The organism is Streptomyces sp. NBC_00376, from assembly GCF_036077095.1.
In the GTDB taxonomy this organism is placed as follows: Bacteria; Actinomycetota; Actinomycetes; order Streptomycetales; family Streptomycetaceae; genus Streptomyces.
This window is the reverse complement of record NZ_CP107960.1, coordinates 57,672-114,624: the sequence shown is the minus strand read 5'-3', so window position 1 is coordinate 114,624 and position 56,953 is coordinate 57,672. Positions and strand designations below refer to the sequence as shown.

General features: G+C 68.1%; 51 protein-coding genes and 9 pseudogenes (2 of these 60 only partly in view). 36 read left to right on the top strand and 24 right to left on the bottom strand.

Features of this window, described 5'->3' with window-relative positions; genetic code table 11:
• From OG842_RS00600 to OG842_RS00560, 9 genes and pseudogenes are all read left to right on the top strand, one after another.
• Positions 1–933 carry the 3' end of an Ig domain-containing protein gene (locus tag OG842_RS00600; RefSeq protein WP_266726562.1) on the top strand. Its footprint begins 1,515 nt before the window's first position, so the window shows 933 of its 2,448 coding nt (coding positions 1,516–2,448); its start codon lies off the left edge, out of view; its stop codon occupies positions 931–933.
• Between the two features lie 167 nt (positions 934–1,100).
• Positions 1,101–1,415, top strand: a pseudogene (locus OG842_RS00595) (glycoside hydrolase family 2 TIM barrel-domain containing protein); the annotation flags it as partial.
• A gap of 394 nt (positions 1,416–1,809) precedes the next feature.
• On the top strand, positions 1,810–2,661 hold the full coding sequence (locus OG842_RS00590) for a fumarylacetoacetate hydrolase family protein (RefSeq protein ID WP_266726560.1): 852 nt from the start codon (positions 1,810–1,812) through the stop codon (positions 2,659–2,661).
• Between the two features lie 11 nt (positions 2,662–2,672).
• Positions 2,673–4,010: an L-fuconate dehydratase gene (locus OG842_RS00585; protein ID WP_266726558.1), complete on the top strand. Its 1,338-nt coding sequence runs from the start codon at positions 2,673–2,675 to the stop codon at positions 4,008–4,010.
• Positions 4,007–4,460 (top strand): annotated as a pseudogene (locus OG842_RS00580) (SDR family NAD(P)-dependent oxidoreductase); the annotation flags it as partial. The gene OG842_RS00585 and the pseudogene OG842_RS00580, both read left to right, overlap by 4 nt.
• Before the next feature lie 47 nt (positions 4,461–4,507).
• A pseudogene (locus tag OG842_RS00575) lies at positions 4,508–5,002 on the top strand (IS3 family transposase); the annotation flags it as partial.
• A gap of 200 nt (positions 5,003–5,202) precedes the next feature.
• The gene (locus tag OG842_RS00570) at positions 5,203–5,424 is read left to right on the top strand and encodes a hypothetical protein (protein ID WP_266726556.1); all 222 of its coding nucleotides are present in this window, start codon (positions 5,203–5,205) and stop codon (positions 5,422–5,424) included.
• Positions 5,379–6,166: pseudogene (locus tag OG842_RS00565) on the top strand (IS30 family transposase). Before OG842_RS00570 ends, OG842_RS00565 begins: the two are co-directional and overlap by 46 nt.
• A 31-nt stretch (positions 6,167–6,197) precedes the next feature.
• Positions 6,198–6,491: pseudogene (locus OG842_RS00560) on the top strand (integrase core domain-containing protein); the annotation flags it as partial.
• Positions 6,492–6,722: 231 nt separating this feature from the next.
• Here the strand turns inward: OG842_RS00560 and OG842_RS00555 are convergent.
• The 3 genes from OG842_RS00555 to OG842_RS00545 form a co-directional block, all read right to left on the bottom strand.
• Positions 6,723–7,751, bottom strand: coding sequence for an alcohol dehydrogenase catalytic domain-containing protein (locus OG842_RS00555; RefSeq protein WP_266726555.1), 1,029 nt, complete (start codon positions 7,749–7,751; stop codon positions 6,723–6,725).
• Between the two features lie 130 nt (positions 7,752–7,881).
• On the bottom strand, positions 7,882–8,151 hold the full coding sequence (locus OG842_RS00550) for a hypothetical protein (protein WP_266726554.1): 270 nt from the start codon (positions 8,149–8,151) through the stop codon (positions 7,882–7,884).
• A gap of 39 nt (positions 8,152–8,190) precedes the next feature.
• On the bottom strand, positions 8,191–10,146 hold the full coding sequence (locus OG842_RS00545; protein ID WP_266726553.1) for a hypothetical protein: 1,956 nt from the start codon (positions 10,144–10,146) through the stop codon (positions 8,191–8,193).
• 207 nt (positions 10,147–10,353) lie between these two features.
• On the opposite strand from OG842_RS00545, the gene OG842_RS00540 reads away from it, so the two are divergent.
• Genes OG842_RS00540 through OG842_RS00520 form a run of 5 tightly spaced genes read left to right on the top strand, consistent with a single transcriptional unit; the run spans position 10,354 to position 16,271 of the window.
• A complete protein-coding gene (locus OG842_RS00540; protein WP_266726552.1) occupies positions 10,354–11,703 on the top strand; it encodes an ABC transporter substrate-binding protein in 1,350 nt (449 codons plus the stop codon).
• Positions 11,700–12,626 carry a carbohydrate ABC transporter permease gene (locus tag OG842_RS00535; protein WP_266726551.1) on the top strand — a complete coding sequence of 309 codons (927 nt, stop codon included), beginning with the start codon at positions 11,700–11,702 and terminating at the stop codon, positions 12,624–12,626. The genes OG842_RS00540 and OG842_RS00535 overlap by 4 nt, the downstream gene beginning before the upstream one ends.
• Positions 12,623–13,489: a carbohydrate ABC transporter permease gene (locus tag OG842_RS00530; RefSeq protein ID WP_266726550.1), complete on the top strand. Its 867-nt coding sequence runs from the start codon at positions 12,623–12,625 to the stop codon at positions 13,487–13,489. The genes OG842_RS00535 and OG842_RS00530 overlap by 4 nt, the downstream gene beginning before the upstream one ends.
• Before the next feature lie 2 nt (positions 13,490–13,491).
• The gene (locus OG842_RS00525) at positions 13,492–15,249 is read left to right on the top strand and encodes a glycoside hydrolase family 36 protein (RefSeq protein ID WP_266726549.1); all 1,758 of its coding nucleotides are present in this window, start codon (positions 13,492–13,494) and stop codon (positions 15,247–15,249) included.
• 23 nt (positions 15,250–15,272) lie between these two features.
• Positions 15,273–16,271 carry a LacI family DNA-binding transcriptional regulator gene (locus OG842_RS00520; RefSeq protein ID WP_266726548.1) on the top strand — a complete coding sequence of 333 codons (999 nt, stop codon included), beginning with the start codon at positions 15,273–15,275 and terminating at the stop codon, positions 16,269–16,271.
• A 349-nt stretch (positions 16,272–16,620) separates the two neighbouring features.
• On the opposite strand, the gene OG842_RS00515 is transcribed toward OG842_RS00520, so the two are convergent.
• The 9 genes from OG842_RS00515 to OG842_RS00475 all read right to left on the bottom strand — a co-directional run bounded on the left by OG842_RS00515 (position 16,621) and on the right by OG842_RS00475 (position 25,531).
• Entirely contained in the window at positions 16,621–16,821 is a 201-nt protein-coding gene (locus OG842_RS00515; RefSeq protein WP_328512067.1) for a hypothetical protein, read from the bottom strand.
• 197 nt (positions 16,822–17,018) lie between these two features.
• Positions 17,019–17,966 (bottom strand): sugar kinase, encoded by a 948-nt coding sequence (locus OG842_RS00510; protein ID WP_323185678.1) that lies wholly within the window; start codon positions 17,964–17,966, stop codon positions 17,019–17,021.
• Between the two features lie 50 nt (positions 17,967–18,016).
• Positions 18,017–18,886: an SMP-30/gluconolactonase/LRE family protein gene (locus OG842_RS00505; protein ID WP_266726545.1), complete on the bottom strand. Its 870-nt coding sequence runs from the start codon at positions 18,884–18,886 to the stop codon at positions 18,017–18,019.
• Positions 18,883–19,530, bottom strand: a complete 648-nt coding sequence (locus OG842_RS00500; protein ID WP_266726543.1) for a bifunctional 4-hydroxy-2-oxoglutarate aldolase/2-dehydro-3-deoxy-phosphogluconate aldolase — start codon at positions 19,528–19,530, stop codon at positions 18,883–18,885. The genes OG842_RS00505 and OG842_RS00500 overlap by 4 nt, the downstream gene beginning before the upstream one ends.
• Entirely contained in the window at positions 19,518–20,396 is an 879-nt protein-coding gene (locus OG842_RS00495) for a hypothetical protein (protein ID WP_266726542.1), read from the bottom strand. The genes OG842_RS00500 and OG842_RS00495 overlap by 13 nt, the downstream gene beginning before the upstream one ends.
• Positions 20,397–20,401: 5 nt before the next feature.
• Complete coding sequence (dgoD, locus tag OG842_RS00490) at positions 20,402–21,547, bottom strand: galactonate dehydratase (protein WP_266726540.1); 1,146 nt, start codon at positions 21,545–21,547, stop codon at positions 20,402–20,404.
• Positions 21,544–22,287: a FadR/GntR family transcriptional regulator gene (locus OG842_RS00485; protein ID WP_266726538.1), complete on the bottom strand. Its 744-nt coding sequence runs from the start codon at positions 22,285–22,287 to the stop codon at positions 21,544–21,546. Before OG842_RS00485 ends, dgoD begins: the two co-directional genes overlap by 4 nt.
• Positions 22,288–22,357: 70 nt before the next feature.
• Positions 22,358–23,116: an SDR family NAD(P)-dependent oxidoreductase gene (locus tag OG842_RS00480; protein WP_266726536.1), complete on the bottom strand. Its 759-nt coding sequence runs from the start codon at positions 23,114–23,116 to the stop codon at positions 22,358–22,360.
• 258 nt (positions 23,117–23,374) lie between these two features.
• A complete protein-coding gene (locus OG842_RS00475; protein WP_266726534.1) occupies positions 23,375–25,531 on the bottom strand; it encodes a right-handed parallel beta-helix repeat-containing protein in 2,157 nt (718 codons plus the stop codon).
• Positions 25,532–25,868: 337 nt separating this feature from the next.
• On the opposite strand from OG842_RS00475, the gene OG842_RS00470 reads away from it, so the two are divergent.
• From OG842_RS00470 to OG842_RS00415, 12 genes are all read left to right on the top strand, one after another.
• Positions 25,869–27,128 carry an ABC transporter substrate-binding protein gene (locus OG842_RS00470; RefSeq protein WP_266726532.1) on the top strand — a complete coding sequence of 420 codons (1,260 nt, stop codon included), beginning with the start codon at positions 25,869–25,871 and terminating at the stop codon, positions 27,126–27,128.
• Entirely contained in the window at positions 27,115–28,095 is a 981-nt protein-coding gene (locus OG842_RS00465) for a carbohydrate ABC transporter permease (protein WP_266726531.1), read from the top strand. The genes OG842_RS00470 and OG842_RS00465 overlap by 14 nt, the downstream gene beginning before the upstream one ends.
• Positions 28,092–28,928 carry a carbohydrate ABC transporter permease gene (locus OG842_RS00460; RefSeq protein WP_266726529.1) on the top strand — a complete coding sequence of 279 codons (837 nt, stop codon included), beginning with the start codon at positions 28,092–28,094 and terminating at the stop codon, positions 28,926–28,928. Before OG842_RS00465 ends, OG842_RS00460 begins: the two co-directional genes overlap by 4 nt.
• Before the next feature lie 2 nt (positions 28,929–28,930).
• On the top strand, positions 28,931–30,874 hold the full coding sequence (locus OG842_RS00455; protein ID WP_266726527.1) for a hypothetical protein: 1,944 nt from the start codon (positions 28,931–28,933) through the stop codon (positions 30,872–30,874).
• A 1-nt stretch (position 30,875) separates the two neighbouring features.
• A complete protein-coding gene (locus OG842_RS00450) occupies positions 30,876–31,664 on the top strand; it encodes a ribonuclease activity regulator RraA (RefSeq protein WP_266726526.1) in 789 nt (262 codons plus the stop codon).
• Entirely contained in the window at positions 31,661–32,599 is a 939-nt protein-coding gene (locus tag OG842_RS00445; protein ID WP_266726524.1) for an aldo/keto reductase, read from the top strand. The genes OG842_RS00450 and OG842_RS00445 overlap by 4 nt, the downstream gene beginning before the upstream one ends.
• A complete protein-coding gene (locus tag OG842_RS00440) occupies positions 32,596–33,474 on the top strand; it encodes an amidohydrolase family protein (protein ID WP_266726522.1) in 879 nt (292 codons plus the stop codon). Before OG842_RS00445 ends, OG842_RS00440 begins: the two co-directional genes overlap by 4 nt.
• Positions 33,474–34,154 (top strand): GntR family transcriptional regulator, encoded by a 681-nt coding sequence (locus tag OG842_RS00435; RefSeq protein ID WP_266693432.1) that lies wholly within the window; start codon positions 33,474–33,476, stop codon positions 34,152–34,154. The genes OG842_RS00440 and OG842_RS00435 overlap by 1 nt, the downstream gene beginning before the upstream one ends.
• Before the next feature lie 268 nt (positions 34,155–34,422).
• The gene (locus OG842_RS00430; RefSeq protein ID WP_266726520.1) at positions 34,423–35,268 is read left to right on the top strand and encodes an NAD-dependent epimerase/dehydratase family protein; all 846 of its coding nucleotides are present in this window, start codon (positions 34,423–34,425) and stop codon (positions 35,266–35,268) included.
• Between the two features lie 105 nt (positions 35,269–35,373).
• Positions 35,374–36,336, top strand: a complete 963-nt coding sequence (locus tag OG842_RS00425) for a 5-dehydro-4-deoxyglucarate dehydratase (RefSeq protein ID WP_266726518.1) — start codon at positions 35,374–35,376, stop codon at positions 36,334–36,336.
• A complete protein-coding gene (locus OG842_RS00420; protein WP_266726516.1) occupies positions 36,333–37,652 on the top strand; it encodes a glucarate dehydratase family protein in 1,320 nt (439 codons plus the stop codon). The genes OG842_RS00425 and OG842_RS00420 overlap by 4 nt, the downstream gene beginning before the upstream one ends.
• Positions 37,653–37,680: 28 nt before the next feature.
• On the top strand, positions 37,681–38,040 hold the full coding sequence (locus OG842_RS00415; RefSeq protein WP_266726514.1) for a group II intron maturase-specific domain-containing protein: 360 nt from the start codon (positions 37,681–37,683) through the stop codon (positions 38,038–38,040).
• A gap of 334 nt (positions 38,041–38,374) precedes the next feature.
• Here OG842_RS00415 and OG842_RS00410 read toward each other — a convergent pair.
• Positions 38,375–39,585, bottom strand: a protein-coding gene (locus OG842_RS00410; RefSeq protein WP_266726512.1) for an IS3 family transposase whose coding sequence is annotated in 2 segments (ribosomal slippage) — positions 38,375–39,294 and positions 39,294–39,585 — 1,212 coding nt in all. Because the reading frame shifts where the segments join, the coding sequence is not laid out codon by codon here.
• Positions 39,586–39,644: 59 nt separating this feature from the next.
• On the opposite strand from OG842_RS00410, the pseudogene OG842_RS00405 reads away from it, so the two are divergent.
• Positions 39,645–39,788 (top strand): annotated as a pseudogene (locus OG842_RS00405) (IS701 family transposase); the annotation flags it as partial.
• 118 nt (positions 39,789–39,906) lie between these two features.
• Positions 39,907–40,362 (top strand): annotated as a pseudogene (locus OG842_RS00400) (transposase); the annotation flags it as partial.
• Positions 40,363–40,437: 75 nt separating this feature from the next.
• Here the strand turns inward: OG842_RS00400 and OG842_RS00395 are convergent.
• A complete protein-coding gene (locus OG842_RS00395; RefSeq protein WP_266726510.1) occupies positions 40,438–42,396 on the bottom strand; it encodes a hypothetical protein in 1,959 nt (652 codons plus the stop codon).
• A 632-nt stretch (positions 42,397–43,028) separates the two neighbouring features.
• A complete protein-coding gene (locus OG842_RS00390; RefSeq protein WP_266726508.1) occupies positions 43,029–43,472 on the bottom strand; it encodes a GPI anchored serine-threonine rich family protein in 444 nt (147 codons plus the stop codon).
• Between the two features lie 591 nt (positions 43,473–44,063).
• On the opposite strand from OG842_RS00390, the gene OG842_RS00385 reads away from it, so the two are divergent.
• The gene (locus tag OG842_RS00385; RefSeq protein ID WP_266726507.1) at positions 44,064–44,369 is read left to right on the top strand and encodes a hypothetical protein; all 306 of its coding nucleotides are present in this window, start codon (positions 44,064–44,066) and stop codon (positions 44,367–44,369) included.
• Between the two features lie 284 nt (positions 44,370–44,653).
• Here OG842_RS00385 and OG842_RS00380 read toward each other — a convergent pair.
• Positions 44,654–44,995 (bottom strand): annotated as a pseudogene (locus OG842_RS00380) (ATP/GTP-binding protein); the annotation flags it as partial.
• Positions 44,996–45,088: 93 nt separating this feature from the next.
• Positions 45,089–46,279, bottom strand: a complete 1,191-nt coding sequence (locus OG842_RS00375; protein WP_266726506.1) for a hypothetical protein — start codon at positions 46,277–46,279, stop codon at positions 45,089–45,091.
• A gap of 297 nt (positions 46,280–46,576) precedes the next feature.
• On the opposite strand from OG842_RS00375, the gene OG842_RS00370 reads away from it, so the two are divergent.
• Complete coding sequence (locus OG842_RS00370) at positions 46,577–46,885, top strand: transposase (RefSeq protein ID WP_266726505.1); 309 nt, start codon at positions 46,577–46,579, stop codon at positions 46,883–46,885.
• Positions 46,882–47,544, top strand: coding sequence for an IS3 family transposase (locus tag OG842_RS00365; RefSeq protein ID WP_266726504.1), 663 nt, complete (start codon positions 46,882–46,884; stop codon positions 47,542–47,544). The genes OG842_RS00370 and OG842_RS00365 overlap by 4 nt, the downstream gene beginning before the upstream one ends.
• On the opposite strand, the gene OG842_RS00360 is transcribed toward OG842_RS00365, so the two are convergent.
• Positions 47,492–48,889 (bottom strand): IS30 family transposase, encoded by a 1,398-nt coding sequence (locus OG842_RS00360; RefSeq protein ID WP_266726503.1) that lies wholly within the window; start codon positions 48,887–48,889, stop codon positions 47,492–47,494. The two genes, OG842_RS00365 and OG842_RS00360, sit on opposite strands and share 53 nt — an antisense overlap.
• Positions 48,890–48,909: 20 nt before the next feature.
• On the opposite strand from OG842_RS00360, the gene OG842_RS00355 reads away from it, so the two are divergent.
• The 4 genes from OG842_RS00355 (at position 48,910) to OG842_RS00340 (ending at position 51,384) form a co-directional block, all read left to right on the top strand.
• Positions 48,910–49,278 (top strand): integrase core domain-containing protein, encoded by a 369-nt coding sequence (locus OG842_RS00355; RefSeq protein WP_443063946.1) that lies wholly within the window; start codon positions 48,910–48,912, stop codon positions 49,276–49,278.
• Between the two features lie 27 nt (positions 49,279–49,305).
• Positions 49,306–49,689: a hypothetical protein gene (locus OG842_RS00350; RefSeq protein ID WP_266726502.1), complete on the top strand. Its 384-nt coding sequence runs from the start codon at positions 49,306–49,308 to the stop codon at positions 49,687–49,689.
• Positions 49,690–49,709: 20 nt separating this feature from the next.
• Positions 49,710–50,714 (top strand): IS3 family transposase, encoded by a 1,005-nt coding sequence (locus OG842_RS00345; RefSeq protein WP_266726500.1) that lies wholly within the window; start codon positions 49,710–49,712, stop codon positions 50,712–50,714.
• Positions 50,715–50,823: 109 nt separating this feature from the next.
• Entirely contained in the window at positions 50,824–51,384 is a 561-nt protein-coding gene (locus tag OG842_RS00340) for a hypothetical protein (protein WP_266726498.1), read from the top strand.
• On the opposite strand, the pseudogene OG842_RS00335 reads toward OG842_RS00340, so the two are convergent.
• The 4 genes and pseudogenes from OG842_RS00335 to OG842_RS00320 all read right to left on the bottom strand — a co-directional run.
• Positions 51,369–51,778, bottom strand: a pseudogene (locus OG842_RS00335) (transposase); the annotation flags it as partial. The gene OG842_RS00340 and the pseudogene OG842_RS00335 overlap by 16 nt on opposite strands.
• 164 nt (positions 51,779–51,942) lie before the next feature.
• Positions 51,943–53,202 carry an MFS transporter gene (locus tag OG842_RS00330; protein WP_266726497.1) on the bottom strand — a complete coding sequence of 420 codons (1,260 nt, stop codon included), beginning with the start codon at positions 53,200–53,202 and terminating at the stop codon, positions 51,943–51,945.
• 50 nt (positions 53,203–53,252) lie between these two features.
• Positions 53,253–54,011, bottom strand: coding sequence for a GntR family transcriptional regulator (locus tag OG842_RS00325; protein WP_266726495.1), 759 nt, complete (start codon positions 54,009–54,011; stop codon positions 53,253–53,255).
• A gap of 300 nt (positions 54,012–54,311) precedes the next feature.
• Positions 54,312–54,704, bottom strand: coding sequence for a DUF6191 domain-containing protein (locus tag OG842_RS00320; RefSeq protein WP_266726493.1), 393 nt, complete (start codon positions 54,702–54,704; stop codon positions 54,312–54,314).
• Between OG842_RS00320 and OG842_RS45070 the strand changes: the two genes are divergently transcribed.
• Positions 54,693–55,496, top strand: coding sequence for an ATP-dependent DNA ligase (locus OG842_RS45070; RefSeq protein WP_353962590.1), 804 nt, complete (start codon positions 54,693–54,695; stop codon positions 55,494–55,496). The two genes, OG842_RS00320 and OG842_RS45070, sit on opposite strands and share 12 nt — an antisense overlap.
• Here OG842_RS45070 and OG842_RS00315 read toward each other — a convergent pair.
• Both OG842_RS00315 and OG842_RS00310 read right to left on the bottom strand, forming a co-directional pair.
• A complete protein-coding gene (locus OG842_RS00315) occupies positions 55,381–56,367 on the bottom strand; it encodes a CU044_5270 family protein (protein WP_266726491.1) in 987 nt (328 codons plus the stop codon). The genes OG842_RS45070 and OG842_RS00315 overlap by 116 nt on opposite strands.
• Positions 56,360–56,953: the 3' portion of an RNA polymerase sigma factor gene (locus OG842_RS00310; protein WP_266726489.1), read on the bottom strand. Its footprint extends 57 nt past the window's final position; only the last 594 of its 651 coding nucleotides appear in the window; its start codon lies beyond the right edge, outside the window — the gene reads right to left on this strand; it ends in the stop codon at positions 56,360–56,362. The genes OG842_RS00315 and OG842_RS00310 overlap by 8 nt, the downstream gene beginning before the upstream one ends.

Here is a 56,953-nt window from a genome sequence, read left to right as displayed (position 1 = left end):
AGCTACGGCGGCGCGATCGGTAACCATGCCGTCCTCGACGAGATCAGCGACAGGCTGACCACCGCGTGGAACAACACCGGCATCACCGGTATGTCGTGGGACGGCCTGGAGTCGGCATCGGAGTCCGGCTGGGGCGCTTACGGCATGGCTCACCTCGTGAACGGGACGTTCCGGCGAACCAATGCCAAGGACCGATTCATCTCCGAGACCAGCCGGATGACCTCGAACACCTGGGACGCGCTGACCCGGGCCAGCTGGGGCGAAGTCGGCAGCACCTCGATGGAGCAGGTGTTCAAGAACAACAAGTACCTCCAGGCGAACTACCTTCCCGGAATGCTCGGCTGGATCAGCCTCAAGGGCTCGGACAGTCTGCTCACCATGGAGTGGAAGCTGGCTCGAGGCGCAGGTCTGAACGCCGGGGCAGGTTTCCAGAGCTCGGTCTCCAGCCTCGTGTCGGGCGGGGAGAACACGACGCGACTGCTCGATGCCATCCAGCAATGGGAGACGGCACGCAACCTGGGTGCGTTCACCGCGGAGCAGCGGGCGCGGTTCCGCGACCTGTCGACGAACTGGCACCTGACCGTGGTCGAGCCGGGCAAGCGATGGTCCCTGCAGGAGCTGGACGCTGACGGCAAGCCGGTCGGCAACCCCCAGGCCGTCGTCGCTCCGATCCCGAAGCTCGACGCCGGACCACTGCCCGCGGCGGCCAAGGGCGCCCTGTACGAGACGACCGTGAAGACCAACACGCCGGCGACCACGCGATACGCGGTGACCTCGGGAGCCCTGCCCCATGGGCTCGTGCTCAACGCCGACACCGGAGGGATCGTCGGAACCCCGGTCACCCCGGGAACGGCGCGGTTCACGATCACGGCGTACCAGAGCTCCGGCCAGCCGCGGGCCCAGCGCGACTACGAGATCGACGTCGCCAAGTAGCCCGGTCGGGCCGGACGCGCGCGGCGGATCACCGTCACGCTGAAAGAGACCTGCACGTGGGCGTACGCCGAGGTGCGAGCGTCCACGTGTGGGACACCACCTTCGAGGCGGTGTTCGCCTTGACGCGGACCGCCCTGCAGTTCTGAGGCGTCCACCATGGGCGCTGCACCGTGGACGGTCTGCAGACCCCCTGCGTCCGCCCGCAGGAGAACGGCGCCCGGTCCGAAGTTTGTTGGTTGGAGCTAGGCGGGCTCCGAGCCGAGGGCGACCCGGAGTTCTGGTTCACCGCCCGGCTCTGGAGCACGGAGGAGCTCGACGCCGCCCCCTCGTACCGACCCCGTTCCCGGTGGGACGGTGTGGGTCAACCTCGACCACGGCGAGCACGGCATCGGCTCGGCGTCCTGCGGTCCGGCCCGCTGTCCCCGTACCGACTCCAGGCCGGGCCGAGCGAGTTCACCTTCGTCTTATCGCCCGTCGACTGAGGGCCCACTGTTCGCGGGCGCCCGCACGTTCCCCGACCCGTCGCGCCCCCCACTGCGGGGGCGCGACGGCCTTTGTGGAGGCGAGTCGGGGACGCACGACGAGCCGTCCGTTCATGAATCATCGGATGGATCGACGAGTGACGGTCTGGCTGCATGTGTCAGACGGATGGGTGGAGCGGGGCGTAAGTGAACACTGTCCGCCCACGAAGCCCCTTTCCAGAGTTGCTGGGTGAGGGGTCGGGGGAGTGGGTGCGGCGGCTCGGACCTCTCTTTCGCAGGAAACATCGGATGTCTGCTTGCGATGGAGCGGCTCTCGCTCGTATGGTCGAGCCGTGCCGATTCATCGGATGTATCGACCCGGGGGTGTGCCCCGCGTGATGACAGGAGACGGGACATGAAGCTGATCCGCATCGGAGACCCCGGACGGGAGATTCCGGCGCTGCTCCTCCAGGACGGGACCGCATTGGATCTGCGGTCTCTCACCGGCGACATCGGCGGGGAGTTCCTCGCCGGCGACGTGACCGGCCGGATCGAGGAGGCTCGCGAGGCCGGTGTACTGCCCGCGCTCGACATCACCGGACTGAGGGTCGGCGCCCCGGTGGCCCGGCCGGGCAAGGTGGTCTGCGTCGGCCTCAACTACCGCGACCACGCCGCGGAGACCGGCGCGCCCGTCCCCGAACGACCGGTGGTCTTCATGAAGGATCCAGCCACCGTGGTGGGTCCGTACGACGAGGTGCTGATCCCGCGCGGTTCGGTCAAGACCGACTGGGAGGTGGAGCTCGCGGTCGTCATCGGCCGCGAGGCCCGCTACCTGGTGAGCCCCGCGGAAGCACCCGAGCACATCGCCGGCTACGCGATCAGCAACGACGTCTCCGAGCGGGAGTTCCAGCTGGAGTACTCCCCGCAATGGGACCTCGGCAAGTCCTGCGAGACCTTCAACCCGCTCGGCCCCTGGCTCGTCACCCCCGACGAGGTCCGCGACCCGCAGGCACTCGGCCTGCGCCTCGCTGTCAACAGCGAGGTGCGCCAGCACGGCCACACCAAGAACATGATCTTCGACGTCGCGTACCTGGTCTGGTACCTGAGCCAGTACATGGTCCTCAGGCCCGGCGATGTCATCAACACCGGCACCCCGGCGGGCGTGGCCCTCGGCCTGCCCGTCACCCCCTACCTGCGCGTGGGCGACACCGTCGAGCTGACCATCGACGGCCTCGGCACCCAGCGCCAAACCTTCGTCAACGCGTGAAAGGCGCCAAGTTGTCCGCAATCGTGGCGCGGATTACCGCCGTCGACACCTACGACATCCGCTTCCCCACCTCGCGGGAACTGGACGGGTCCGACGCCATGAACCCCGACTACTCCGCCGCCTACGTCGTCCTGCGCACCTCCGCGGCGGACGGCCACGAGGGCCACGGGTTCACCTTCACCATCGGCCGAGGCAACGATGTCCAGGTCGCCGCGATCGACGCCCTGGCCCCGTACGTCGTCGGCCGGTCGGTCGCCGAACTCACCGCCGACCCCGGCACCCTCTCTCACGCGCTCATCGGCGACAGCCAGTTGCGCTGGCTCGGTCCGGAGAAGGGCGTGATGCACATGGCGATCGGAGCCGTCGTCAACGCGGTGTGGGACCTGGCCGCCAAGCGGGAGGGCAAGCCTCTGTGGCAGCTCCTCGCCGACGCGGACCCCCAGTGGCTCGTCTCCCAGGTCGACTTCCGTTACATCAGTGACGCACTGACCCCGGACGAGGCACTGGACCTGCTGACCAAGGGCAAGCAGGGCGCGCATGAGCGTGCCACCGACCTGCTGCAACGCGGCTATCCCGCGTACACCACCTCTCCCGGCTGGCTCGGCTACTCCGACGAGAAGCTGACCCGGCTCGCCCAGGAGGCCGTCGCCGACGGCTTCACCCAGATCAAGCTCAAAGTCGGGGCCGACCTCCAGGACGACATCCGCCGCTGCCGCACCGCCCGCGCCGCCGTCGGCCCGGACATCCGGATGGCGATCGACGCCAACCAGCGCTGGGACGTGGCCGAGGCGATCACCTGGACGAACGCGCTCGCCGAGTACGACCCGTACTGGATCGAGGAGCCCACCAGCCCCGACGACATCCTCGGCCACGCCGCCGTCCGACGCGGCGTCCACCCCGTCAAGGTTGCCACCGGCGAGCACGTGCAGAACCGCATTGTCTTCAAGCAGCTGCTCCAGACCGGGGCGATCGACGTCCTCCAGCTGGATTCCGCCCGCGTGGCCGGCGTCAACGAGAACCTGGCGATCCTGCTGCTCGCTGCGAAGTTCGGCATCCCGGTCTGCCCGCACGCCGGCGGCGTCGGCCTGTGCGAACTCGTCCAGCATCTGTCGATGTTCGACTACGTGGCGCTATCCGGCACCACCGACGACCGCGTCATCGAATACGTCGACCACCTCCACGAGCATTTCCTCGCCCCGGTCGTGATAGACCGAGGCCGCTACCGGGCCCCCGTCGAGCCCGGCTTCTCCGCCACCATGAGGCAGCCGAGCCTCGACACCTACCGCTACCCCGACGGCGTCTTCTGGGCCGCTGACCTGGAAGCGTCGAACCCCAAGGCCAGTGCATGACCACCGAACTCCACGGCCTCACCGCCCTCGTCACCGGAGGCGCGTCCGGCATAGGCCTGGCCGCCGCTACGTTGCTCGCCGAGCGGGGCGCGGACGTTGCCGTCCTCGACCTCGACCCGAGCGGCGCTCCCGCCCCGCTGCGCGGCTTCACCGCCGACGTCTCCGACGACGACTCGGTCCACGCCGCGGTGCAGGCAGCCGCCGCAGCACTCGGAGGGATTGACATCCTCGTCAACAACGCCGGCATCGGGGCCACCGGTACCGTCGAGGACAATCCGGACGCGCAGTGGCACCGCGTCCTGGACGTCAACGTGCTCGGGATCGTCCGCACCACCCGCGCCGCCCTTCCCCACCTGCGCATCGGATCACGCTTCGGTCGTCAACACCTGCTCCATCGCCGCCACCGCGGGGCTGCCGCACCGTGCGCTGTACTCGGCCAGTAACGGCTCGCAGAGAATCAAGGTGTTGCTTCCCGTGGTTCGGCTCGTTGGTGTGGTATGCGCATATCCGGCGAGGTCCGTGGCCAACTCGCGGTGATGTTCGATGTGTTGTTCCCACATCTAGACGAGCGGCAGTGCCGTCTGCTGATGGGTGCTGAGGCTCGAATTCTGGGACGCGGCGGGATCCGGGCCGTCGCGCAGGCGGCCGAGGTCAGCGAAACAACCGTCCGCAAGGGTGTTGACGAGTTGGAAGCGGGGGCAGAACCGCTGGGTCGGGTCCGCCGTCCCGGTGGCGGGCGCAAGTGGGCAGTCGAGGTAGATCCGGGACTGCGGCCCGCGCTGTTGGCGCTGGTCGAGCGGGACGTGCGCGGGGATCCGATGTCGCCGCTGCGATGGACGACGAAATCGACGCGCAAACTTGCCGACGAGATCCGCGCCATCCGCGCCATCCACGCCGAACACCATGGCGTCTACGGAGCCCCACGCGTCCATGCTGAGCTGCGTGCGAGGGGGCGGAGGATCAACCGCAAGCGTGTGGCCTGGCTGATGCGGATCAACCACATCGTCGGCCGTCACCTGCGGAAGAAGAAGCGGACGACGATCGCGGACAGGACCGCGCCGCCTGCTCCGGACCTGGTGATGCGCGACTTCACCGCACACGCTGAACACCAGGTGGTGCGGCGACATCACCTATAGCCGTCGGTGCGACGTGGCTCTACCTCGCTACGGTCATCGACATCTGCTCGAGGAAGGTGGTGGGCTGGTCGATTGCCGACCACATGCGCACCTCCCTGGTCACCGACGCGATCGAGATGGCCGTTGCCGCCCGCGGCGGCCAGGTCCACGGCGTCGTCTTCCACACCGACAGAGGCACTCAGGGCGGATTCAACCGGTCGTCGCAACACCTCGTCAACGGAGGTGTTGGAGGGTGCGTCGTCAGCAGGCAGCGGATCGAGCGGTGCGTCCGAAGTTGAGGTCCCCGGGACATCCGAAGTACCAGCGGCACGTCGAAGTGGCGTTCTGGGCCGAGATCGCCAAGGGTCTTCTCGCCGAGGAAGCCGCCGGTATCGTCGGCGTGGCGCCGGCGGTGGCCACGCGCTGGTACCGACAGTGTGGCGGCATGCGACCGTTCGATCCGAAGCCGCCTTCAGACAGGTACCTGTCGTTTCGTGAACGAGAGGAGATCGCGCTCCTCAAGGCCCAAGGCAAGGGCGTGCGCGAGATCGCTCGAGAGGTCGGTCGTAATCCGGGGAAGATTTCGCGTGAGCTGCGACGCAACGCGGCCACCAGGGGCGGGAAGCCCGACTATCGGGCATCGGTCGCGCAGTGGAAGTCTGACCTGGTCCTGCGCTGGCCGGCTATGGGGCGATCACGATGAAGAACGCACTCGCCAACACGATGTCGACACTGCCCGAGCAGTTGGCACGGTCGCTGACATGGGATCGGGGGAAGGAGATGTCGGCTCATGCGCAGTTCAGAGTCGAGACTGGCATTCCAGTGTTCTTCGCCGATCCTCGTAGTCCGTGGCAGCGCGGCACGAACGAAAACACCAACGGGTTCCTGCGCCAGTACTTCCCGAATGGCACCGATCTCTCAAGGTGGTCCGCCGAGGAGATCGATGCCGTCGCCCACGCTCTCAACACCAGACCCCGCAAGACACTCGGCTGGAAGACACCAGCCGAGGCATTCAACGAGCAGCTACTGTTGTTCCAGTGAACCGGTGTTGCAACGACCAGTTGAATCCGGTCAGTACAGCGCGGCCGCGTTCACCGAAGTCTGCAGCCGGCACGGCATCCGCCGCAGCATGGGCCGGGTCGGCTCGAGCTATGACAATGCTCTCGCCGAGTCGTTCTTCCAGGGCCTCAAGCGCGAGTAGCTCCACGGGAGGAGCTGGACCTCCAAGGCACAGACCCGGCTCGAGCTGTTTCGCCGGCTGTCGTACTACAACCGGCGCCGTCGGCATTCCGCGCTCGGCCACCTCACACCAGCCGAGTTCGAACAGCAACTGATCACGTCACCTACGCTGTCACTCGTTGCATGAAACCCGGTGTCCACTCCCGGGGATCAACCTCAGTCCCTGCAGGCCATCTCCGATCGGGAGAGAACCAGCCTGGCCGCCGTGCGTCTCGCCCTGCTGAAAGACGGCACCCAGCTCCGCCCTTCCGGGTCCTACCCGGGGCGTCCGAGGAGAAGGTGAGCGAGGTCCAGCGCTTCGGCCGACGGGCCGGAGGGAGACGTGGCCGCCCCCTTCCGGCCCGTGGTGTTCCTGGGGTCAGGGCTTGACGAGGACCTTGAGGGCCTTGCGGTCAGCCATGACCCGGTAGCCGGCCGGGATGCCGTCGAGGTCGGGGGTGGCGTCGAAGACCTTCCCGGGCTCGATGGTGCCGTTGAGGATGTCGGGCATCAGTTCCTCGATGTAGGCACGGACCGGTGCGGGCCCGCCGGCCAGGCGGATGTTGGGGCCGAAGAGGCTGCCGAAGCCGACCGGTGCCTCTTCGTACTGCGGTACGCCGACGCGGCTGATGACGCCGCCGGGGAGGACGACTCCGAGGGCCCGTTCGTAGGCGGACATGTGGCCGACTGCTTCGAGGACCACGTGTGTGCCGTGCCCGCCGGTCAGCTCGCGGACCGCTTCGATGCCATTCTCTCCGCGGCGGAGACGACGTCGGTGGCCCCGAATTCCCGGCCGAGGTTCGGTGCGTGCCTGGTGACGTCCCATGAGCATGATCTGGTTGGCGCCGAGCCACTTGGCCGAGAGCACGGCCAGCGGGCCGACGGCGCCGTCGCCGATCACGGTGACGCGGGTGCGCTCGTTGACCCCGCCCATGAGTGCGGCGTGGTAGGCGGTGCCGAAGACGTCCGAGAGGGTCAGCAGGGACGGGAGGAGGGCCGAGTCCGGCGCGACGGGGAGCTTGACGAGGGTGCCGTCGGCGAGCGGGACGCGGATCGCTTCGGCCTGGCCGCCCTCTTCCGGCTCGCCGTCCCAGAAGTTGGCCTGTGGGTGGGCGCAGAAGGTGTGCAGGCCCTCGCGGCAGAACTCGCAGGTGTTGTCTGAGATCGCGAAGGGGGCGACGACCAGGTCGCCCTTCTTGACGGTGGTCACCTCAGAGTCGGTGGCTTCGACGATGGCGATGAACTCGTACCCCATCCGGGCCGGGCCGTCCTCGGCCTTCATCGAGGCGTAGGGGTGCAGGTCGCTGCCGCAGATGCAGGATCCAGTGATGCGGACCAGTACGTCGGTGGGCTGTTTGAGGACGGGGTCCGGGACGTTCTCGATCCGGACGTCGCCGGCGCCGTACATGAGGGTGGCACGCAGGGCAGCGAGCCCAGCCCCAGCGCCTCGCACATCTCCCGGGTCTTGACCGGCCTGTCGGACGCACCCGCGAACACCTGCACAATCCGCTGATAGTCGGCGGGCAGCACCTCTTGGCTCATCCCCTCGACGCGGTGCGGCACGAGCAGCATCCCGCCGGATCGGGCTCCACCACCGGATCGTCCCGCCTGCCGCCGTCCATCGCCTCGGCGTACTGGCCGAACATCACCTCCGCGGCCTCCAGCCGGGCCACCTCGACATCGAACTCGGCGAGCTCCCTGCCCAGCCGCTCGGCGCGATCGGCCAGCACCAGACACCCGCGCGCTCGTCGGTGCTCCGGATCGTCCGGGTGTACGAGGTCGCAGCCCATGGACTGCGACCTCGTCACCTCAAGCGCCGCTGCAGTACTAATTCATGACACTTTTCGTTACGAGACTTGCACAGTGACCTTCTGTCCGGGTGCGACGGACACCTTTGCGTAGGTGCAGGTCTTTCCGTTGACGGTCTTCGTCTTGGCTCTTTGGGGGACGCCGTTGACCTTGATCGTCGAGTGGCTGCCGGGGAAGCGGGCCTCCCACTTGTAGCGGGCCGAACCCGTGGCGTTGGTCAGGGTCGACTTGGTGGCACCGTCATGACGCAGGGTGAAGGTGTTGCCGCCGATCTTGATGTCCTTGATCTGCAGCCAGCCCATTCCGGCGGGCATGCGGGACTGGGTGCTCAGGGCGCGCCCCGGGGCGTTGGGCTGCACGCCCATGAGGCCCTCGACGGTCTGGCTCAGCAGGGTGTAGGAGACTTCTGGGTAGTCGCCGTTGGGGCCTTGCTTGGACACCGGGTGCTGGTCGTTCCGCTTGTCGTAGACGTACTGCATCCACTTCCAGGCCGTGTCGTTGTGCTCGTAGGCGAAGAAGGTGTCCGGCAGGTAGCTGATCGCCTCGATGTTGGACGGCTTGCCGCTGCCGCTGGCCTGCTCGTCGACATAGTCGAGGTAGGCGTCGGCGCGCGCCCCCGGATTGACGATCTGCTTCATGGGCATGAACCAGCTGTTCTCCTTGCCCCAGCCGGTGAGTGCCTTGCCGTCGGTGGTGTAGCCGCGGACCATGTCGTGCCCTGAGCCGGAGCCGCTCCAGGTGTCGTTGAAGTAGGCCTTGAGGCTGTCGGCCTTCTGCTGGAACTTCTTGGACAGGGTTTTGTCGCCCTTGGCGGCGGCCAGGTCGGACATCGCCCGGTACGCCTGGTACTGGGATCCGATGGAGTCCCCGGACTCGGCCAGGTGCTCCTCTCCGACCTCGTTGTAGCTGGCGGCGCCCGCGAAGATGCCCTTGCCGGTGCCTTCGGCGACACCGTTCGGCTTGTTGGCGTCGTGGAGTTCGACGAAGTCCTTGGTCGCGTGCTTGTAGAAGTCCCAGAGCGTGCCGTCATGGACGTAGGCGCTGTCGCCGCTCCAGCGGTAGGCGTGCTCGGCTTTCTCCACCAGCTCGAACGTGGCCGGGACCTCTCGGACGAAGGAGGTCGGGCTCCGGTAGTCGATCGAGAGGTATGTCTTGTTGTCGAAGTTGACGGCCCATACGGGGTAGTACTTGTGCTCGGACGTCGCGGAGCCGGCAAAGGCACGCAGCATGGCTTTGTTCGCGTCGTTCAGTCCGAGGACGGAGGCACCGGCGAGCTGGTGGGCCATGTCGCGTGAGTAGTAGGCGCTGCGATGCGCGTACCCGGCCCAGTAGGACGGGCCGTACGTCCCGGTGCCGGTTCCGGACCGGTTGCCCTCGTCGACGTTCAGCGGACCGGTCGTGCCGGGCATCTGGACCCAGCTGTTGGCCTTGCGCTTCGACCAGTTGAACATCTCGACGATTCTCGGGTCGGAGGACGAGATCTCCGGGTCGACCGGGGCCGCGGGGGAGACCATGATGTCGTCGGCGTTGACCCAGCTGCTGCCGGATTCGAAGGCGAGCTCCAGCTGGTCGCCGCTTTTCAGGGGCACCCGGCTGATCGTGTACCGGGCGTAGCCGGACCGGCTGGGCAGATCCACCGCACCGGCCTGCGCGCCGTTGACCTGGGCGACGAACCTTCCGCCCGGGCCGCCGGTGGCGATCCAGGCGGAGAAGTCGTACGTACCGTCACCGGACGCCGTGATGGTCTGCGCCACCTTGTTGCCGCTTCCGGCATCCAGGTACGCGAGCTTTGCGCCACCGTGCGGTGCGTTGGTGGCGACTCCGGTGCCGGAAGTGAACGTCCAGCCCGTGGTGCCGTCCTCGAAGCCGGGATTGCTGAGGGCCAGCGCTGAGGTGGCTGCGATGGCCGGACTGCCCAGGGTCAGTGGTGTGAGCGGGGCGAGTGTGGCGAGTGTGGCTACGACTGCCAGGCGGGCAGGACGGCGATGCCTCATGGCGTACTCCAGTGCGTGGCTCGAGTGAGTGGCCGAAAGCTAGCAGCGGCGTTCGACGGGTTGCAATAGTCCTGCAAGCCTGCGATGCGGAATCGATCAGAAAGTTTTCAATCAAACATTGCAAGTGAGTCTGACTGGTTGCTAACTTCCCTGCAGTCGACCCGGAGTTCGGTCGATGTCCGAGCCGCATGCAGAGGTGGTCATCTCATGGACATGAGTCGTCGCAGAGTTCTTGGAGTGGGCGGCGCGCTTGCCGCAGGAGCAGGCCTCGGCGGCCTGACCGCCTGCTCCGGCACCGGCAGCACGGGCGCTCAGGGCGGCGATGTCGGTGACGCCACCAAGGGCTCCATCACGGTGTGGAGCTGGCAGGGTCCGGCGGCGGAGCTGCGGGCGCTGGTTCCGGCGTTCAACAAGAAGTACCCGGACATCAAGGTGACCGTGCAGGACATCGGGAACCCGGCGATCTGGGACAAGATCACCACGGGCATGGCAGCCGGAGGGGCGGGCCTCGCGGATGTACTGCACATAGGCGTCGACTACCTGCCCGGATACGTGGACCGCTTCCCGGGCCAGCTTGCCGATCTCGGCAAGCTGGGAGCCCACAAGTACCGGGATGCCTTCGCGAAGGGCCTGTGGGAGACGGTCTCGCCCAAGGGCGAACAGGTGAACGCGCTTCCGTGGGAGGCGAACTCGGCCGGGTTCTACTACCGTGCCGATGTCTTTGAGGAAGCCGGTGTCGATGTCGGAGCGCTCGACACCTGGGACGACGCGATCGAGGCCGGCAAGGAGATCAAGAAGAAGACGGGCAAGTACCTTCTGGGGATCGACAAGCCCGCCTCGCAGCAGGACTCGGCGAACTTCTTCCAGCTGCTGCTCCAGCTCCAGGGCGGCTTCTATTTCAATACTGACGGCGACATCACCCTCGATTCCGCCGAGGCCGTGCGTGCCATGTCGATCATCAAGAAGATGAACGACGCCGGACTCGTCAGCGACATCTCCGGCGGCTGGAACGCGTTGATCAGCTCGATCAAGAAGGGAACGGCGGCGGTCCTGCCGTGGCCGACCTGGTTCGGCGGCATCATCGAGGAGACGGTCCCCGACCAGGCGGGCAAGTGGGGTGTGCGTCTGCCCCCGTCCGTACGCCGCGGCGGGGCCACCGCCGCCACCGTGAACTCCACGCACCTGGCCGTTGCCGGTACCAGCAAGCACCAGGCCGCGGCCTGGAACTTCGTGGAGTTCGCGCTGACGCGGCCCGAGTCGCAGGTCAAGATCTACCAGGGCAAGGGGATCGCCCCGGCCCTGTTGAAGGCGTACGACGATCCGGTCTTCCACGAGCCGTCGAAGTTCTTCGGCGGCCAGAAGAAGGGTGAGATTTTCTTCGGTGCCCTCAAGGCGCCCTCGCCGGCGTTCAATTACACCTCCGACTATGCCCGAGCGCTCAAGGTGGTCACCGACGCCCAGACGAAGGTGCTGCTCAAGGGCGCAGACCCGGCCAAGGTGCTGCATGCGGCGGCGGAACAGCTCGCTTCCCAGACCGGACGCAAGGTCGCCCGATGAGCGTTGTCACTTCCCCGACCCGTACGGTGCGAACGGCGGGTGTGCGCGACTCCCGACCACCGCGCTTGAGCGCGCGCCGTCTCGCGCCCTACGCCTTCGTCCTGCCCGCCGTGCTGCTGTTCGCCGCCTTCAAGCTCTACCCGATCGGCTGGTCGTTCGTTCTCAGCCTCCACAGGACGGTCGACGGCGTCGACACCTTCGTCGGAGCGGACAACTACAAGCGGCTACTGGACGACCCGCTGTTCTGGACGGCACTGAAGAACACGGCAGTCATCCTGGCGGTCCAGGTGCCGATCATGCTGGCGCTCGCCACCGGCCTGGCCGTCGCGTTCAACTCGGCATTCCTGCGGGCACGCTCGGTGTTCCGACTGGGATTCTTCATGCCGATGGTCACCGGCCTCGTGGCGTACGGTGTCATCTTCTCCGTCCTGCTCAACGAGAAGTACGGGCTGCTCAACTGGCTGCTCTCGCTCGTCGGAATCGGCGAAGTACCGTGGCTGACTGATCCGCTGTGGGCAAAGATCTCCCTCGGTCTGGCACTGACCTGGCACTACACCGGCTACAACGCGGTGATTCTGCTGGCCCGCCTGCAGACCATTCCCAAGGAGCTGTACGACGCCGCCTCGGTCGACGGAGCCGGAGCCTGGCAGTCCTTCCGTCACGTGACCCTTCCGGGACTGCGTCCGGCGATCCTCCTCGCCACGGTGCTCTCCACCATCGGCACCCTGCAGATCTTCGACGAGCCGTACATCCTCACCCGCGGCGGCCCCGACAACGCCACGCTGACCATCGGCGTGTACCTGTACCAGAACGCCTTCACGTACTTCGACTTCGGCTACGCGTCGGCCATCGCCTACGTCCTTGCGGTGCTGATCGGAGTCCTCGGCCTGATCCAGTTCCGGGTCCTGGGAGACAAATCATGACGACCCCCGCACGTGGCGCCGCCCGCGCACCACGCACCGGCCTGCACCGCCCAGGCCGCGGCATCCTGCTGACCTCGGGGCTGGCCATCGTGCTCGCCGGCGTGCTCCTTCCCTTCTACTGGCTCGTCATCGCCAGCACCCACAGCACTGACGAGATCTTCGACTCCACGCCGCCGCTGCTTCCCGGCGGGGACCTCGGCAAGAACCTCTCCAGCCTGCAGGAGACCGCATCCTTCGGGCAGGTCGTGCTCAACTCTCTGCTCATCGCGGTCATCTACACAGTCTGCGCAGGAGCCGTCTGCACCCTGGCCGGCTACGCCTTCACCAAGTACCGCTTCAAGGGCCGTGACGCACTCTTCGGCATGCTGATGCTGGGGCTGGTCATCCCGACTCAGGTCACACTGGTTCCGCTGTTCAAGATGATGGCCGAGCTGCACTGGCTCAACACGTATCAGGCAGTGATCATGCCCAATCTGGCGCTGCCGTTCGGTATCTTCCTCATGCGCCAGTCGATGGCTGCGCTGCCCGACGAACTGCTCGACTCCGGCCGCATGGACGGCTGCGGCGAACTGCGTCTGTTCCTGCGGGTCGTCCTGCCGCCGATGAGGCCCGCCCTGGCAGCACTGGGCATCTTCCTGTTCCTCTACCAGTGGAACGACTTCATCTGGCCCCTGATCGTGCTGCGCGACAATGCCTCCCTCACCATTCCCGTCGCACTCGCCTCACTGCAGGGTGTCGACGACACCGACTACGGGGCCATCCTCACCGGAACGGCCGTCGCCGCCATTCCCATGATCATCGTCTTCCTGGCCCTTCAACGCCACTTCGTCTCCGGCCTGCTCGCCGGCGCTGTCAAGGAGTGATCGTGAGCACCCAGCCCACCGAGGCCGTCACCACCGCGGAACTGGCGCCCGCCACCTTCGAGCCACTGCTCGACACCGTGGAGATCGCCGTCCTGGCCCCGGGCACCGACCCCGCCTGGACACTGTCCGAAGTGCCCGGCGGCCTGAGAATGCTGCAAGTCGAAGCCCCCGGCTCACCGGTGGAGATCCGGCTCTCCGCCCCGCTTGGCGACACAGCCGGCTACTGGCACCCGAAGGCAGGCTGGAGCCGGACCCTGGTCGCCGACTGGGAAGGCAGGTCCAGGGTCAGCCTCATCGACGGCCTCGCCGCCGGCTGCCTCTACGACCACTCAGGCGCCACACTGCTCGCATTCGCCGCAGCCGACCCCGTCCCCGAGGTCGCCCTGCGCTTCGGAGTGTCCGAGGAGAACGACACCCACGTCGTCCACCTCGAACTGCCGCCTTCCACCACACCGCACCACATCCTCTTCGTACCGCGCAGCCCCTCAGTCGCCTCGGCCATGCGCCTGCTGCGAGGCTGGTACGAAAAGCAGACCCCGGCCGCCATGCCAGTTCCCGAAGCGGCCCGGCTGCCTCTGTACAGCACCTGGTACGCCTTCAACCAGCAGGTCGATGCGACAGCCGTCGAGCAGCAGGCCGCCCTCGCCGCGGACATGGGCTTCGGCACACTCATCCTGGACGACGGCTGGCAGCGTTTCGGCAGCGGCCGCGGATACGCAGGCGTGGGCGACTGGCTCCCCGACACCGACAAATTCCCCGACTTCGCCACACACGTCGCCCGCGTACGCCGACTCGGACTGCGCTACATGGCCTGGGTCGCGCCTCTGCTCCTGGGCCCCCGAACCGACTGCTACGAGCAATGGGCTTCCTACGCCCCGGCCCCCGCCAAGGTTCCCGGTGCTCACGTCCTCGACCCCCGCAACCCCGAAGTCCGCTCCCACATCGTCCGCCTGTGCGTCCGCCTGGTGCGCGCCTACGGTCTCGACGGACTCAAGGTCGACTTCCTCGACGAAGCCATGGCCTACGCAGGCGACGGCAGGGGCGATGTCGGACAGTCACTCACACTCCTGCTCACCGAACTGCGCACCGCGTTGCTCGCCGAGCGATCCGATCTGCTACTGGAACTGCGTCAACCCTACGTCGGTCCGGGCATGGCCGCGTTCGGCAACATGCTCAGATCCTTCGACTGCCCAGCCGACTCCACGGCCAACCGCGTCCGCACGATCGACACCACACTGCTCGCCGTTGGCGGTGTCGTCCACTCCGACCCCTTGCTGTGGGACACCGCAGCTCCCGCAGCGACCGCCGCACGGCAGCTCATCGGGGCACTTCACTCCGTTCCGCAGGTCTCCGTGCGCCTCGACGCACTCCCCGAGGACCACGCCGAAGCGGTCCGCTTCTGGCTGGCCCAGTGGCGCCGCCTGCGCCCCCAACTGCTCGACGGAACGGTCGAGCCCGGCCGCCCTGACGACCTCTACACCCTGGTGCAGGCCGGAGCGGACGGGGTGAACGTGGTGTCCGTGTTCAGCGACCGGACTGTACCGGTGCAGCCTGCGGTCCATCGCGAGACGGTCCTGATCAACGCGACTGCCGAGAACCGGCTGGTGCTGGAGGTCCAGGATGAGGGAGCGCAGGTGGAGGCCGAGATCCGTGATCCCTCCGGCCGTATCATCGAGCGAACCCGGATCACACTCACCCCCGGCCTGCACAACCTGCCAGTGCCGAACATGGGGCTGGCTCTGATCCGGAAAACCGCATGACCCTGCCAGCGAAAAGGGGACGAATGAAGGTCGGCATCGTTGAGATCGCTGCCCGGGCGGGTGTGAGCGAAGCCACCGTCAGTCGGGTCATCAACCGGCGTCAAGGAGTGGCGACGAAGACCAGGGACGCCGTCGAAAAAGCCATGGCAGAACTCGGCTACGAAAGGCCCGTGGAGGGCCAACTGGTCACGGTGATCACCGAGCACGTCTCCAACCCCTTCTTCGCCGACGTCGCCGAACGCATCGAGGCGGCACTGGCACCACACGGACTCAAGGCTGTGTTGTGCCCGGCGTTTCCCGGAGGGGTCCAGGAACGGGAGTTCATCGCTTCGATCATCGACAAGGGCATCGCGGCCGTCGTGTTCCTGTCCTCGTCCAACACCGTGGAGGGTGCCGACACCGAAACGTACGAGATGCTCCGCTCCCGACGCATCCCGTACATCGGTGTCAACGGGGGGTTCGCCGACAATGTTCCCGCGCCCGTCTTCTCCACCGACGACGCACTGGCAGCCGAACTGGCCGTGGACCATCTACACCGTCTCGGCCACCGCGCCATCGGCATGGCATCCGGGCCAGCCGGCAACCTCCCGGCCGACCGGCGTGTGCAGGGCTTCCTCGACGCCATGGCCAAACGGGGCAGCCAGGACGCCGAACGCTGGGTGATAAGGCAGTCCTACACCGTCGAAGGCGGTCAGGCAGCCGCGCATACCCTGCTACAGCTCGGTGCCACTGCCATCGTCGCCGCCAGCGACTACATGGCCCTCGGCGCGATCCGCGGCATCCGACGGCAGGGATTCTCGGTCCCTGAGGATGTCTCCGTCGTGGGCTACGACGGCTCCATGATCACGGAGTTTGTCGATCCGCCCCTGACCACCGTGAGGCAGCCGGCCGACCGGCTCGCCCTCGAAGTCGGCCGCAGCGTCCTGTCGCTCGTCAGCAACCGCGAAGTACCGACGGGAGAACTTTTCTTCGACCCCGAACTGGTGATCCGCTCCACAACGGGGCCCGCGCTGCACAAGTAACTTGGGACCGCTACGGACCGCGCTGACACCAGCCCGGCATCCGACCGCAAAGTGGCCGATTCCTGCCACAACGCGAGGGCCCCCGGCGGGAGTTGGCGTGTTTGTGAAGAACAACCAGCCTGTCGAGGGCTCTCAGGATGCTGTCTACCAGGTTCGCCTTCCGGTTCGAAGTCGACCATCGACCTTGCCGCCGACCTGATACGCAAGCAGCTGGGAACCCGCTGCCGCAAGGTTGCCCCGGGATCCAAGCGATCACCGTGCTCGCCGTTCACTTATTAGAGCAGATGTTCGAATTGTGAGGCCGAGTCCCCACATCACCAGGTGAGCTTCGTGTGGTCGGGTAGCGGTGTCAGTAGATCCCGGCTGTGGTCCAGGCCGCGCGGATCTGCTCGTAGGCGGTCTGGACGGCGGTGTCCTGCGGTGTGCCGAGGGCCAGGGCGGTGGCAAGCGTGCGGACGGCCGGGATGTCGAGCAGCAGAACGGCAAGCACGCGGCCGAGCCGGCCGACGATATCGGCGGGGGACTGGGGCGGGTGGCAGTCCTCGCCCACTTCCCGGAGCAGCTCACCGAGCCCGGCGGCATCCGGTTCCCCGTCCTGCGCCTGCTTCAGGGCGGAGAGAGGCGTGCGGCCCTGGAATCGGACTTTCCAGGATCGTGTGCTTGATGCCGCGTCGGCGCAGGTGGCGGCGGCAAGGCCCGTTGCTGTACGCCTTGTCGGAGGTTCAGCTCACTGGGCGGATCGCCGGGTCACCCACCTTCTGCCCACTCCTCAGGCGCCGCGTCGAGTAGCTCGGCGAGGCGGGCGCGGTCCGGCAGCGGGCCGTGGTCGCCGGTCACCCGCAATGCGGCACCCGCCGTCAGATGCCCCAGCCGCAGCGCCCGTACAGGTTCCTCGCCGCGCAGCAGCCCGGCGAGGAACCCAGCCGCGAACGCGTCACCGGCGCCCACCGGTTCGATGACTTCGACCCTGGGAGCGGGCACGGTGTGGACCCTGGGGCCGTCGAAGGCGGTGGCGGCCCGTGCACCGTCCTTGACGACGAGGACGGGCGGTTGTGGCAGCAAGTCCCGTACGGCGAAGGCGTCGGCCAGTCCGTCTCCCCACAGGGCCTGTGCCTCGTCGAGGCCCACGAACGTGATGTCCGCCCGTCGGGCGAGCCCGAGCAGCACGGTGGCCGCCGCACCGTCCGCCCACAGAGCGGCCCGGTGGTTGACGTCGAAGCTCACGGGGCACGGGCGTTCAGCAATGTCGGGCTCGAGCAGCGCGGTGACCAGGTCCCGGCAGCCTGCCGAGAGCGCCGGGGTGATGCCGCTCAGGTGGATGAGGCCTGCGGAGCGCACGGCGTCGTCGTCCATGAGGTCCGGGGTCAGGGCCGAGGCGGCGGAGCCGCGGCGGTAGTAGTGGACCCGGGTGCCCTCGGTGCCGGGGTCCTTGACGAGGAGTCCGGTCGGGCGGTGCGGGTCGGTGCGTACGCCGCTGATGTCGACACCGGATGCGGCCACCTCGGCGCGGATCCGGTGTCCGAACGGGTCGTCACCGAGCGCGGAGACCCAACGGGCGGGCACCCCGTGGTCGGCGAGGTACATCGCCACGTTGGACTCGGCGCCCGCGATCCGGATCCCGAGCAGACCGGCGCCGTCCAGCGGGGCGGCGGGTTCGGGGATCAGCGCGGCCATGGTCTCACCGATACAGGTCACCGGTCCCGTCACCGGCCGCCGGCCGGTTTGGCGGGACGTGCGAATCGCCGTCACTCGGCTCTCCCGGGGTGGTAAGCACACGTGGGCAGACCCCGGACGCCGACCCGGGTGGTGAAGACCGCACCGTCCAGCGGTCCGGGTGCAGCGAGACCGTGCCGCGCGCTGGTGACGTACAGGCCGTCCCCGTCGAGGCACAGCCCGGCAGGCTGCGTCGCAGGAATTCGGATCTGCCGGTCCAAGGTGCCGTCGGCGCGGTAGCGGTGGACGGTGCCGGTGCCCCAGACCGCAGTCCACAGGGCGCCCTCGGCGTCCACCGTCATGCCGTCGGGGCTGCCGTGGTCGAAGACGGCGAAAGTGTCCGGCGTACCCGGCAGCCCGGTGTCCGGGTCGACCGGGTACCGGCGGATGATGCCCTTGGCGCTGTCGGCGAGGTACATCACGGTGCCGTCCGCACAGAATGCCGGGCCGTTGGGAACGGTGAGGCCGTCCAGCACTCGGATCACCGTGCCGTCGTGGTCGACACGGTAGAGGGAGCCCGCGCCGTCCTCGGCGTCGTAGGCCATGCTGCCCGCCCAGAACCTGCCGTACGGGTCGGCGGTCGCGTCGTTCATCCGCATGGCCGTGGCGGCCCCGTCCTCGGGGCGCGCGAGCCACTCGGTCCGCCCGTGCGCGGTGATCAGGCAGACACCGGTGCCGGCGGCCGCGATCCAGGTGCCGGGGCGTGCGTGGACGGGGGAGACCGCGCCCAGGGGCACGGACAGCCGGGCGAGTTGCGTCAGCGGAGCTGAGCGGTCTGCGGGTCCGGCCAGCAGCCGCCCGGTGAGGATGTCGACGAGGACGATGCCGTCGTCGACCGCGCGTATTCCTTCACCGAGCCCGAGCCGGTCCTGCCAGCAGACGGCCGGTGTGCCGGCGGTCATCGGCCGGCGTCCGTGGGGGCGGCGGCGCGTACGGCGTCGCGGAACGCGCGCGCCCGCTCGCGGAGTGCTTCGAGGCTGCCGCCGTCGGCCGCGTCGCTGATCAGCGGCGAGCCGACACCCACCGCGGTAGCCCCGTGCGCGAGATAGGCCCCGGCCGCGTCGGCGTCCACCCCCCCGACCGGCACGAACGGCGCGTCCGGGAACGGGCCCTGCAGTGCCCTCAGATATCCGGGGCCACCGGCCTGCGCCGCGGGAAAGATCTTGAACGCGTCCGCACCGAGCCGCCGTGCGGCGACGATGTCGGTGGGGGTCATCACCCCCGCGAGGACGGGCAGCCCGAGGCGCTCGGCCTCCGTGACGGCCTCGCAGACGGCAGGGGTGACGACGAAGCCGGCTCCCGCGTCCCGCACCGCGTGTGCGTCCTCGGCGGTGAGGACGGTGCCCGCACCGAGCGGTGCACCGGGGCCCAGCGCGGCGCGGGCCCGGCGGATGACGTCGAGTGCGTCCTTTCCGCTGAGAGAGACCTCGATGAGCGGGAGGTGCTCCTCCGCCAGGGTCAGTACGGTTCTGAGCGCGGCGTCCGCGTCGTCGCCGCGCACGATGGCGACGATCCGGTGGGTGCGCAGCGCGGTCAGCAGATCCACGTGTGAGTTCCCTTCCTGTCTGTGTCTTCCGGTGCCGTGTCGGTTTCCGGCTCCGTCTGTGGCGCTGGTTGTGTCCACGGCTCCGGTGCCTGCGCAGCCAGGGTGAGACGCCAGCGGACCTCGCCGCTGTGCGGAACGCACGCGGCGTCCCCGTCCCGCGCGGCCGCCAGGTCGAAGACCCGGCCGAGCATGGGCTCGACCCCTACGGACCGGTACGGCACCTGCTCGGGGAAGCCGCCGAGGTTGCGCCACAGCGCCACGGACACCGGCTGGCCTTCGGCCTCGACGGCCATGCGCAACGTGGCCGCGCCGTCGCGGACGTACACCTGCGGGGTGTCGACGATGGCGCCGACGGCCGTCCCGTCATCCGGCCCGAGACGGTCGAGCCCTTCCGTCCGCCCGGGCTGCGACGGCCAGGAGCAGGGAATCCACCGGGCGCCGCTGTCGGGATAGAAGCGGGTCGGCGTGCCGTCGCTGATCCCGATATGGGCCTGCTCCGAGAGATCGAACAGCGCGTGCGCGGCCCACAGGAAGCGGTAGCCGGGTTCGGCCGTGAGCCGGTAGTCGGCCACTGCGCCGCCCCCGTCGCTGCGAATCCGGCGGCTGAGCCGGAAGTCCGGGCAGTCGACGGACTCGGTGCCATCGGCCCACTGCCAGGGCCGGGTCCAGGCATCGCCGTGGTCGGGTGTGCCTCGTACGGTCGGTACGCATTCCTCCAGTCCACCGGCGTCGGCGAAGGCGTCACCCGGAATGGCACCGGGGCGGCGTGGCTCGTCGCGGTGCCAGAGCCATTCGCGTCCGGCCGCCCGCAGGGACGTCCACCGTCCGCCGTGGGCCGGGTCGGTCTCGATCAGCAGCGGAGTCATGGCGCTCACCACTCGGCGAAGGCGCCGTCGTCGTGCCGCCACACCGGGTTGCGCCAGGCGTGTCCTGTCCGGTCGGCCGCGCGTACGGCTTTCTCGTCGACGGTGATACCGAGCCCCGGCTGTCCCGTGCGCCGCGCCCGTCCGCCGACGAAGCGGAACGGGTCGGTGTCGACGACGTACGACAGCAGGTCGGCGTCCTTGTTGTAGTGGATGCCCCGGCTCTGCTCCTGGATGAGGAAGTTCGGGGTGGAGAAGGCGATCTGGAGACTGGCGGCGAGTGCGATCGGGCCGAGGGGGCAGTGCGGGGCGAGTTGTGCACCGTAGGTCTCGGCGAGCGAGGCGATGCGGTGGACCTCGGAGATGCCTCCGGCGTGCGCGAGGTCCGGCTGGGCGACCGCGATGCCGGCCGTGAGGGCGGGCAGGAAATCGGCCCGCCCGTAAAGCCGTTCGCCGGTGGCGATGGGTACGGAGGTGGCGCCGACGAGGGCGGGCAGCAGGTGCCCCTGTTCGGGAAGGAGCGGTTCCTCCACGAACAGTGGGTGCAGCGGTTCGATGGCGTGCAGGACCCGGCGGGCGCCGGCCGGTCCGAATCTGCCGTGCATGTCGATGGCCACATCGCGGCCGGGGCCGAGGACCGCACGGGCGGCGGTCACCCGATCGACGACGGCGGTGGTCTCGGCAGGGGTCGCGAGGGGGGTGGTGCGACCCGCCGCGTTCATCTTGACGGCGGTGAAGCCGGCCTCGACCTGGGCGGTGATCTCTTCGGTGAGCTGGGCGGGTTCGTCGCCGCCGACCCAGGCGTAGACCCGCACCTCGTCGCGGACCGGACCGCCGAGCAACGCGTACACCGGGGCGCCGTACGCCTTGCCGGCAATGTCCCACAAGGCCTGGTCGATACCGGCGACGGCGCTGGAGAGTATCGGGCCGCCCCGGTAGAAGCCGCCCTTGCTGAGCACCTGCCAGTGGTCCTGGATGCGCAGCGGGTCCTGGCCGATCAGGTATTCGGCGAGGACATCGACGGCGGCGCGTACGACCTCGGCCCGGCCCTCGACGACGGGTTCCCCCCAGCCGACGACGCCCTCGTCGGTATCGATCCGGCAGAACAGCCAGCGTGGCGGTACGAGGAAGGTCTCGATGCGAGTGATCTTCACCGGTTCGCGGTCCCCTCGTCGATGGCCGGCCGGGTGCCGTGGGCCCGGTCGAGGTCGCGTACGGCCTGGTCGAGCAGGGCCCGCATGGCGCGTTCGGCAGCGACCGGGTCCTGGTCGCGTACGGCGTCAAGCACAGCCCGGTGACTGGGTACGGGGTCCTCGCCGTGCGGCGAACTGTGCACGATCTCGTCGCGGTGCGCGAGGCCCGACTCGATGACCATCTCCATGCGTTCGAGCAATTCGTTGTGGGTGGCCGCGAGGAGCGCGCGGTGGAAGGCGAGGTCCGCCTCGACCGCGTGGGCCGCGCCGCCCTCCTGCTCACCCATCGCGGCGAGGGCCGCTTCGAGTGCGTCCAGGTCGGAATCGGTGCGGCGGGCGGCGGCCAGCCGGACAGCGGCCGGCTCGATGATGCCGCGCACCTCACCGAGGTTGTACAGCAGTGCCGGATCGGTGCCGGAGTCGGTGCCACCCGCGAACTGCCAGCGCAGCACGTCCGCGTCGAGGAGGTTCCAGTCGGCGCGGGCTCTGACGAAGGTGCCGCGTTTCTGGCGCGCGTCGACCATCCCCTTGGCGGCGAGGACCTTCAGGGATTCCCGCAAGGCGGTCAGGCTGACGTCCAACTCATCCTGCAACGCCACGAGATCGAGCGTCGCTCCTTCGGGGATCTCGCCGCTCAGCACCCGGCGCGCGAGAGTCTCCACGGTCTGGCCGTGCACTCCGCGGCGCGCGTATGGCGTCATGTCTGTGTGCCTTTCTGGTGTGCGTTGAATACGGAGACGGTCAGGTCCTGTGCGATGGGTACGGAGACGGTCAGGCCGAGGCCTTGACGACGGACCAGCCGCCGTCCACCAGCAGGCTCGATCCCGTGATGTAGGACGCCTCGTCGGCGGCGAGAAACGCAATCGCCGCCGCAGCCTCCTGGGGAGTACCGAAACGCTTGGCGGCAGTCTCGGTGATGCTCTGCCTCCGGTCCTCCTCCGAGACCCGGTCCCATGCCCCGGTGAGGATGGGGCCGGGCAGGACCGTGTTGACTCGCACCTCAGGTCCGTACTCCACCGCCAGTTGTCCGCACAGAGAGAGCAGCGCGCCCTTGGACGCCGCGTACGCGGGATGTCCGGGGATGCCTTTGTGGGCGTGGACCGAGGAGGTGAGCACCACGGCGCCGTGGCGTTCGCGCAGATCGGGCAGGACCGCACGGAAGCCGAGGAACGCTCCGGTGAGGTTCACTGCGAGCTGGCGCTCCCACGAGGTGATGGTCATCTCGTGCGCGGGGGTGACGTCGACCGTGAAGGCGTTGCTCACCAGGACGTCGACGGGGCCGAAGGTGTGCGCCGCGGAGACGATCCGCCCCCAGCCGCCCTCGTCCGCGACGTCCGTGCTGATGAAGAGGGCCCGGCCGCCCGCTGCTCGGATGCTCGCGGCGACACGCTTGCCCGCGTCCTCGGCGATGTCGGCGAGGATCACCGCGGCGCCTTCGGCGGCGAGCCGTTCGGCGGTGGCCGCGCCGATGCCCGACGCGGCTCCGGTGACCACTGCCACCTTGTCGGCGAAGCGGGTGTTTCCGTTCATGGGGCTGTCGGCTCCTCGGGTGGTGAAGCTGTCGGCGATTCCGCCGGTGGCGCCGTTCGGACGCTGTGCTGAGGTGTGCCTGCGACTCCGCATGCGCGCCCACGGAACGAGGGCCCGGCCTCCTGACCCAGGCGGCCGGGCCCTCGTCCGGCTGATACAGACTGACGGGGCAACCGGGCCACCGTCAAGATTAATTACTAATTTATCTACTGGCTTTGGCCGGCCGGCTCCCTGCCCCGCCGCTCTCGGCCGTGCGGGTCACGAGCGCCCGATCCGGTTCATGGGTATCCGCTGGTAGCCGGGGAGTTGAGCGGCGATCAGGTCGTCGTTGCCCAGGGTCGGCTTCCCGTCCACGACTGTCACTACGCCGGGGTCGGCAGTGAGTGTCAGATTGTGGTCAACCGTTCCGTACGTGCGCGCGGAAGGGGCGATGTCCAGCGCGGCGACGGTGCAGAGCGCGTTGTACTCGACGACGTTGTACTTCGGGTACGCCGGCTGATCGTCGGCGATGTCCACGAGGTTCGGATAGCGCGACCGCCATGGCTCCTTCTGGTACGGAACGGCGGCCAGCAGGTCGTACATCCCCCACGCGCCGCCGGGTGCCACGTTCTGCGCCGCCCAGTTGAGACCTCGTTCGTCGAGCGTCACCGAACGGCCCGACGACAGCATGATGTTGTTGCTGATGACGTTGTCCCGGCCGCCGCCGATCTGGAAGGCGGTGTCGACCTTGTAGAAGATGTTGCCGAACACCGTCGTTCCGCAGAAGCAGTCGTCGAGGTAGACGCCCGAGGCGAAGTGGGATCCGCCGCTGCCGACGATGTCGTGCAGGAAGTTGTAGCGGATGACCGTGCCGCGTCCGGTCCACTCCCGGCCCGCGTAGATGGCGCCGGCGTCGTTGGTCTCCTTCACCACATCGTTGATCTCGTTGTACTCGATCACGTGGTCGTTGCCGCGGAAGAGGATGGCGACGTGCGGCGCATCGTAGATGTGGTTGTTGGCGACGTGGTTTCCGACACCGGCGAGTTCGACCGCGGGGCTGTACGTCAGCTGGAGGCGGCTGTAGTCGTGGATCTCGTTGCCGACCGCCCGGTTGCGCGCCGGGGTGAGGGTGGCCCGGTCACCGCCGGCGAGGGCGATGCCACCCTGGCCGGTGGCCTGGATGTGGCAGCCGCGGACCTCGTTCCCCGATCCGCCGTGCGGGCCGGCCGAGACACTCGCATCACCGATCGTGACCGCGCGACCGCCCAGGAGCCGCAGGGTGCAGTCCGTGACCGTGTTGGACGTGCCGTCGGTGATGACGATGCCGTCGCCGCGCGACCCTTCGAACATGAGGTTCGAGAACGTGACGTTCGAGCAGCCGTTGAGGACGGCCATCGGGTCGGCGAGCAGCGACAGCTGCACCGACGCACCGGTCAGGTCACCCGGCGGGTACAGGTACAGCTTCCCGGTGGCCCGGTCGAGGTACCACTCGCCCGGCGAGTCGAGTTCCTCAAGCACGTTGTAGTAGTAGTAGCGCTGGCCCGCCTTGACGCTGTACATGCTGGCAGTCTTGGTGGAGACCGTCTGCGCCGCCGGGTCGATCGCCTTGATCTGAAGGTTGCCGTCGGCCCACTCGTAGAACCAGTAGCCCTGCATCCACACGTCACTGGTGTCGGTCCAGGTCGACGGCCGGGGGTCGGTGTACTTGAACGTGGCGCCCTTGGCGAATTCGGCGGCCATCTTGTCGGGGTCGCCGAGGACGCTGCGGGGGTTCCCGCCCGGGTCGATGACCTGGCCGGCGGCGAGGAACCCGGTGCTCGGGTAACGGGCGAGGGTCATCGCCTTGCTGTTGAAGAACAGTTCGGGCGGGGTGACCGTGCGCGGCAGGCCGTATCCGGTCTGGACGATCTGACCGTAGTCGGTGATCCCGAGCGCCTTCAGGTCGAACTCGCGGACGATGTCACGTGACCCGGCCGGGAGACGGTTGCGTATCGCCTCGTCGCTGACCGCCTCGAACCCGGTAGCGGGCAGGTCCACGCCACCGACGAGCCGGACCTGTTCGCCGTTGTAGGCGGCGTAGGTGACCGGTCGGCCCGGCGTACCGGAGTCCTGCGCTTCGAGGGTGAAGCTTCGCGTCCGCCGGTACGTGCCGCCCCGGAGGAAGACGGTCACCGGTGCCGTGGCACGGCCCGGCGCACCCTGCCGCCAGGCCCGGATCGCGTCGCGCGCCTTCTCCGGCGTCGCGAATGGCGCGGCCTGCGTGCCCCGGTTCGAGTCCTTCCCGTCCGTTGCCACGAAGAAGGACTTCTGGTCCTCGGCCCGGTCTCGCCGGTCACCGGTACCGGCGTAGGCCGGCCCGGTGATGAGGGCTGCCGACGCACCGGCACCGACGGCCCCGGCGGCCCTGAGGAGATCACGTCGAGAGAATCTGGACATGTAGTGCCTTTCGTAGGTGCCTACTGGAACCGGGCCCTCGGTCCAGGCGCACGGCGCCTCCGGCCGGGCCCTCGTCGCACGATGGTTCGACTACCGGGCCCTCGTTGCACGATGCTCCGGCTAATCGATAATCGTTGAGCGACAAGTAGTGGGTCGGCGGTAGCGAGTGTCAAGGGGTCTTACAAAACCCGCCGAAAGAAGCCGAGTTGACCTGCCGGGTAGGTTGCGAACAGGTAACGCTGCCGTTGGGAGCTCTTGACCGACGCCCGGCGGGTCCTCGATGGTGAGCTCGCTATCGATAAGCGATAAGCGATTAGCTCGCTCGATGGAGGGTTCGATGGTTTCGGGTTCTCGCCGGCACCTGGTCAAGCTGGGTGCCATCGCCATGTCCGCCGCACTGCTCACGGGCTGCTCGACCGGCTCGGACTCAGCGGGCGGCGACAAGAACATCCGCATGCTGGTCAACATCACTCCGGTGCTGACCAAGCAGTTCTACAAGGACCTGGTGGCGGGGTACGTCGCCGGTCACCCCGGAGTGAAGGTCACGATCGAGGCGCCCACCGGCAGGGGCATCGAGGATACGCTGAAGCAGCAATTGGCCGCGGGCAGCCCACCCGACATCCTCGCCGGCGGGCAGAACACGGCTCTCGCCGGACAGATGGCGCCGCTGCCCGACGAACAGTGGGTGAAGGACGCACCGTTCGCGGAGGCGTCCAAGCTGGACGGCAAGGCGTGGATGGCTGGCACCGGCGTCCAGCTCCAGTCGCTGGTATTTTACAACAAGGCTGCCTTCGCCAAGGCTGGTGTCACCAAAACGCCCAAGACGGTTGACGAGTTCACCGCCGCGCTGCGCAAGCTGAAGGGCGCCGGTTACACGCCGCTGCAGACCGGTGGTGAGTGGACCACCGGCGCGCAGGCCCTGATGATGGCCAACCCGAACGTGATGAACACCGAGCCGCAGTGGTACGCGAAGCGGAACAAGGGCTCCGTGACCTTCGTCGGCAGCAACTACGCCAAGTACCTGGGCGTCTACGAGTCCTGGATCAAGGACGGCCTGGTTCCCAAGGACGCCAACGGCATCAAGTACCAGGACATGATCAACAACTTCACAGCCGGCAAGTCGGCGACGATGGTGATGGGCAACTGGCTGGCGGCCTCGCTCGCCGAAGCGAAGCCGGGCATCGACGCGGGAGTGTTCCCCGTCCCCACGTTCGACGGCTCCACGCCGCCGCAGGCGGCCAACCCGGCCATGCCGTACTCGGTGCTCAAGAGCTCCAGGCACGCGGACGCGGCAATAGACCTGGTGAAGTACCTGGTCAGCGACAAGAAGGCGATCACGATGGCGCTGAGCGCGGAGGGCAACTTCCGTACCGGGTACAGCTACAAGGCCACCCCGCTGACCAACGACATCGCGAAGCTCCTCGACAAGGCCGGCGGCAAGACCGTCGCGATCGGCCCGGGACTGGGCGACAACTCGTCCCCGGCGGGCTTCCCCGACGAGTTCAACACCCAGGTCCAGAGCATGTATCTCGGAACAAAGGCCGATCAGGTGGCGGGGGCCATGGACAAGTGGTGGGCCGCGAATGCGCCCAAGTAACGCGACGCTCACCGCTCATGGGCCGTCGGACAACCCGCCGGTCCATGAGCGCCCCCGACGCACTCACCACACTCACCCGCGCCCGCTGCGCGTACGCGCGGCGGGCAGCCTGTCCAGCATCTTCATGGTCGGCCCCGCACTGGCGGCGGTCGTGGCCTTCATCCTCATCCCCGTCGTGGTCGCCGGACGGCTCAGCCTCACCGACTGGGACGGTTTCTCCGACAGCTACAAATCCCTCGGCCTGGACAACTACGTCCAGCTGTTCCACGACCCGGGCGTGGCGAACGCGGCATACGTCACGCTCGTGATCGCGGTGGTCGGCACCGTGGCCTGCAACGTCCTCGGCCTGGGCCTCGCGGTCATGCTCAACGGCGAGGGGCGCGTCAAGGCTATGCTGCGGGGCCTGTTCTTCTACCCGCACGTGCTCGGCGCAGTCATCATCGGTTTCCTGTGGTCGGCGATACTGAGCAGCGAAGGAGCGGTCAACACGCTCCTGACTGCGGCGCACCGCTCCAAGGTCCCGTTCCTTTCCGATCCGCAGTGGGCGCTCGCAGCCGTCGTCTTCGTGGTGGTCTGGTCGACGTTCGGCGTGAACGTGGTCCTCTACCTCGCCGGGCTGCAGACGATCCCGGAGTCGCTCCTGGAGGCGGCGCGCATCGACGGCGCCTCACGCTGGCAGACGTTCCGCCAGGTCGTGCTGCCGATGCTGGCACCCACGGTGACGATCAACGTGGTCCTCGTGCTCGTCCAACTGCTGCGGGTCTACGACCTGGTACTGGCGATGACCGACGGTGGTCCGGCCGGCCACACGCAGACGTACGCATACCTGGTCCTGTCGGAGTCGTTCCTGAACGGGAAGATCGGCTACGCCTCGGCCCAGAGCATCGCCCTCATGATCGTCATCACGGTGCTCGCCGTCGTGATCGTGGCGCTGCGCCAGCGCAGCGAGAAGGCGGTGGAACAGTGAAACGCAATGCAGACAGCCGCGTCGGCTCGGTCATGCTCGGTCTCTTCGCACTGGTCATGCTGGCGCCGCTGTACCTCGTGATCGTCAACGCGTTCAAACCGGAGTCGGCGATCCGTCAACGGCCGTTCTCCGCCGCCCCGGGAGCGCTGTCCACGGACTATCTCCGAGCGGCACTGTCGTCACCGGACTACAACATCATCAAGTCGTTCGGTGTGACGGTGATGTTCGTGGTCCTGGTCAACGTGCTGTCCCTGGCGCTGGCCGGTCCGGCCGCCTATGTCATCGCCCGGGGTACCCGCCGGTGGCACAAGGGGATGCTGCTGGTGTTCCTGGCCGGGCTGTTCATCCCCGGGCAGGTCCTGGTCATCCCGGTGATCTACGTGCTGCGCTTCACGGGCCTGATGGGCACGATCCCCGGATTCGTCCTGTACGAGGCGACGTTGACCCTGCCGCTGTCGATGTTCCTGTTCGTGGGCTACATCAAGTCCATCCCCAGGGAGCTCGACGAGGCGGCGCAGATCGACGGCGCGGGCCGGCTGCGCACCTTCTGGCAGGTGATCTTCCCGCTGATGCAGCCGGTCGTGGTCACCGCGATCGTCCTGCACACCATCGGAGTCTGGACGGACTTCGTGAACCCGCAGATCGTGCTGGGTCCGGCATCGGGTCTGTACACCGTGATGACCGGCGTGTACTCCGCGATCGGTCTGCACACCACCGACCTGTCCGTGGTCTATCCGACGCTGCTGCTGGCGATCGCACCGGTGCTGATCTTCTTCGTCATCATGCAGCGCAAGATCGTCGGCGGCCTCACCGCCGGCGCGACGAAGGGATGACCGTGGGCAAGCACATGGTGAGCGTGACGGCGTCCGTGCCGGCCTGCGAACCGCCCGCCTGGGCCGTACTGCAACGGCAGTTGTTCTCCGTACTGGACGAGGCATGGCGGGTCTTCGAGGACCGGTACTGCCACCCCGAGGGCGGGCTGCGCTTCGACGGGGTACTGGAAGGCCGTGACGGGGCGGACGACTTCTACGAACCGTTCTTCAACTGGCCGATGCTTTACATGCTCGGCGGTTCGGACGACCTGCTCGACGCCAGCAAGAAGCACTGGAACGGCATCACCCGGCAGCTTTCCGAAGCCGGGTTCCTGGTCGACGAGTACGAGCGCGGGTACGACTGGTTCCACCAGGGCGAGTCGCTGCTGATGTTCTACGGGATCTGCGCGGCCGACCCGTCCGACGACACGTTCCGCCGGCGGGCGCTGCGCTTCGCCGAGCTCTACCTGCCCACCTCGCCCGTCGGCAACGTCGACGGCCCGCGGCGGATCATCCGGGCTCCGCACACCGGGGCCGGCGGTCCACGCCGGGGCGTGGACGAGGCATGGGCGCAGGGGTTCGGCGCGGAACTGACCAACATGAAGCCGTACGGCCTGCCCCTGGAGGACCTGCCCGGCATCGACACCTGGGACGACCTGGCCGACCCCGCCAACGCGCGGCGTATGGGCGAGGCGATGAACCGGCGGCTCGGCGACGGCGACGTCGCGGTGAACCTCGCTTCCACCTCGCTGATCGCCAACGCGTGGCTGTACACGGGCGAGGACCGGTACCGCGACTGGCTCGTCGACTACGTGCAGGCCTGGCGGGACCGGGCCGCCGCCGCGGGCGGTGTAATCCCCGACAACGTGGGACCCTCCGGGGAGGTCGGTGAGCTGCACGACGGCCGCTGGTACGGCGGCTCGTACGGCTGGACCTGGCCGCACGGTCTGCACAGCGTCGGCGCGGTCGCAGTCGTCGCGGCCATGAACGCCGCGCTGGTCACCGGCGACGACGCGTGGTTCGACCTGGCCCGCGCCCCGCTGGACCGGGTGCTGGAAGAGGCGACGCGCGGGCCGGTTCGTGACGGGGAATCCAGCATGGCCTCGACCTGGCTCCAGCGCCTCGGGCCTGATGCCGACGGCGACCTGCAACTGGTGCCCTACCGGAAGGGCGTGCACGGCTGGTTCGACCACCAACCCCTGCAGATCGCCTTCCCGGCCTGGATCTGGTGGTGCTCCAGCGACCCGCAGGACCGGCAGCGGCTCGACCGCGTGGAGCGCGAATGCGGCTACGACTGGACGACCGTCCATGCCTTCCGCGACAAGGAGGAGGCCGGACACGAGGCGCCGTGGCTCGCCTACCTCGACGGCCGCAACCCCGACTACCCGGCCCGCGCCCTCAGCATGGCGCTGGGGCAGGTCGCCCGCAGGATGGCACTCGTCCACGCGGATGCGTCGTCGGTCCGCACCGATGACATCCACTGGTGGCAGCGGCTCAATCCCGTGGTGACCGAGATCCTGGTGCAGCTGACCACCGGCGCGCCCGCCGCCCCCTACAACGGGGGGCTCCAGCAGACGCGGGTGCGCTACTGGGACGCCGGCCGCGGCCGTCCCGGCCTGCCGGCCGACGTCGCCGCCCTCGTCGAGGAGCTCGACGAGACCCGGGTCGGCGTCCAGTTGGTCAACCTGAGCAATACGCGCGAGCGGCGCGTGGTCGTACAGGCCGGCGCGTTCGCCGAGGACGGCATCGACCATGTCGTGGTGGACCAGCTCGACGACGGCTATCCCGGCCCGAACCGTGCCTACCGGGCCGACGAGTTCACGACCAGTACCCGGCGCATCGACGTGCACGACAACCACCTGCTGGTGATTCTGCCGCCCGGGACCCGGCTCGATCTGACCATGCAGGTGAGGCGCCGTCAGTTCATCCCGAGCCACCCAACGTTCGACCGATATCAGGAGAAGTAGAATGACGAACGATGAGCATGCCCAGCCGGTGTTTCCCCTTCCGGTGCGCGGCGACACATACCGGCGTGCCGATGCGGAGCTGGTGGATCAGATGGGCCAGGTGAGCAGCGCCACCGCGTGCGCGAAGCTCCACGGCCTGGGCATCAGGCGCACGTGGATGGAGGGGCCGCAGTCCCTCACGACCGGGCAGAAGATCGCCGGGTCGGCGTTGACGCTCCAGTTCATGCCGCAGCGCGAGGACATAGCCAGCGGCCTGGCCCAGGAGGCCGTCGAACGCCAAACCGCCCTGTGGGCGGTCCTGGAGGCGGTACAGCCCGGCGACGTCCTCGTCATCCAGGCGTACGGGTCGGCGTTCAGCGGCTGCGTCGGCGACATGCTCGTCCGCTACTTCAAGCGCAAGGGCGGCGCCGGGATCGTCGTCGACGGCCGGATCCGGGACGCTCCGCGGGTCCGCGAGCTCGGCGTGCCGATCTGGTGCACCGGCACCACCCCGCACTACGCCTCCCAGTCGGAGCTGTTCCCCTGGGCGTACGACGTGCCGGTTGCCGCCGGCGGAGTGCTGTGCCTGCCCGGCGACATCGTGGTCGCCGACGACGACGGCGCCGTCGTCGTCCCTCAGGCGACCGCGCCGGAGGTGGTCGCCACGGCCCGAGACCACCAGGACTGGGAGGTGTTCAGCCGGATGCGTCTCGACCAGGGCGCCCGGCTCGGCAACTACTACCCGCTGACATCGGAGTCGCGCGCGGAGTACGAGCAGTGGCGCGACCAGCAGAGGTCGTCCCAGCGATGAACCAGGTCTCGGGCCCGGGTGTGCTGGGCCGCACCGGTCTCACGGTCGGCAGGCTCGGCCTGGGCTGTGCGCCCCTGGGCAACCTCTACGAGCCGGTTCCGGAGCAGGATGCCACCGGCACGGTGCGTGCCGCGCTGGCGGGCGGGACGCGCCTGTTCGACACCGCCCCCCGGTACGGCAACGGCGTGTCCGAACAGCGCCTCGGCCAGGTGCTGGCCGGGGTACCCAGGTCCGAGGTCGTCGTCGCGACCAAGGTCGGATACCTCCTCACCGACGACGGGGCCGAGCCGGACTTCTCCTATGACGGCACCATGCGGTGCCTGGAGCAGAGCCTGACCCGGCTCGGCCTGGACCGGGTGGACATCGCGCATGTCCACGACCCCGACCACCATGAGCAGGAGGCCCTCGCGGGGGCCTTCCGCGCCCTGGTCGACCTGCGGGAGCAGGGCGTGGTGTCGGCGGTGGGCGCGGGCATGAACCAGAGCAGCATGCTGGAGCGGATCGTCGCGCAAGTCGACGTGGACTGCGTGCTGCTGGCCGGCCGGTACACACTCCTCGACCAGGAAGCTCTGACGGGCCTGCTGCCTGAGTGCGAGGCCCGCGGTGTCGGGGTCATCCTGGGCGGGGTGTACAACTCCGGCCTGCTGGCCGATCCCCGACCCGGCGCGAGGTACGACTACCGGACAGCCGAGCCGCACCAGGTTGCCGTCGCACTGGCCATCGCGGAGATCTGTGCTCGCCACGGGGTGCCGATGAAGGCGGCGGCCCTGCGGTTCGCGTGGGGGCATCCTGCCGTGTCCGCTCTGGTCGTCGGAGCCAGAACGGCCGATGAAGTGCGGGAGAACCTCGCCATGGCGCAGACCACCGTCCCCGCCGACCTGTGGGCGGAGCTGCGCGCAGCGGGACTGCTACCGGAGGAGGTGCCGACGCCGTGACCGTCATCGACGCACACGTCCACCTGTGGGACCCCGGCCTGCACGACCATGCGTGGCTGCGGTCCGCAGGCGAACTGCATCGCCCCTTCCTTCTCGACGACCTCACCGCGGCCTCCGGGTCGGTGACGGCTGTTGTCGTGCAGGCCGGGCGGACCGTGGACGAGGCCCGTTGGCTGCTGGGCCTGGCAGCGCGGTCCCCACGAATCGCCGGCGTCGTCGTCCACGCGGATCTCGCCGACCCGGCCGCGGTGGACACGATCGACGCACTCCGCGCGGAGGACGGGGGTTCGGCGCTGGTCGGGGTCCGTGACCCGGTCGGGGCAGGCGAAGGCGCCCGCCTCGGGCTGCCCCAGGTGCGGCGCTCACTCGCGGCTCTCGGCGAGCGGGGCCTGGCCATGGACCTGCTGCTGGGGCACGGGACTCTGCGTGAGGCATACGCAGCGGCCAGGGACCTGCCGCAGGTGCGGTTCGTCGTCGACCACGCAGCCATCTCGGCCGTCGACGTGCGGCGCGAAGGCCTCAGCGAATGGGCCGCGCAGCTGACGCCACTGGGCCGACTGCCCAACGTGGTGTGCAAGTTGTCCGGACTCGGCAAGGCCACCGCCGAACCGGGCGGAGTGCGGCTGGACGCCGTGGCGCGGGTGCTGCTCGACGTGTTCGGGCCGCGTCGGCTGACGTTCGGGTCCGACTGGCCGGTCAGCACACAGTGGTCGCCGTACGAGGACGTGGTCGGGGCCACGGCGCGTGTGCTGGGTGAGTTGACCGCGGACGAAGCCACCACGGTGTGGGGCGGTACGGCCATCGGGGCCTACGGACTCGATCTGGCGGACACCGCTATCGATAATGGGATGATGACGCGGCAGGGGGAGCACTGATGACCGGCCTGAACGATTTGCTCGAACAGAACAGGGGCATGGCTTCCGGCGGGCTGCTGTCCGACCGGGTATACCGGCTGTTGCGCTCGGCCATCCTGAGCGGCGAGATGGTGCCGGATCAGCGGATCGTCGAATCCGACATCGCCAAACGCCTGGGCATCAGCCAGGCCCCGGTGCGCGAGGCCGTCAAGCGGCTGGTCTACGAGAGCCTGGTCACTCACGTGCCGCGGCTGGGCAGCCGGGTCGCCCACATCTCGACCGAGCAGGCCGAGCAGGCACGGGAGCTGCGCGGTCAGCTCGAGGAGTTCGCCGCCCGATCCGCCGCCCAGCGCCGCGCCGAGGGTTACGTCGACCAGCTGAACGCCGTGATCGACGACATGCGGCGGGCGGCCCGGCAGGACGACCCGATCAGCTTCCGCGACAGCGACATGACTTTCCACCGCCTCGTCTGCCAGGCCAGTGGCAACCACCTGCTCCCGCGGTTGTGGGAGGTGATGGAGCCCAGCCTCTGGGCCCTGCGCGTGGTCTCCGACCCGTTCTACACCGGCAGCCGCGACAAGCTGGTCAACGAACACGCGCGCCTGCTCGACATGCTGGTGGGCGGCCGGGAGGACGACGCCGCACGGGCCTTCCGCCTGCACGCGATCGGCGCGGCGCGGCTGGCGCAGCGCGACGAGTAGCCCGCCGGCTCGCACGCGGTAGGCGGCGCGATCCGTACTGCGGCAGTGTTCACCAATGTCCGCGGTGGACGGTACGGGGCGCTATCGGCGTACGTCGAACGGTGGGCGCGGGCGACGCGCTCGCCGGTGGCTACCTGTACGGCCCCTCCCAGGGCTGACTGAGGTGGCCCGGCTACGGCTCGGTCACCTGGTCGCCGCCACGGAAGTCGGGCCACTGCCGGCCACGGACGCCGCTCAGTCACGCATCGAACGACACCGGAGGTTCTGCATGACCCGGCAAGGCGCGCACGTCACCGGCTCCGTCGACACCACCCGGATCCTGCTCACGGGCGCCGCGGGCAGGGTCGGCACCCAACTGCGGCCGCTGGCGGCACGGGAGGGCCGCACGCTGCGGCTTCTCGACATCACCACGCCGCCCGCCGTCGAAGGGAGCGGAGCGGAGGAGACCGTGATCGCCTCCCTCACCGACGCCGAGGCCCTGCTGGAGGCGTGCCGGGGCATCAGCGCGATCGTCCATCTCGGCGGCCAGAGCGTCGAGTCCAGCCTGGACGACGTACTGGACCGCAACGTGCGCGGCACACTGAACCTCCTGGAAGCGGCCCGGCTGGCCGGTGTGCCCCGGGTCGTCCTCGCCTCCTCGACACATGCCGTCGGCTTCCATCAGTACGACGGCACTCCGGTCGCCGCGAACGCGCCGGCCCGCCCGGACACCCTCTACGGCTGGAGCAAGGCCGCGATCGAGTCCGCCGGACGGCTGTACCACGACCGCTTCGGCATGGACATCATCTGTCTGCGCATCGGAAGCTGGTTCCCGATGCCGAACGGGATGCGCGGGCTGTCCACCTGGCTGTCACCGGCCGACGGGCACCGCCTCGTCGAAGCCTGCTTGAGCTGCCGCGAACCCGGCTACCGGATCGTCTGGGGAGTCAGCCGCAACACCCGGGGCTGGGTGAGCCTGGCCGAAGGTGAGGCGATCGGCTACCACCCGCTCGACGACGCCGAGCAGTTCGCGCCCGAGGTCATCGGCCGGTGCGGAGCGCCGGACCCCGCCGACCCGATCGCAGCCCGGCTCGGGGGCACATGGTGTGCCCTCCCGCTGGGGCGAACCTGGTGACAGCCGTCCGCTCGTGACAGCCATCCATCTATAACAGCCATCCGTTCTTGACAGTCAGTCGAGCACCGGCTCGGCCGAGGCAACCCTTGAAGTGGAGATTCATCCATGAATACCGTGAAATGCGATGAACGAACAACGCGGCTCTCGGGACTGCTCTCCTTCCCCCTGACTCCCTTCGACGACGCCGACGAGGTCGACCTGGACGTCTTCGCCTCCCACGTCGAGGCACAGATCGCCGCCGGACCCAGCGGGCTGTTCGTGGCATGCGGCACCGGCGAGTTCCCCGCGCTCGGGCTCGACGAGTACCGGCAGGTCGTGTCCACCGCGGTGAAGCAGGCCGCCGGACGTCTCCCGGTGTTTGCCGGGGCGGGCGGAGGCCCGCGGATCGCGCGGGAGTTCGCGCTGGCCGCGCAGGAATGCGGCGCCGACGGACTGCTGTTGCTGCCCCCCTACCTGCTGACGTCCACCCCGCAGGGGCTGGTGCGCCATATTCGCTACGTCGCCGAGGCCACACCGCTGCCGATCACCGTCTACCAGCGGGCCAACGCGGTCCTCGATCCGGGAACCGCAGTGGAACTGCTCGACATCCCGACCGTAGCGGGCATCAAGGACGGCTGCGGCGACGTCGACGCCATGCTGCGCCTGGTCACCGCCGTACGTAGCAGCGGACACCCCCGCGCTGCCGACTTCGGATTCGTCAACGGGCTGCCGACCGCGGAGCTCAGCGCTCGGGCTTACGCCGCGATCGGCGTGGAGAGCTATTCCTCGGCGGTGCACTGTTTTGCCCCCGACATCGCCACCGCGTTCCACCGGGCTCTGCGCGGCGACGACGAGGAGGCGCAGCGAACACTGCTGACCGAGTTCTACCTGCCCTTCGTTGCGTTGCGCGACCGCGTGCCGGGCTACGCTGTTTCGCTGGTCAAGGCCGGTGCGCAGCTGGCCGGACTGGCCGTCGGCCCCGTCCGCCCGCCGCTGGTGGAGGCCACACCGGAACACGTCGCCCAACTCACGACCCTCGTGGACCGCGGACGCGCGGCACTCCGTCGACTGGAGGAGTCCCGGGCATGACGACCGATTCTCGTACGGGGAAGGACCACGTGGAGCTGCAGAGCCCGTCAGGGCGCGCCACGATCACCGACATCCGCATCACGCCCATCGCATTCCCTGACCCGCCGTTGCTCAACGCCGTGGGCTGCCACGAGCCGTGGGCGTTGCGGGCGATCATCGAAGTCGACTGCGGCGACGGACTCGTCGGGCTCGGCGAGACCTACGGCGACGCCACGCACCTGGCGGTGCTGCGTACAGTGGCACCGCTGCTGATCGGGCTGGACCCGTTCCGGACCGAATACATCAAGTCCGTGGTGGATGCGCTGCTCGGCACGGCTGACGCGCCCGCGGAGAAACTCGGTCCGTCCGGCGGCATGGGCCCGGAGAAGGCGGCGCTGCGGGTCTTCTCCGCATTCGAGGTCGCCTGCCTCGACGTGCAGGGCCAGGCGATCGGCCGCCCGGTCCACGATCTCCTCGGCGGCCGGGTACGCGACGCCGTTCCCTTCTCGGCGTACCTGTTCTACAAGTGGGCGCAGCATCCCGGCGATGCGCCGGACCCCTACGGCGCTGCGCTCGACCCTGACGGGATCGTGGCGCAGGCCCGGACGATGGTGCAGACCTACGGTTTCCAGTCGATCAAGCTGAAGGGCGGTGTCTTCGCTCCCGACGAGGAACTCGACGCCATTCGCGCGCTGCGCGAGGAGTTCCCCGCGCTGCCGCTGCGCATCGATCCCAACGCCGCGTGGAGCGTCGAGACCTCCCGCCGGGTCGCCGCCGAGACACAGGGCCTGCTGGAATATCTCGAAGATCCGACCGAGGGCCTGGCCGGCATGGCCGCCGTCGCCGAGACCGCCGGGATGCCGCTGGCCACCAACATGTGTGTGGTCTCCTTCGACCACATTCCCGAGGCCGTCGATCGCGGCTCCGTTCAGGTCATCCTGTCCGATCACCACTACTGGGGCGGACTGCGGCAGTCTGTGCGTCTGGCGGGCATCTGCGAGACCTGGGGCCTTGGCCTGTCGATGCACTCCAACAGCCATCTCGGCATCAGCCTTGCCGCGATGACCCACCTCGGCGCGGCACTGCCGCAGCTGTCCTACGCCGCCGACACCCATACGCCGTGGCAGCTGGGTGTCGACGTTGTGGAGCGCCCGCTGACCTTCGTCGACGGCGCCGTGCCAGTGCCGATGTCGCCGGGGCTCGGCGTGCGGCTGGACCGGGACGCGCTCGCCCGGCTGCATGAGAACTACCTTCGGCAGGGCATCACCGGACGCGACGACACGGGTTACATGCGCCGGTTCCACTCGGACTTCAACCCGACGAAGCCGCGGTGGTGACCGGGGATCCAAGAAGGCCGTGCAGGCCATGAAGGACCGGATCTCGGAGCGGACCTGCAGAAACACCCAGAACCGGAGTCTGACCCAGTTCCTGACCGGGCTGAATCAGACGCCGAGAGGGTGGGCGTGTTACTTCCGCCACGGCTCGGCGAAGCGGACCTTCAACGCGGTCGACAACCATACGTGGCACCGCATCGCGATTTGGCTCCGTCCGAAACACAGCATACCCAGCAGCCAGTTCAAGAGATTCTGTGACCAGGTGTGGCGGTTCGCCGACGGCGAAACCGCGTTCCTCGGCGCATCCAGCGTCGTGATCGAACGCTATCGCTACCGCGGAGCACGTATCTCGACTCCGTGGAACATCGAATCGGCAGCCGGAACCGGCTGACCGCAGGCAAGACACGTGGAGAGCCGGATGCGTGGAGACACGCACGTCCGGTTCGGGTCGGCGGCTCGGGGAAACGGAACGACGGCAACGTCGTCACCGCGCTCCGAGCCGACCGCACAGGGACATCCTGCACATCCTGAGATGCCGACTGGTTGCGCGTATTGGCCCGATGGGCGGTAAGACCGACCGGCAAATTGGGGGTGGGAGAAGGAGCGGGGCTGGGTGCGTGCAGCTGCAAGGCGGAGGAGGGATGCAACGCGAAGGGGATCCACCCATGCCTTCAGGGCTATGGGGGAGTTTGTCGACGGGCCTTGACCCCGGATTGTGAACACGTCTATGCGGCTTGGGCCAGGGTAGTTGCTGCGGGTTGGAGGCCGTTCTCGTTGGCGATCGGGGATCTTTGGCCGAGGCGGGAGTGCCTGCGTCGGGTGTTGTATCGGGTCAGCCGGCGGAAGGCGTCGAGCCTGGCCTCGCGCTCGCTCGGCCAGGCCTTTCGGCCTTTGAGTGTTTCTCTCTTGAAGGCTGCGTTGAAGCTTTCCGCGGCGGCGTTGTCCGCGCTGGACCCGATCGCGCCCATACTCTGCTGGACCCCTGCTGACCTGCAGATCTCGGCGAAGGCCCTACTCGTATATTGCGAGCCGTGGTCGGTGTGCGTGATCGCTCCTGCCAGGCTCCCGCGGGTCCGCTCGGCGGCCGCCAGGGCGTCGGTGACGAGCTCGGTCCGCATGTGGTCGGCGATCGCCCACCCGGCCAGCCGGCGTGAGGCGAGGTCGATGACGGTTGCGAGGTAGAGCGGCTTCGCGCCGCTGACCGGCAGGTATGTGATGTCCCCGACGTACTTCGTGTTCACCACAGCCGCGGTGAAGTCACGCCCGATCAGATCTGGCGCCTTCGCCGCGGCCTGGTCCGCGACGGTGGTGCGGTGCCGGCGGCGCAACCGGACTCCCTCGAGCCCGATGGTCCGCATGATCCTCGCGACGCGTTTGTGGTTGATAGCCGGGCCGTCCCCGTCACGGAGCTCGGCGGTGATCCTCGGAACTCCGTAGGTCCCGTTGGAGTCCTGGTGGACCTTGCGTATTCGGGCCGCGAGCCCGGCCTCGACGGCCTGCCGGGCCGCTCTTGCGGCTGCGGTGCGGCGCCAGTAGTAGAAGCTCGAGCGGGCCAGGCCGAGGATGTCGCAGAGCCGCTTCACGCCGTGACGGCGCTGGTGATCCTCAACGAACTGGTAGCGGTTCACCAGCGCGTCTCCGTCGCGAAATACCGGGCCGCCTTACGGAGGATGTCGCGTTCTTCCTCGAGTTCGCGGATCCTCTTGCGTGCTGCGGTCAGCTCCGCCTGAACGTCGTTGCCTTCGGTTCGGGCAGCGGTCGGCGGTGCGGAGTGAGCGCCGGGCCGGCGCCCGTCCGCGGCTCGGATCCAGTTCCTCAGCGTCTCGGTGTTCACCCCGAGATCAGCGGCGACCGACTTGATTGTCGCTCCCGGCCTCGACCGGTACAACGTGACCGCGTCCGCCTTGAAATCGGCGGGATAGTGCTTCATCCCCACAGGGACTCCGTTCTCCTGGACCATCAAGATCCAAGTCTCTCCGGTGTCCAAAATCCGGGGTCAAGGTCCCCCTGGGCCTGGCCCACTTCGAAGGCCGAACCTGGCCAGGCTGGCACCACCACGTCACCCTCGTCTCGGTCGTCCACGCCTTCTGCACCCTGCAGCGACTGAGCCGATCCCCAAAAGAGACGGCGTCGGCCTGAGCCTCTACCGAGTCGTCCACGAGCTGCAGATACTCCTCGCGATCTGGACCGGCGCCTGCCCCACCTGTCACCGCAACATGCCAGACCCCGCACCAACATGACCAAGCACTACTAGAGCGTCGGCAGGAAGCGAAGCATCGTCACCGACACGCTCGGCCTTCTCCTCGCCGTGCTGGTGACCGCGGCCAGCGTGCAGGACTCTGTTGCCGGAACCGCGCTGCTCGACCAGGTCGCCGCCGACCATCCGCGCATCCGCAAGGTGTGGGTCGACGGCGGTTACCGCCAGCACCTCGTCGAGCATGCCGCCACCCTCGGCATCGACATGGAGATCACCGCCCGCAAGCCTGGGAGCAGGGGCTTCACCCCGATCCCGAAGCGGTGGGCGGTGGAGTGAACCTACGGCTGGATCATGCTCCACCGCCGCCTGGCCCGCGACTACGAAACCCTGCCCGCCCGCTCCGAAGCCGTGATCCACATTGCCATGACCGACCTCATGGCCCGCCGCCTCACCAATGAGAACACCATCTCCTGGCGCGACCCGAAGAAGGCCACAGAACATCCCATCTCGGGATGAAGGACGAAAACGACCTCTGAGCCGACCGGGTCCCGGATCGGCAGACGCGGGCCGGTGGTACCGGCCCGCGTCGAGTCAGCGCACGGTGGCAGGCTTTGTGGTGGCCGTGCCGTTGGTCCAGCCGTTGCGGTGGGCAGTGATCTTGACCGTGATCTTCCGGCCACGGTCGGCCTTCACCAGGACGTAGGTGGACTTGGTCGCGCCGCTGATGGACTTGCCGTTGCGCTTCCACTGGTACGTGCAGGAAGTCGCGGACGGCGACCAAGTGCCGCGGGCAGCCGTCAGCTTGTGGCCGACCTTGACGGAGCCGGAGACCGTCGGCGCGGTGGTGGCCTTCAGGGCGGGGCCGACCGCGACCTTCAGCGCAGGTGAGGTGGAAGCGACGGAGCCCGCGCCGTTGCTGACCTTGACCTGGCAGGAAACCTTGTGGGCGTAGTCGGCAGAGGTGAGGGCGCGGGTCTTGGCGGTGGCGCCGGAGATGACCGCGCCGTCGCGCAGCCAGGACCAGGTGGCCTTGGTGTTGGTGCCGTTCCAGGCGGCGGAGCAGGCGAGGGTGGAGCCGGTTCGGGCCGTTCCGCTCACCGCAGCGTAAGTGGTGATCTGTGGCTTGAACAGCAGGGTCTGCGACTGGGACCACACCTGGGAGGTGTAGCCCCCGCTGCCGGTGTACTCGGCCTTGCGCCACAGCACCGTGGCCCGGCCGTCCGGTCCGGCAGCCACCTCGCCGGCGAGGGCGTCGGTGTTGGGGACGGCGGCGACGGGTGTGCTGTTCAGAGCGGTGGCCTTGCTCCAGGTGCCGTTGGCGCGCACTGCCCACTCAAGGTAGTTGTCGTTGCCGTTGTCGATGCTCGGCACCTGCGGCCACACGACCTGCACGGTTCCGTCAGCGCCGATGGAGGCGTCCACCTGCCAGTTGACGTAGCCGGTGGACAGCGTCTTCGGCGCGGACCAGGTCCCGGTGCTCGCGGTGCGGGTCACGGTCTGCACGACGGGGGTACCGGCAGTGCGGCTCCAGCCCGTCCACACGTAGGTGACGTCACCGTTGGGCGCGGCCAGCGGTTCGCTTCCGTCGCTGTAGTCGATGGCGGAAACGGCGGTCTGAGCGGCACCCCAGCTGCCCGAAGGAGTGGTACGGGTGGCGGATTTCAGGTCGCTGGCGCCGGTGCGCCACAGCACGGTGGTGGCGTTCTTGGCATCCATCGTCGCCTGTACGTTGCTGGACGTGGCGTCGGTGCCGGGCAGCACGGTGGCGCTGCTCCAGCCGGGCTGGGCCGAGGTACGGGTGGCAGTGAAAACCGTGTGCTCGTCGGTGAAGCGGTTGAGTTCATCCCAGACCGCGGTGGCGGCGCCGCCGGGGGCCACCGCGAGGTCGATGCTCCAGATGGCTCCGGTAGTGGTGGAGGCCAGTGTCCGAGGTGCGGACCACGCCCGGTCGCCGGGGGCAAGGGCGGCAGTCCTCACATCGTAGTTGCGGTACCCGTCACCCTGGTCCCATGCGGCGGTGAAGGTGCCGTCGGCCGCCGCGGCCAGGCGGGGCGTGGACATGTCCAGGCCGCCCCAGGCAGCGAGTGTGGCCGGGGCAGACCAGGCTGCCGTGGCCGGGTTCCAGTTGGCGGCCAGGGCGACCAGCGAACCGTCTGCACCACTGCCGTCCAGCCAGGTCACCACGGCCCGCCCGTTGGCGCTCACGGCAAGGACGGCTGCGGAATTCTTGTCACGTCCGGTCGCCAGGGAGTGCGACGCACTCCACGTCGCGCTGCCGGCCGGCCGGACAGCGGTTCGGAAGTCCCAACCGGTGGCCCCGGCGGCCTTTTCCCGCCACAGCGCGAACGCGGCACCGTTACCGGCCACCTGGACATCGATGAGAGTCTGCTGGCCGTCCGCTCCGGTCAGGGTGTCGGCTGTGCTCCACGGTCCAGCCGACGCGGTGTACCCGGCGGCGGCCGAGGGAAGGGCGGTGCCCAACGAGACCGCGGCCATGGTGGCGGCGAGCGCCATGGCAGCGGTCTTCGGTCTGCGTATCTTCAGCGCCATTACGGCTCCTGTCTCAGGCGAGCGCGTCTTGCGCCCGGCATGCTTGCGCACATTGGAGCGAGGGGGCGCAGCACCGGCGGAAGGCAAATGGCGTAGATGCCTTCATGCGGATCACGGCGCCACCGCTCCTGCGCCGTGGTCATGATGACAGGAGGGAGTAGCCGACCATGGTGCCGGGTGCTGGCAATCTTGTACGGGCCACGATGCCGGGTTTGATACTGGTGGGCTCGCGTATTCGACTGTCACCAGTTGTGACTCGGTACTTCATCTGGCGAGTGAGCACTTCACCTGGCGGGGCTGAGCGCTCTGGTCGGTGAGCTGAGCATGGTGGCTTGTGAGCCAGTTGATCTCTGTTCGGCGACGGTGCGGATGTCGTTGCGGGAGGCTCGGGTCGGCGGCGCGGGCAGTCGTACGGGACCTGCCTGAGCCCTGGGCGCCCGCGTCGGCGGAGGAACTGGAGCGGTTCGAGACCGACGTGCCGTCAGGGTTCGTCCGTGCATGGGGAACTGCACCCCGATCAGGAACGGGCGCTGAACGCCGCTGTCGCCCGGCATCAGGAGCACGGCCACCGGCCAGCGCGACGTTCGGCCGCCGAGGCGCCGGGCTGTCGCCTGGACGGCCGGGCCGCACCGTTAGGAATCGGTCGGCCCTCCCGTGATCGTGAAGGGGGCGGAGAAGTTACCGGAGTCGCCGAAGAGGACGATCCTGTAGTCGTTCCCGGGAGGAACGTCCGGCACGACCACTTCCTGTCTCCCCTTCAGGATGTCGAAGCCCTCGTCAAGCATGGGGCCGGTCCTGTCGCCCTTCCTCAAGTAGATCGCGCCCTTGGGGTTGGTGATGTGCTGTGGCGGGTCGGCAGTGTCCCAGGTGACCTCAACCGTCTGGCCGGCCGTCCAGACCGACTCCGCGGTGGGAGAGGTCACGGGCGGTACGAACACGTCCAGCAGAGAGGTTCGAGAGGCGGTGTGAGCCGCGGCCGGATTCGTCGCCTGCACCTGCGTCGAAGCGAGCAGGCTCGGCGCAGCCACGAGGGACCATGCCGCCATGCCCACGGCTGCCCTCTTCCAGATCTTCATGATCGCAAGTCTGTCGGCACCATCCAGGACGGTGCGGACAGAGCGGTGATCTTTCCCTCGAAAGAGGGTGCCGGACCGCACCGGGGACGGGACCGATCCCGCCGGACGCCGATTCCGATCGAAGGCCGGATCTGGCTCTGTTCACCAGAACCCGTTCTGGTGAACAGAGCCAGGGCCAGCGTTCTCAATCAACATGGCACCACACCAGGTCAGCGGCTTGTCATCTGACAGATGCACTTCGACAGGACAACTCGGTACGCAGCCCGCGTCACGTTGGCGATCCGCGGTCTGGCGAGTACTGACAGAACGTGCGCCGTCGGAGAGGTTGTTGACGACCGCGATGTCAGAGGTTGCGCATACGGTTCCACAAGATCACCGGCAGGTAGTGCCGGGGGTGTTTGGAGCAATCGTGGGGGTTGGGATGCCTTGGTGGAACAGGAAGCCCGAGGACGTGCGCGCGCAGTGGGTGCTTGAGCCGTTGGTGGGGGTGGGGCCGTTGCGGTTCGGGATGAACCCCGACCAGGTGGCGTCGGCTCTGGACGGGGCGACCGCCTACGTCTCGACTGGCCTGGACGGCGGGGCTGGCTGGGGGTGTTACAGCGACTGGGGTGTGACCGCGGTTTTGGCACGCCCCCCACCCTGGGCGCCGTCACCCTGCACGGACGCACCGGCCCGCAGATCGACTTCGACGGCATCCGGCTGATCGGCATGACGGTCTCAGCCGCCGACGCAGCCCTGATCAAGCACCTCGAAGAACGCGAGATAGGCCTGATCATCGGCTGCGGCGGAGATCTCGGGCCGGACGGTCTCAACATGTACGTACGGGCCACCAGAGCCGGGGACGCCGTGGTCAGCGAGGCGCGGTTCTGCAAAGCGGAGTGGGAAGACCACGGTTGACCCGCAAGACGACTCGATCGCTTCGACGCGAGGCACGCCGTGCGGCTGATGCTGTCAGATCCGGCTGGCCATCACGTTCCAACCGCATGCAGAATATCCACATTGGTCCCCAAGACTTGCTTCGTGGACCCTCTTATACCCGGAGATGGCCGCGTGCCGGGACCACCAACGCTTTCCGGGATAATCTGACAGATCGCCCGGACACACCCCCGACAAGAAACCTGGACAACCCCCCGAGGGCCGTAGCCCGTGGGAGGCGCTGCGCGACGATACCGAGATCCGCGCCGAACCCGTCGGCGGTGGTGGGTTTCGGCGAGGTGGTCGAGGCGGATGGCTTCGAGTGTGGCCTTGGTGATGCGTTCGGTGCCGTCGAGGATCGCGGTGATCGCGGCTTGCCGGATGAGTCGGGTCAGGCTCCCGATTCTTCCCACGGTCCGCTGGCGGAGATAGGCGGAGTGACGGGAAAGCGTCCCGGCCCGGTGCGCCCGGAGATCGAGTGCGGCCTCTACTCCCGTGATCAGTTCTCTGAAGGGTTCGCGTGTGCCGAGCCGTGCCGAGAACGCCCCGCATTCCACGAGGGAAGCCCGCCCCGCGAGTTGCGCCCCGCGTACCCCACTGAACAAGGGCGGCTTCGGGATGCTGCAGGACCACGGTCCGATGCCGAGTCACGAGCGTGAATTGAGGGCTGTTCTGGCTGTTCGTCGGCTGGCGACGGCATCTCAGTGCCAGGTGTTGTCGTTTCCGGAGGTCTTGGTCGGGAGCCGGTAGCCGAACTCCTCCCGGAGCTTTGGGGCGGCAGTGTCCGAACGCATCGACAGCGCGATGAGCACGGCGAAGCCGAGCGCCCAGATGCCGGCGACGATCAGGACCGGCGCGACATCCGCGGTCCGGTGGACCACAGTGCCGAGCGCTGCGGCGCCGAGCAGCGACCAGAGGGTTGTCGCCGCGTGCAGCTCGGACGCCTGGGTCGTCGTCGCGGTGATCGCGTGCGCGCGGTCGATTCCGGACACGTCCGCGCCCCCGCGGCGCACCCGTACAAGAGTGCGTCGCAGTCGCCGGATCCGGAGCACCCTGATGCCGAGCAGTACGAGCAGGCACAGGACGCCGAGCCCGACGCCGACCAGCTGCACCTGTCTCCAGATGGCAGCCGTGGGTGAGAGTGAGGGGCTCATCATGGCGAGGCTCGCGATGGCGAGGGTCACGAGCACGGCGGTGGTCGCATGGTCGAGTTCGGTGGCCTCGGCGCGCTCTCGGGCCTTGACCTGCTGCCGCAGTTCCGTGTCGGCGTCGCCGAGGAGGAGCTGAGCGGGGCCCTGTTCGCCCAGGGCCCGTGTGGGAAGGCGATCAGGCGCGGTACGGCTCCACCGTCGGTCGGCGGCGATCAGAGCGAGTACGGCCGGGACGCAGAGCACGCCCGGGAGGAGCAGGGCGATCGCCACCGTCGGCCAGGCGGACGCGGCGAGCAGGATGCCGGCCGTTGCCAGGAGCAGGAAGCCGATGACGATGCTCGTCACGACCGCCGGGAAGAACGGCGTGCGTGTGACGCGGCCACGCACCTCGACCGCATTCCTCAGCGCCGACGAGTCCTCAGCCGGTGCGTACATGCCCGCGAGCGCCAGCTGATGGAAGGTCAGGGCATAGCCGAGCACGATCAGGAAGACGACGATGCCCAGCGCCGCAGCGATGAGCGGGCCGCCGAACACCGGCACGAAACCTGGCGGGTCGTCGGGGAGACCGAGTCTGCCGATGAGCGCGAGGACGGGAAGCAGACCGAACAGCGCCCCGCAGCCCACGGCCGCTGCGCCCGACACGCGCACCAGGCCGCCAGTGATCAGGACGCTGCGGGTCGGCGGCAGCTCGGGGCCGCGGTCGCGCCGCTCATCGCCCAGGGGAGCGCACTTCGCTTTCACCGTCCTAGGTTCTCACGGGTGTGCGAAGCCGTCGTTCTGCGCCCCCGGCAGCACCGTCGCGGGCCTCTGATTCGGTATCTGCCTCATGCTCGACTGCATCCCCCTGGTGGCACTGGCCCAAGCCCTCCCGGTCCTGCCCGAGGGTCCGGGCTGGTGGTACGAGCCCAAGCTCGACGGTTCTACAGACGCATCGAACCTGTCTCATCCGAGTGATGTTCTGGGGCGGGCCTTCACCCCTGATCTTGGACACTCGAGATAGTGGATCTTGAGGATCTGAGAGATGGACGTGTCGTGGTCATGAAGCACTATCCGCCGGAGTTCAAGGCGGACGCGGTCGCGCTGTACGATTCGCGGCCCGAGGCGACGATCAAGCAGATCGCCGCCGACCTGGGGGTGAACCCGGAGACGCTGCGCAACTGGATCCGGGCGGCCGGAGCCGGTCGTCCGCGCGGCCGTCGGGCGGCCATGCCGCCGACGGTTCCGGTGGCGCCGTCGGCTCTGGAGGCCGAGGTCGCCGCCTTGAGGCGGGAGAACGCCGAGCTGAAGAAGGAACGGGAGATCCTGCGCAAGGCGGCCCGCTATTTCGCCTCGGAGACGGGCTGGTGAACCGCTGCCAGTTCGTTGAGGACCACCAGCGCCGTTACGGCGTGAAGCGGTTGTGCCGCATCCTGGGCATCGCCCGCTCGAGCTTCTACCACTGGCGCCGGAGTGCACCGCTGCGGGCAGCCCGCCAGGCTGCCGACGCCCAGCTCGCCGCCCGGATACGCGTGATCCACCGGGCCTCGGACGGCACCTACGGCGCCCCCAGGATCACCGCTGAACTCCGCGAGGACGGCGAGCGCGTGAACCACGAGCGGGTCGCCCGCATCATGCAGGCGATCGGGCTGGCCGGCCTCCGCCTGCGCAGGAAGCATCGCACCACCATCCCGGACCCCGCCGCGGCGAAGGTGCCGGACCTGATCGGCCGTAACTTCACCGTGGACGAGGTGAACCGAAAGTACGTCGGCGACATCACATACCTGCCGCTGGCCGGCGGGACGTTCCGCTATCTCGCGACCGTGATCGATCTCTGCTCACGGCGCCTGGCCGGGTGGGCGATCGCCGACCATATGCGCGCCGACCTCGTCGTCGACGCCCTGAAAGCAGCCGAGCGGACCCGCGGCAGCCTCGCCGGCGCCGTGATGCACACCGATCACGGGGCCCAGGACGGATTCAATCGGTCGTCGCAACGCTGGCTGGTGGGAGCGATCGTAGCTGCTTGGTGAATACTTCAGCCGGGGTTCGCCACCCGAGTGTTTTCCGGGGCCGGTTGTTGAAGACCGCCGCGACGGCCTGGAGCTCTTCGCTGTTCCAGCGGGACAAGTCGGTGCCCTTGGGGAAGTACTGACGCAGTAGGCCGTTGGTGTTCTCGTTGGTCCCGCGTTGCCAGGGGCTGTGGGGGTCAGCGAAGTAGACAGGGATGCCGGTCTCGACCGTGAAGGCGGCGTGCGCGGACAACTCCTTGCCGCGGTCCCAGGTGAGAGACCGCCGGAGTTGCTCAGGCAGTGTGGTCATCGTCCTGGCCAGGGCGTTCTTCATCGTGCTGGCACCGTATCCGGCCAGAGCGGGTCCGTTCTTCGTGCGCGGGACCACACCGTAGCCCTCCTCGCGCGGCAGGTGGACCAGCATGGTGAACCTGGTGGTGCGCTCGACGAGAGTCCCGATCGCCGAGCGCTTCAGCCCGATGATGAGGTCGCCCTCCCAGTGCCCGGGAACGGCGCGGTCCTCGGCCTCGGCGGGACGCTCGCCGAGGAGGACCTTGTCGGTGACGTGGGCCCACGCCTTCTGCCGGCTGCGTGCCCGGGGAACACGCAGCGCCCGTCCGGTGCGCAGGCAGGCCACCAGCTCGCGTTTCAGCGCACCACGTCCCTCGACGTAGAGCGCCTGGTAGATCGCCTCGTGACTGATGCGCATGTCCTCATCGTCGGGGAACTCGACCGGCAGGCGTCGCGCGATCTGCTCCGGGCTCCATGCTGTCACCCAGCCTCTGTCGCCGCGGTGCGGCTTGTTGCGCCCCTTCCAGGCCGGGCCCTCCGGGCCCAGACGGTTGCCTCCGGCGTCGGTGACGTCCCTCGACAGCCGGGCCTGGATATAGGCTCGCAGCCTCGGATTGTCCACGAGCTTGGCCGTCTTCGGGCGCCGGGCCCGGCGTTCAGCGTGCCACTGCGCGGTCGAGGCCCGGTAGTCCAGCTTGTAGGTCCGGGTAGAGGCATTGCGCCGCAGCTCACGGGAGACCGTCGACGGCGCCCGTCCGAGCCTGCGGGCGATCTCGCGGACGCCGGCGCCCTGGGCATGCCAGACGGCGATGTCCTCCCGCTCGGGAAACGACAGGTAGCGCCCGGACACATCATCAGGAAGACACGGATTCACGCCGCCAGCGTGCCGGAACCAGCGGAATCCCACCGGCCCGGACACCCCGGCAGCACTGCACGCATCCTCGGTCTTGGCACCCCGAGCGATCACCGTCCAGAACCTGACCCTGTCCTCACGCCAGGCCACCGACGGCCTGCCCGGCGACGGCACCAACCCCCGATACGCACGAACCTGCTTGTGCCGCTCCACAGAGCCCATCGCTCCACCTCCCGATCAAGGTGTTGCGACGATCAGTTGAATCCGTCCAGTACTGCAGCCGGGCCTTCGCCAACGCCTGCCGCCAGGCTGGCGTGACCCAGTCCATGAGCGCCATCGGCAGCTCGGCGGATAACGCCCTGGCGGAGTCGTTCAACGCGACCTGCAAACGCGAGACCCTCCAGGGCCGCAGGGCCTGGAACGAAGAACGCGAAGCCCGCCTGGACCTCTTCCGCTGGCTCCACCGCTACAACACCGTCCGACGCCACTCCCGCCTCGGACACCGCAGCCCCATCGCCTACGAACAAACACTCCAAACAACATCAACTACGCTGGCCGAACCCTCTCTGTCAGCCTTGGGTGAGACATCCCGTTCTGCGGGGTTAGCCTGAGAGGGCACGACAGGAGAACCGTCCCTTATGCCCAGTACAGAGCCCGTCGGGTCCGAGCCGGCGCCGAGGCCGAAGCGCCGCACTTTCACCTCGGAGTACAAGCTGCGAATCGTCGCCGAGTACGACGCGGCGCCCAGGAACGAGAAGGGTGCGGTCCTGCGCAGGGAACGGCTCTACCACTCGCATGTCAAGGAGTGGCGGGCCGCCCGGGATGCCGGGGCCCTGGAAAACCTGGTCGACCGCCGGACCAGCCCGGCCCGTGCGAAGAAGTCCGCCGCGGAGGTGGAGAACGAAAAGCTGCGGCAGCAGGTGGAGCGGTTGCAGAGGGACCTGGCACGGAACAAGGCCGCACTCGAGGTGATGGGAAAAGCTTCCGCGCTCTTGGAAATGATCTCCGAGAGCGCGGACTGAAGCCTGCCGCCGACCCTGTCGTGGACGAGGCGTTCACCAGCGTCGAGGTTCAGCTGGGCATCACGGCCGCCTGTCGGCTGACCGGCCGCTCCCGCGCCACGCATTACCGTCGGCTCCGGCCCCCACCACCACGCAGAACACGTGCCCCGCAGATGCAGCCGTCGGCCCTGACGGCCGAAGAGCGTTCTGCGGTACTCGAGTTGATGAACGGCGACGAGTACGCCGAGCTGGCGCCCGCGCAGATCTGGGCCCGTGAGCTGGATGCCGGGCGCTATCACTGCTCCGTCTCGACGATGTACCGGATCCTGCGCGAGCAGGATCAGTCCGGTGAGCGCCGACGGCAGGCCACCCATCCCGCCAAGGCGGTGCCCGAGCTGGTCGCCACCGGGCCCTCGCAGGTGTTCACCTGGGACATCACCAAGGCGGCCGGGCCGGCCAAGGGCGTCTGGTATCACGCCTACGTGATCATCGACATCTTCAGCCGGTATATCGTCGGCCACACCGTCGAGCGAGCCGAATCAGCCGTGCCGGCCGAGGAGCTGATCCGCGAGACCATCGCCCGCAACGGCATCGTGCCCCAGACCGTGCACGCGGACCGCGGCACCTCGATGACGTCGAAGAAGGTCTCCCAACTACTGATCGATCTGGGCGTGACGCGGTCGCACTCGAGGCCGAAGGTCTCCAACGACAACCCTTACAGCGAGGCCCAGTTCAAGACCACGAAGTACATGTCGGATTATCCCGAACGGTTCGATTCGCTGGCCCACGCCCGCGAGTGGTTCGACGCGTTCATCGCGTATTACAACCATGAGCACCGGCACTCGGGTATCGGCTGGCACACACCAGCCTCCGTCCACTTCGGGACCGCCGAGGAAGTCCGCGACCAGCGCGCGGTCACCCTCGCCGAGGCATACGCCCGCCACCCCGAACGCTTCGGCCGCCGTCCCAGACCACCCGAGATACCCCAGACGGCCTGGATCAACGACCCGGCCAAACGCAGGGAACCCGCACCACAAACCTCCTAGCGTCACGACCGTCTCACTGAACTTGAAATCTTCCGGAAGCCGCATAACCCGTGTTCAGAATCAGGGGTCAAGGCCCGTCCTACAGTCACACCCGCTCTTGGACGGAGCGATGCCCCCGCGGTTCGGCGACACGGACGTCTGGGACTTCAACGGGGTGGTACGCAAGGCGCCCAACGGCGCGTCCGCAAACATGAGGGCCCATTTCCGAGGGCTGCCCCCTCAGTGGAACCTCCTGGGCCGCGAACTGGCGATGATCTGGTTCAACCCCCGCCATCCGGCAGTGCTCGCCCGCGGACTGCACCTGCCGGCGAAACTTCACTCACCGGTCACGGTCGGCCAGCGAGTGGGCCACCTACGTGCTCTTGCCGCATTCGGCCGGGACCACCAGTTGCCCGAGACCCTCGCGAGCTGGGCCGAGGACGACTTCAGGCACTACGTCTCTCTGCGCTGTCAGTCCGGTGAGTCGGCCAGCGCGCTCGCGCACGTCTTCCTGATCAAGACTCTGCACCGCTTCCGGAGGTGCCTGGCCTCCGGCGGCCTGAACCGCGACCCCTGGCCCGGCCAGACCTGTGTCCTGGACATCTGTTCACGCCGGGTGCTCGGCTACTCGATGGCCTCGCACATGCGCGCCGAGCTGGTCATCGACGCGCTGCCCGAGCGCGAGATCTGAAGAACCCGGCATATCCGCTGGACGCCGAAGGATGAGGCGTGGGCGGAGACGAAGTCCCAGCGGCGGGTCTTCACTTCATCTCCTTCGCGAAATAGGCCGCCGCCCGGCGCAGGATCTCCCGCTCGAGCTCCCACTCCTTCTCCGCTTTGCGCAGCCGGCCGTTCTCCGCGCGAAGCCGGGCCAGCTCCTCATCCTGGCCCTGCGCGGTCTGGTCCTCGCGGCCGTGATCCCGGCCTGCGTGCTCGTCGGCCTGGCGCACCCAGCTCCGCAGCGTCTCGCCGGTCACCCCGACATCCGCCGCGACCGCCGCATACGTACGCTTCCCACTCGCCGAGCGGTAAAGCGCGACCGCGTCATTCCTGAACTCCGCCGGATACGGAGATTTCCGTCCCACCAGGACACCCTTCCTCGGATCCACAAGATCCATTGTCAGAGTGTCCACACCACCGGGGGCACCTCAGCCGTCATCATCCCCCTCAACCGCACCAACTTCATGTCTGAGTGAAGATCCCTACAGGTCATACATACGCGCTTGTCTGTCAGCCATTTTGTGACGCCTCAATACGCCAACTCCGGGGCCTTCTCCGTGGGCAACGTGCGCATTGTTCGAAGCGGTGACAGGAAGTTGGGAAGGGTGCTCAGCGTCATGCCGGCTGCACCAATCCACAAGGTGCCTGTTGCTCCGAACACAGAGCCCGAGACTCCACCCAAAAGCCCACCGATAGGAATGCCGCCCCAGGAAACGAAACGAGCTGTTGCACTCATCCGGCCCAGAAGCCGATCCGGCGTCAGGGCCTGTTGGAAGCTTGATTGAGTCACCACGCGAACGACTCCGCCCAGTGAAAGAGCCGCGAGTCCGATCGCAGCCACATAGAGGCTCCAATCCGTTCGCGCCAACGGCATGAGCACGGTCAATGGACAGGTAGCCAGTGACGCGAGCCAGATGACCGGACCTTGCCCGACTCGCTTGGAGACCCTGGTTGCCGACAGTGCGCCCAGCAAGGCACCACAACCCATTCCCGACAGAATGATGCCGATACCGAAGGATTGGAGACCAATCTCCCGATCCAAAAAGACCAGCAACATGGTTTGATACATGACCAGGAAGAGGTTGAATATCGCATCCCCCAGCATGATTGCACGTAGGGGAGGGTTTTTGACGACGAACTTAAGTCCCTCCATGATCATTCGACGCAATTGAGGGTGCTCGCTCAGATCAGGCTTCTGTTCGCGTTTCTGGATGGTGATCGCGAGCAGTCCCGACATGGCCATACTGGCCGAACTCACCAACAATGTTGCAGGGGCTCCAACCAGGCCGACCAGGGGCCCTGCCACTGTCGGCCCGCTGATACTGGTCACCGAGCGTATTGCCGAAAGTTTTGAGTTTCCTTCCACGAGATTGCTGCGTCCGACCAAGTGCGGGAGATAGCTGACGTATGCAACATCGAAGAAAACAGTCAACACTCCATGAACCAAGGCGACTGTGTAGAGCCACCAAATGGTGAGAAGGCCTGCCCACCACGCCACCGGTATCGTCAAGAGGAACAGCGCGCGAGCGAGATCAGTGCTGATCATCACCGATCGCTTCCGCATGCGGTCCACCCACGCGCCTGCCGGCAGCCCGACCAGGAGCGCCCCTGCCGAAGTCATCGCAGTCAGTAGGCCCACCTGGAACTCGTCGGCATGCAATGCCGCGATGGCAACCAGAGGCAAAGCCAGAAAGATGATGCGATCGCCCAACTGGCCGAGCGCAGTGGCAGCAAACAATCGCCCGAAGTCCCGATTACGTAAGAGGCCGAGCCGGGAGAATTTTGACATTCGAATACCCTACTGTCGAATTTGCGATGTCTCTCTAATGGCTTCAACGACTACGGACGGTCGACTCCGAACTCGTAGACAACTTCCCGGCGCACGTCCGGAATTACCATGTCGGCCGTTTCCACCGGACGTCCGTCCGTGTCGAAGATGGTCCGCTCGATCTGAAGCACGAGGTCCCCCACGCTGATCCCCAGGAGGTTCGCCTGCACCTGGGTGGCACGAGCCGGGCGCGGTACCTCGACCACAGTCGAGATGACCACGCCGATGAAGCGCATGCGCTCGACCACCCCCTTTCCCGCCAGGGGACCCATCTCGGGCAGCACAATCGGCGTTCCATCCGTGATAGCCATCGGCTCCCAGGATTCGGAGAGCTGGACGGGTTGCCCGTCGGCGAGGAACTCGTAATGTGTATTGACGCAGAGGTCCCCGGGGCTGATGGCGAGCCGCTCGGCGATAGGCTCGGGGGCGGGGACGCGCACCTGGCTGTGTGAATCCCAGGCGTCGGCCCTGCCCCGCTCCCTCCTGTCGGTCCAGGGGGCAGGGCCCTCCCGGCGTTCGCGGTGCCGCGAGCGGACCAGCCGCAGGCGCTCTCGCGGCATGCGGACGTAGGTGCCCGAGCCGGCGCGTCCTTCGAGGAGACCGTCGGTGATCAAACGGTCCATGGCCCTCTGCATGACGTTGCGTCCGACCCCGTACTCCACGGCGAGCCGTGCCCGGGACGGCAGGCGCTCCCCGATCGCCCACTCTCCCGCGAGAATCCGTGCGCGCAGCACGTCGGCTAGCGCGAGGTACGGCGCCTCTCGGGGCATGGACGATCCTCCGGTTGTCCTGCTCTGCGGCAGCTGGTTATTCCCAGGGGCGTTGGCAAGCTACTGCACCAGGAAAAAGCTGCTGGAGTAGAAATACGCTCCGAGGCCATGCGCCTACGAAGGTGGTCGGCAAGCAGACCACCTCGACCTGCTGATCGGCCGCCAAGGTGCATACCTGGTGTGCTGGTGTGGGCGCAGCGGTCCGGCAGGACGACCAGCTTCTGCCGGCCCAGCGAATGCGCAGGGCTGGAGGAAACTCCTGACAGCCGTGCACGGGCGGACGGTGACGTAGCAAACCGGTTACGGCGCTTCGTACCTGCTCGTGGGGCTCTGCACGAGGCGGATAACCGCCTTGCCGGAGTCAAGGTCAACAGAGCTGGGGGGTGCACCGGATTCGGCATCGTCCCGGAGAACGAGTTGGCGTTCCCGCTCCTGTTGGACGTGTCGCTGTGACGGATGGAAGAGCTCGCCCCATGCCTCAGCAGCGGATGCTCCGCCGCCGCCAGCCGACCCACATAAAGAGGAGCAGCCATAGGAAGATAACGACACTGCCAGTCGTAAGGAGCAAGGGTTCTCGCCTTCCGGGCACCGATGTTTCGCTGACAGTCTGCTGACCAGCGGGGCACAACCGCCAGTGCAAGCCGCGCCAATGACTTGGTGGTAAGAGAGGCAGCTCAGCCGATGGTGTCTCATGAGACACCTCGCAGTCTGGAGAAGGACGGCCACAGAACAGTGCTGCGTCGTACCGACGAGACCGTCGTGCTCTACGCCCGGTCCGGCAGAGTCGTCACCCAGCACTGGATGGACCTGGCCGTCGCCGGCATGGAACTGCGCCCCGGCACGGTGCTGGACGGGGAGGCGGTGATCTGGCGGGACGGCCGGCTGAACTTTGCGGCGGCGCAGGCGCGGGCCGCGTCATCCGTGACACGGGCCCGCGCCCTGGCCGCCCGGTACCCGGCCTCCTACGTCTGCTGGGACGTGCTCCAGCACCCGGACCCGGCGATCGGCGACTGCCGAAGCCGCCCCTACACCGAGCGCAGCGCCTTCCTCCTGCAGCTCCTCTCCGATGTCGGGCCGCCGATCCAGGCCGTGCCAGCCAGCGACGACCGGGACGTTGCCATGCTCTGGTACGACACCCTGCGTGAGCAGGGCATTGAAGGAATCGTCTGCAAAAGGGGCGGAGCGGGCTATCCGTCGGGACGGCGCGGGTGGGCGAAGGTCCGGCACACGGACACCGCCGACGCCCTGGTCGTCGGATTCACCGGCCCCCCCCAGGAGGCCGTCAGCTCCCTCGTCTGCCACGGCTGGGCCAGGGGGCGTCCGACACGCCCCCGGCCCCTCCTCCCGTCACCACGGGCCCTTCGAACGGTTACGGACGTTGGCCGATCCGGTCGACGACGCCCACCTCCTGACTGCTGCGCATCTCGAAGTACCTGTCGACCTGCCGCCACTCGCCGTCGACGCGCTTCGCATTGCTGCCCTTGAGACGAATGCCCAGGTAGTCGTAGGTCTCACGGTCGAAGACGAAGGTGAAGGTCAGGTGGGGGTACGACACCCCGACCCCGTGCCGGCCCAGAGCGTCGACCTCGTCCTCGTCCACCTTGATGCGTGGCAGTTTCGCCAGGGCCTCGAAAGCGGCGGCCTGCAGGCCGGGCGGCATGACCCGCGGCCCCTGCATGAGCAGACATGCCTCCATGAACACCATCCTGTCGGGGTCGGGCGCGGGCCCGCCGGCCTTGCCCCCCTTCGCCCCGGACGGCTCGACGACCTCGACGCGCCCGCGGCCGAGCCACTTGAGGAGCTCGTCGGGGTCGGTCGGCCACTTCTGCAGCTTCGCGTATTCATTGGGCGGCCACTGCACCTCGTGCTCGCCCAGCGGGGGATCGTTGTGGATCTTGCCGTGCTCCTGCCGGCGCGAGGGCCTGGAGCCGTCCACCGACAGCCAGCTCTCGTCCGTCCACGTCCTGGTCTTCCCGCCCTTCACGGGGGTTCGCGTGATGTAGGTCTTGGTGTAGAAGTACTGGTCGTTCCGCGGGATCGGTAGGCTGGCACCGGTGGACCGCGTCCTGTCCGCGGCCTTGTGCAGCACCTGCGCCGCGCTGAGGGTGGTCATCCTCGGGGAACGGGGGTCCCCGCCGTCTACCGAGGCCACCAGTACGATTCCCGCCACTGCCGCGGCGATCGTCGCGGCCACCGCGACACGGAACACCGTCCGCCTGGGCAGCGCGAGAGCGACTCCCCCGCGGCTCTCCCGGCCGATGGCGGTCATCAGCCGGGTGCGGGCGGCGGCACGGGCCTCGGCGGTCAGGGGAGGCGTGTCCGCCTCCAACTCCTTCACGGAGGTGAGGTCATCCATGATCGGGCTCCTCCTGGAACTCTTGCAGGGCTGTGGGATCGGACCCGCCCAATGCGTCGCGCAGTCTCCTTCGAGCCCGGTGCAGCCGTGAGCGGACGGTGCCCACCGGCACCCCCAGGGCCTCCGCGGCCTCCACGTAGTCGAGATCACCCCAGGCGATCACCAGCAGCACGTCCCGGTAGCGGGGCTGCAGCTTGGCGATGCAGCCCGCCAGCGCACCTCGGGCGCTCTCGGCGGTGACCCGGTCGGCCACCCGCTCGGCCATCGGCTCGCCGCCTCCCTCGTCCGGGACGCCGGCGGCGACCCGTGCCAGCGCCCGGAGATGGCGCGCCTCGGCCCTCCGGTGCTCACCGACGAGATTGGTGACGATCCCGTACAGCCACGGGCGCGCCTGAGCCCTCGACAGGTCGTAGCGGCGCCGTCGCTGGAAGGCGATCACGAAGGTCTCCGCCATCAGATCGTCCGCCACGTCGGCACCCAGCCGCCGGGCCGCGTACCGGTGGATGTCGTCGGCGTAGCGGTCGAACAGCACGGCGAAGGCATCGGGCTCGTCCCAGGACCGTTCGATCACCGAGGCGTCGGAGTC

Bases quoted from the DNA above. Each gene is read 5' to 3' on its own strand.
- OG842_RS00465 (WP_266726531.1), top strand. From the start codon at position 27,115: ATGCGCCCAAGTAACGCGACGCTCACCGCTCATGGGCCGTCGGACAAC.
- OG842_RS00430 (WP_266726520.1), top strand. From the start codon at position 34,423: ATGACCCGGCAAGGCGCGCACGTCACCGGCTCCGTCGACACCACCCGG.
- OG842_RS00470 (WP_266726532.1), top strand. From the start codon at position 25,869: ATGGTTTCGGGTTCTCGCCGGCACCTGGTCAAGCTGGGTGCCATCGCC.
- OG842_RS00315 (WP_266726491.1), bottom strand. From the start codon at position 56,367: ATGGATGACCTCACCTCCGTGAAGGAGTTGGAGGCGGACACGCCTCCC.
- OG842_RS00590 (WP_266726560.1), top strand. From the start codon at position 1,810: ATGAAGCTGATCCGCATCGGAGACCCCGGACGGGAGATTCCGGCGCTG.
- OG842_RS00540 (WP_266726552.1), top strand. From the start codon at position 10,354: ATGGACATGAGTCGTCGCAGAGTTCTTGGAGTGGGCGGCGCGCTTGCC.
- OG842_RS00520 (WP_266726548.1), top strand. From the start codon at position 15,273: ATGAAGGTCGGCATCGTTGAGATCGCTGCCCGGGCGGGTGTGAGCGAA.
- OG842_RS00425 (WP_266726518.1), top strand. From the start codon at position 35,374: ATGAATACCGTGAAATGCGATGAACGAACAACGCGGCTCTCGGGACTG.
- OG842_RS00530 (WP_266726550.1), top strand. From the start codon at position 12,623: ATGACGACCCCCGCACGTGGCGCCGCCCGCGCACCACGCACCGGCCTG.
- OG842_RS00325 (WP_266726495.1), bottom strand. From the start codon at position 54,011: ATGCCCCGAGAGGCGCCGTACCTCGCGCTAGCCGACGTGCTGCGCGCA.
- OG842_RS00350 (WP_266726502.1), top strand. From the start codon at position 49,306: ATGCCCAGTACAGAGCCCGTCGGGTCCGAGCCGGCGCCGAGGCCGAAG.
- OG842_RS00415 (WP_266726514.1), top strand. From the start codon at position 37,681: ATGAAGGACCGGATCTCGGAGCGGACCTGCAGAAACACCCAGAACCGG.
- OG842_RS00340 (WP_266726498.1), top strand. From the start codon at position 50,824: ATGCCCCCGCGGTTCGGCGACACGGACGTCTGGGACTTCAACGGGGTG.
- OG842_RS00485 (WP_266726538.1), bottom strand. From the start codon at position 22,287: ATGACGCCATACGCGCGCCGCGGAGTGCACGGCCAGACCGTGGAGACT.
- OG842_RS00330 (WP_266726497.1), bottom strand. From the start codon at position 53,202: ATGTCAAAATTCTCCCGGCTCGGCCTCTTACGTAATCGGGACTTCGGG.
- OG842_RS00445 (WP_266726524.1), top strand. From the start codon at position 31,661: ATGAACCAGGTCTCGGGCCCGGGTGTGCTGGGCCGCACCGGTCTCACG.
- OG842_RS00545 (WP_266726553.1), bottom strand. From the start codon at position 10,146: ATGAGGCATCGCCGTCCTGCCCGCCTGGCAGTCGTAGCCACACTCGCC.
- OG842_RS00505 (WP_266726545.1), bottom strand. From the start codon at position 18,886: ATGACCGCCGGCACACCGGCCGTCTGCTGGCAGGACCGGCTCGGGCTC.
- OG842_RS00390 (WP_266726508.1), bottom strand. From the start codon at position 43,472: ATGAAGATCTGGAAGAGGGCAGCCGTGGGCATGGCGGCATGGTCCCTC.
- OG842_RS00360 (WP_266726503.1), bottom strand. From the start codon at position 48,889: ATGGGCTCTGTGGAGCGGCACAAGCAGGTTCGTGCGTATCGGGGGTTG.
- OG842_RS00420 (WP_266726516.1), top strand. From the start codon at position 36,333: ATGACGACCGATTCTCGTACGGGGAAGGACCACGTGGAGCTGCAGAGC.
- OG842_RS00475 (WP_266726534.1), bottom strand. From the start codon at position 25,531: ATGTCCAGATTCTCTCGACGTGATCTCCTCAGGGCCGCCGGGGCCGTC.
- OG842_RS00480 (WP_266726536.1), bottom strand. From the start codon at position 23,116: ATGAACGGAAACACCCGCTTCGCCGACAAGGTGGCAGTGGTCACCGGA.
- OG842_RS00555 (WP_266726555.1), bottom strand. From the start codon at position 7,751: ATGTACGGCGCCGGCGACGTCCGGATCGAGAACGTCCCGGACCCCGTC.
- OG842_RS00370 (WP_266726505.1), top strand. From the start codon at position 46,577: ATGAAGCACTATCCGCCGGAGTTCAAGGCGGACGCGGTCGCGCTGTAC.
- OG842_RS00535 (WP_266726551.1), top strand. From the start codon at position 11,700: ATGAGCGTTGTCACTTCCCCGACCCGTACGGTGCGAACGGCGGGTGTG.
- OG842_RS00450 (WP_266726526.1), top strand. From the start codon at position 30,876: ATGACGAACGATGAGCATGCCCAGCCGGTGTTTCCCCTTCCGGTGCGC.
- OG842_RS00495 (WP_266726542.1), bottom strand. From the start codon at position 20,396: ATGACTCCGCTGCTGATCGAGACCGACCCGGCCCACGGCGGACGGTGG.
- OG842_RS00395 (WP_266726510.1), bottom strand. From the start codon at position 42,396: ATGGCGCTGAAGATACGCAGACCGAAGACCGCTGCCATGGCGCTCGCC.
- OG842_RS00320 (WP_266726493.1), bottom strand. From the start codon at position 54,704: ATGAGACACCATCGGCTGAGCTGCCTCTCTTACCACCAAGTCATTGGC.
- OG842_RS00435 (WP_266693432.1), top strand. From the start codon at position 33,474: ATGACCGGCCTGAACGATTTGCTCGAACAGAACAGGGGCATGGCTTCC.
- OG842_RS45070 (WP_353962590.1), top strand. From the start codon at position 54,693: ATGGTGTCTCATGAGACACCTCGCAGTCTGGAGAAGGACGGCCACAGA.